This window comes from Nonomuraea sp. NPDC003804 (genome assembly GCF_040610675.1).
Classification (GTDB): domain Bacteria; phylum Actinomycetota; class Actinomycetes; order Streptosporangiales; family Streptosporangiaceae; genus Nonomuraea.
This window is the reverse complement of record NZ_JBEXMT010000003.1, coordinates 56,482-111,794: the sequence shown is the minus strand read 5'-3', so window position 1 is coordinate 111,794 and position 55,313 is coordinate 56,482. Positions and strand designations below refer to the sequence as shown.

Annotated in this window: 56 protein-coding genes (2 of these 56 only partly in view); 40 read left to right on the top strand and 16 right to left on the bottom strand. The window is 72.0% G+C overall.

Going from position 1 to position 55,313, the window contains the following annotated elements; translation table 11 throughout:
• The 12 genes from ABZX22_RS04850 to ABZX22_RS04795 form a co-directional block, all read left to right on the top strand.
• Positions 1 to 644, top strand: the 3' portion of a protein-coding gene (locus tag ABZX22_RS04850) for a hypothetical protein (protein WP_354906145.1). The gene continues 34 nt to the left of window position 1, outside the view; 644 of the gene's 678 nt are visible here — the last part of the coding sequence; its start codon lies off the left edge, out of view; it ends in the stop codon at positions 642 to 644.
• A gap of 1 nt (position 645) precedes the next feature.
• On the top strand, positions 646 to 1,380 hold the full coding sequence (locus tag ABZX22_RS04845) for a hypothetical protein (protein WP_354906144.1): 735 nt from the start codon (positions 646 to 648) through the stop codon (positions 1,378 to 1,380).
• A complete protein-coding gene (locus tag ABZX22_RS04840) occupies positions 1,377 to 2,675 on the top strand; it encodes an ATPase, T2SS/T4P/T4SS family (RefSeq protein WP_354906142.1) in 1,299 nt (432 codons plus the stop codon). Before ABZX22_RS04845 ends, ABZX22_RS04840 begins: the two co-directional genes overlap by 4 nt.
• Entirely contained in the window at positions 2,669 to 3,724 is a 1,056-nt protein-coding gene (locus tag ABZX22_RS04835; RefSeq protein WP_354906140.1) for a type II secretion system F family protein, read from the top strand. The genes ABZX22_RS04840 and ABZX22_RS04835 overlap by 7 nt, the downstream gene beginning before the upstream one ends.
• A complete protein-coding gene (locus tag ABZX22_RS04830; protein ID WP_354906139.1) occupies positions 3,717 to 4,637 on the top strand; it encodes a type II secretion system protein in 921 nt (306 codons plus the stop codon). The genes ABZX22_RS04835 and ABZX22_RS04830 overlap by 8 nt, the downstream gene beginning before the upstream one ends.
• Positions 4,637 to 4,864, top strand: a complete 228-nt coding sequence (locus tag ABZX22_RS04825; RefSeq protein WP_354906138.1) for a hypothetical protein — start codon at positions 4,637 to 4,639, stop codon at positions 4,862 to 4,864. The genes ABZX22_RS04830 and ABZX22_RS04825 overlap by 1 nt, the downstream gene beginning before the upstream one ends.
• Positions 4,865 to 4,947: 83 nt before the next feature.
• Positions 4,948 to 5,340: a TadE/TadG family type IV pilus assembly protein gene (locus ABZX22_RS04820; RefSeq protein WP_354906136.1), complete on the top strand. Its 393-nt coding sequence runs from the start codon at positions 4,948 to 4,950 to the stop codon at positions 5,338 to 5,340.
• A gap of 5 nt (positions 5,341 to 5,345) precedes the next feature.
• Complete coding sequence (locus ABZX22_RS04815; RefSeq protein WP_354906492.1) at positions 5,346 to 5,735, top strand: TadE/TadG family type IV pilus assembly protein; 390 nt, start codon at positions 5,346 to 5,348, stop codon at positions 5,733 to 5,735.
• Complete coding sequence (locus ABZX22_RS04810) at positions 5,732 to 6,163, top strand: pilus assembly protein TadG-related protein (protein WP_354906134.1); 432 nt, start codon at positions 5,732 to 5,734, stop codon at positions 6,161 to 6,163. Before ABZX22_RS04815 ends, ABZX22_RS04810 begins: the two co-directional genes overlap by 4 nt.
• Before the next feature lie 291 nt (positions 6,164 to 6,454).
• On the top strand, positions 6,455 to 9,340 hold the full coding sequence (locus tag ABZX22_RS04805; RefSeq protein ID WP_354906132.1) for a BTAD domain-containing putative transcriptional regulator: 2,886 nt from the start codon (positions 6,455 to 6,457) through the stop codon (positions 9,338 to 9,340).
• 61 nt (positions 9,341 to 9,401) lie between these two features.
• Positions 9,402 to 9,989 (top strand): hypothetical protein, encoded by a 588-nt coding sequence (locus ABZX22_RS04800; protein ID WP_354906130.1) that lies wholly within the window; start codon positions 9,402 to 9,404, stop codon positions 9,987 to 9,989.
• The gene (locus ABZX22_RS04795; RefSeq protein ID WP_354906129.1) at positions 9,986 to 10,906 is read left to right on the top strand and encodes a hypothetical protein; all 921 of its coding nucleotides are present in this window, start codon (positions 9,986 to 9,988) and stop codon (positions 10,904 to 10,906) included. The genes ABZX22_RS04800 and ABZX22_RS04795 overlap by 4 nt, the downstream gene beginning before the upstream one ends.
• A 38-nt stretch (positions 10,907 to 10,944) precedes the next feature.
• On the opposite strand, the gene ABZX22_RS04790 is transcribed toward ABZX22_RS04795, so the two are convergent.
• Positions 10,945 to 11,766: a MarR family transcriptional regulator gene (locus ABZX22_RS04790; protein WP_354906128.1), complete on the bottom strand. Its 822-nt coding sequence runs from the start codon at positions 11,764 to 11,766 to the stop codon at positions 10,945 to 10,947.
• A gap of 72 nt (positions 11,767 to 11,838) precedes the next feature.
• On the opposite strand from ABZX22_RS04790, the gene ABZX22_RS04785 reads away from it, so the two are divergent.
• Together ABZX22_RS04785 and ABZX22_RS04780 are read left to right on the top strand one after the other, a co-directional pair.
• Positions 11,839 to 12,480 carry a hemerythrin domain-containing protein gene (locus ABZX22_RS04785; RefSeq protein ID WP_354906126.1) on the top strand — a complete coding sequence of 214 codons (642 nt, stop codon included), beginning with the start codon at positions 11,839 to 11,841 and terminating at the stop codon, positions 12,478 to 12,480.
• A gap of 72 nt (positions 12,481 to 12,552) precedes the next feature.
• On the top strand, positions 12,553 to 13,434 hold the full coding sequence (locus ABZX22_RS04780) for an ion transporter (RefSeq protein WP_354906124.1): 882 nt from the start codon (positions 12,553 to 12,555) through the stop codon (positions 13,432 to 13,434).
• A gap of 2 nt (positions 13,435 to 13,436) precedes the next feature.
• On the opposite strand, the gene ABZX22_RS04775 is transcribed toward ABZX22_RS04780, so the two are convergent.
• Genes ABZX22_RS04775 through ABZX22_RS04760 form a run of 4 tightly spaced genes read right to left on the bottom strand, consistent with a single transcriptional unit; the run spans position 13,437 to position 17,180 of the window.
• Positions 13,437 to 14,048 (bottom strand): AAA family ATPase, encoded by a 612-nt coding sequence (locus tag ABZX22_RS04775; RefSeq protein WP_354906123.1) that lies wholly within the window; start codon positions 14,046 to 14,048, stop codon positions 13,437 to 13,439.
• A 49-nt stretch (positions 14,049 to 14,097) separates the two neighbouring features.
• Positions 14,098 to 14,598, bottom strand: a complete 501-nt coding sequence (locus tag ABZX22_RS04770) for a methylated-DNA--[protein]-cysteine S-methyltransferase (RefSeq protein WP_354906122.1) — start codon at positions 14,596 to 14,598, stop codon at positions 14,098 to 14,100.
• Positions 14,595 to 15,962: a DNA-3-methyladenine glycosylase 2 family protein gene (locus ABZX22_RS04765; protein ID WP_354906121.1), complete on the bottom strand. Its 1,368-nt coding sequence runs from the start codon at positions 15,960 to 15,962 to the stop codon at positions 14,595 to 14,597. The genes ABZX22_RS04770 and ABZX22_RS04765 overlap by 4 nt, the downstream gene beginning before the upstream one ends.
• Positions 15,963 to 15,971: 9 nt before the next feature.
• Positions 15,972 to 17,180: an MFS transporter gene (locus ABZX22_RS04760; RefSeq protein ID WP_354906119.1), complete on the bottom strand. Its 1,209-nt coding sequence runs from the start codon at positions 17,178 to 17,180 to the stop codon at positions 15,972 to 15,974.
• A gap of 143 nt (positions 17,181 to 17,323) precedes the next feature.
• Between ABZX22_RS04760 and ABZX22_RS04755 the strand changes: the two genes are divergently transcribed.
• Complete coding sequence (locus ABZX22_RS04755; RefSeq protein WP_354906118.1) at positions 17,324 to 18,193, top strand: winged helix-turn-helix domain-containing protein; 870 nt, start codon at positions 17,324 to 17,326, stop codon at positions 18,191 to 18,193.
• A 113-nt stretch (positions 18,194 to 18,306) separates the two neighbouring features.
• Here the strand turns inward: ABZX22_RS04755 and ABZX22_RS04750 are convergent, their stop codons facing one another.
• From ABZX22_RS04750 to ABZX22_RS04740, 3 genes are all read right to left on the bottom strand, one after another.
• On the bottom strand, positions 18,307 to 19,251 hold the full coding sequence (locus tag ABZX22_RS04750) for an NYN domain-containing protein (protein ID WP_354906116.1): 945 nt from the start codon (positions 19,249 to 19,251) through the stop codon (positions 18,307 to 18,309).
• 105 nt (positions 19,252 to 19,356) lie between these two features.
• Positions 19,357 to 19,557 (bottom strand): acyl-CoA carboxylase subunit epsilon, encoded by a 201-nt coding sequence (locus tag ABZX22_RS04745; RefSeq protein ID WP_354906115.1) that lies wholly within the window; start codon positions 19,555 to 19,557, stop codon positions 19,357 to 19,359.
• The gene (locus ABZX22_RS04740) at positions 19,554 to 21,152 is read right to left on the bottom strand and encodes an acyl-CoA carboxylase subunit beta (RefSeq protein WP_354906113.1); all 1,599 of its coding nucleotides are present in this window, start codon (positions 21,150 to 21,152) and stop codon (positions 19,554 to 19,556) included. Before ABZX22_RS04740 ends, ABZX22_RS04745 begins: the two co-directional genes overlap by 4 nt.
• Before the next feature lie 133 nt (positions 21,153 to 21,285).
• On the opposite strand from ABZX22_RS04740, the gene ABZX22_RS04735 reads away from it, so the two are divergent.
• The 4 genes from ABZX22_RS04735 to ABZX22_RS04720 all read left to right on the top strand — a co-directional run bounded on the left by ABZX22_RS04735 (position 21,286) and on the right by ABZX22_RS04720 (position 26,702).
• Positions 21,286 to 22,050, top strand: coding sequence for an ABC transporter ATP-binding protein (locus tag ABZX22_RS04735; protein WP_354906111.1), 765 nt, complete (start codon positions 21,286 to 21,288; stop codon positions 22,048 to 22,050).
• Entirely contained in the window at positions 22,026 to 23,585 is a 1,560-nt protein-coding gene (locus ABZX22_RS04730; RefSeq protein WP_354906110.1) for a hypothetical protein, read from the top strand. Before ABZX22_RS04735 ends, ABZX22_RS04730 begins: the two co-directional genes overlap by 25 nt.
• Positions 23,586 to 23,649: 64 nt before the next feature.
• The gene (locus ABZX22_RS04725) at positions 23,650 to 26,274 is read left to right on the top strand and encodes a phosphoenolpyruvate carboxylase (protein ID WP_354906108.1); all 2,625 of its coding nucleotides are present in this window, start codon (positions 23,650 to 23,652) and stop codon (positions 26,272 to 26,274) included.
• Positions 26,271 to 26,702 (top strand): GNAT family N-acetyltransferase, encoded by a 432-nt coding sequence (locus ABZX22_RS04720; RefSeq protein WP_354906107.1) that lies wholly within the window; start codon positions 26,271 to 26,273, stop codon positions 26,700 to 26,702. The genes ABZX22_RS04725 and ABZX22_RS04720 overlap by 4 nt, the downstream gene beginning before the upstream one ends.
• Before the next feature lie 197 nt (positions 26,703 to 26,899).
• Here ABZX22_RS04720 and ABZX22_RS04715 read toward each other — a convergent pair whose 3' ends face one another.
• From ABZX22_RS04715 to fdhD, 3 genes are all read right to left on the bottom strand, one after another.
• Positions 26,900 to 28,039: a DUF418 domain-containing protein gene (locus tag ABZX22_RS04715; protein ID WP_354906105.1), complete on the bottom strand. Its 1,140-nt coding sequence runs from the start codon at positions 28,037 to 28,039 to the stop codon at positions 26,900 to 26,902.
• A gap of 204 nt (positions 28,040 to 28,243) precedes the next feature.
• The gene (locus tag ABZX22_RS04710; RefSeq protein ID WP_354906104.1) at positions 28,244 to 28,651 is read right to left on the bottom strand and encodes a peptidase inhibitor family I36 protein; all 408 of its coding nucleotides are present in this window, start codon (positions 28,649 to 28,651) and stop codon (positions 28,244 to 28,246) included.
• 84 nt (positions 28,652 to 28,735) lie between these two features.
• Positions 28,736 to 29,563: a formate dehydrogenase accessory sulfurtransferase FdhD gene (gene fdhD, locus ABZX22_RS04705; protein WP_354906103.1), complete on the bottom strand. Its 828-nt coding sequence runs from the start codon at positions 29,561 to 29,563 to the stop codon at positions 28,736 to 28,738.
• A gap of 167 nt (positions 29,564 to 29,730) precedes the next feature.
• On the opposite strand from fdhD, the gene ABZX22_RS04700 reads away from it, so the two are divergent.
• The 9 genes from ABZX22_RS04700 (at position 29,731) to ABZX22_RS04660 (ending at position 37,204) form a co-directional block, all read left to right on the top strand.
• Positions 29,731 to 30,576 (top strand): biotin--[acetyl-CoA-carboxylase] ligase, encoded by an 846-nt coding sequence (locus ABZX22_RS04700; RefSeq protein WP_354906102.1) that lies wholly within the window; start codon positions 29,731 to 29,733, stop codon positions 30,574 to 30,576.
• A 34-nt stretch (positions 30,577 to 30,610) separates the two neighbouring features.
• Positions 30,611 to 31,123, top strand: a complete 513-nt coding sequence (locus ABZX22_RS04695; protein WP_354906101.1) for a PH domain-containing protein — start codon at positions 30,611 to 30,613, stop codon at positions 31,121 to 31,123.
• 9 nt (positions 31,124 to 31,132) lie between these two features.
• A complete protein-coding gene (locus ABZX22_RS04690) occupies positions 31,133 to 32,089 on the top strand; it encodes an adenylate/guanylate cyclase domain-containing protein (protein ID WP_354906100.1) in 957 nt (318 codons plus the stop codon).
• 16 nt (positions 32,090 to 32,105) lie between these two features.
• Complete coding sequence (locus ABZX22_RS04685; protein ID WP_354906098.1) at positions 32,106 to 33,191, top strand: S-(hydroxymethyl)mycothiol dehydrogenase; 1,086 nt, start codon at positions 32,106 to 32,108, stop codon at positions 33,189 to 33,191.
• Positions 33,188 to 33,784 carry an MBL fold metallo-hydrolase gene (locus tag ABZX22_RS04680; protein ID WP_354906096.1) on the top strand — a complete coding sequence of 199 codons (597 nt, stop codon included), beginning with the start codon at positions 33,188 to 33,190 and terminating at the stop codon, positions 33,782 to 33,784. The genes ABZX22_RS04685 and ABZX22_RS04680 overlap by 4 nt, the downstream gene beginning before the upstream one ends.
• Before the next feature lie 338 nt (positions 33,785 to 34,122).
• Positions 34,123 to 34,302, top strand: coding sequence for a (2Fe-2S)-binding protein (locus ABZX22_RS04675; protein WP_354906094.1), 180 nt, complete (start codon positions 34,123 to 34,125; stop codon positions 34,300 to 34,302).
• Positions 34,303 to 34,320: 18 nt separating this feature from the next.
• On the top strand, positions 34,321 to 34,800 hold the full coding sequence (bfr, locus tag ABZX22_RS04670; protein WP_354906092.1) for a bacterioferritin: 480 nt from the start codon (positions 34,321 to 34,323) through the stop codon (positions 34,798 to 34,800).
• A 457-nt stretch (positions 34,801 to 35,257) separates the two neighbouring features.
• Positions 35,258 to 35,926, top strand: coding sequence for a response regulator transcription factor (locus ABZX22_RS04665; protein WP_043620820.1), 669 nt, complete (start codon positions 35,258 to 35,260; stop codon positions 35,924 to 35,926).
• A 3-nt stretch (positions 35,927 to 35,929) separates the two neighbouring features.
• On the top strand, positions 35,930 to 37,204 hold the full coding sequence (locus ABZX22_RS04660; RefSeq protein WP_354906091.1) for an ATP-binding protein: 1,275 nt from the start codon (positions 35,930 to 35,932) through the stop codon (positions 37,202 to 37,204).
• Positions 37,205 to 37,408: 204 nt separating this feature from the next.
• On the opposite strand, the gene ABZX22_RS04655 is transcribed toward ABZX22_RS04660, so the two are convergent.
• Positions 37,409 to 37,897 carry a GtrA family protein gene (locus ABZX22_RS04655; RefSeq protein ID WP_354906090.1) on the bottom strand — a complete coding sequence of 163 codons (489 nt, stop codon included), beginning with the start codon at positions 37,895 to 37,897 and terminating at the stop codon, positions 37,409 to 37,411.
• A gap of 312 nt (positions 37,898 to 38,209) precedes the next feature.
• Here ABZX22_RS04655 and ABZX22_RS04650 point away from each other — a divergent pair, with 312 nt between their 5' ends.
• On the top strand, positions 38,210 to 39,361 hold the full coding sequence (locus ABZX22_RS04650) for a 5-(carboxyamino)imidazole ribonucleotide synthase (protein ID WP_354906088.1): 1,152 nt from the start codon (positions 38,210 to 38,212) through the stop codon (positions 39,359 to 39,361).
• A complete protein-coding gene (purE, locus tag ABZX22_RS04645; protein WP_354906087.1) occupies positions 39,358 to 39,855 on the top strand; it encodes a 5-(carboxyamino)imidazole ribonucleotide mutase in 498 nt (165 codons plus the stop codon). Before ABZX22_RS04650 ends, purE begins: the two co-directional genes overlap by 4 nt.
• A 188-nt stretch (positions 39,856 to 40,043) precedes the next feature.
• Here the strand turns inward: purE and ABZX22_RS04640 are convergent, their stop codons facing one another.
• On the bottom strand, positions 40,044 to 41,357 hold the full coding sequence (locus ABZX22_RS04640; protein WP_354906086.1) for a UDP-glucose/GDP-mannose dehydrogenase family protein: 1,314 nt from the start codon (positions 41,355 to 41,357) through the stop codon (positions 40,044 to 40,046).
• A 124-nt stretch (positions 41,358 to 41,481) separates the two neighbouring features.
• On the opposite strand from ABZX22_RS04640, the gene ABZX22_RS04635 reads away from it, so the two are divergent.
• The 6 genes from ABZX22_RS04635 (at position 41,482) to ABZX22_RS04610 (ending at position 47,478) form a co-directional block, all read left to right on the top strand.
• Entirely contained in the window at positions 41,482 to 42,636 is a 1,155-nt protein-coding gene (locus ABZX22_RS04635; RefSeq protein WP_354906084.1) for an acyl-CoA dehydrogenase family protein, read from the top strand.
• Positions 42,637 to 42,861: 225 nt separating this feature from the next.
• Positions 42,862 to 43,128 carry a hypothetical protein gene (locus tag ABZX22_RS04630; protein ID WP_354906083.1) on the top strand — a complete coding sequence of 89 codons (267 nt, stop codon included), beginning with the start codon at positions 42,862 to 42,864 and terminating at the stop codon, positions 43,126 to 43,128.
• Between the two features lie 135 nt (positions 43,129 to 43,263).
• A complete protein-coding gene (locus ABZX22_RS04625) occupies positions 43,264 to 44,403 on the top strand; it encodes an NAD(P)/FAD-dependent oxidoreductase (protein WP_354906081.1) in 1,140 nt (379 codons plus the stop codon).
• A 180-nt stretch (positions 44,404 to 44,583) separates the two neighbouring features.
• On the top strand, positions 44,584 to 46,191 hold the full coding sequence (locus ABZX22_RS04620) for an alpha/beta fold hydrolase (RefSeq protein WP_354906079.1): 1,608 nt from the start codon (positions 44,584 to 44,586) through the stop codon (positions 46,189 to 46,191).
• A gap of 220 nt (positions 46,192 to 46,411) precedes the next feature.
• Positions 46,412 to 46,654, top strand: a complete 243-nt coding sequence (locus ABZX22_RS04615) for a hypothetical protein (RefSeq protein WP_354906078.1) — start codon at positions 46,412 to 46,414, stop codon at positions 46,652 to 46,654.
• 149 nt (positions 46,655 to 46,803) lie between these two features.
• A complete protein-coding gene (locus tag ABZX22_RS04610) occupies positions 46,804 to 47,478 on the top strand; it encodes a Crp/Fnr family transcriptional regulator (RefSeq protein ID WP_354906076.1) in 675 nt (224 codons plus the stop codon).
• Between the two features lie 48 nt (positions 47,479 to 47,526).
• On the opposite strand, the gene ABZX22_RS04605 is transcribed toward ABZX22_RS04610, so the two are convergent.
• The 3 genes from ABZX22_RS04605 to ABZX22_RS04595 all read right to left on the bottom strand — a co-directional run bounded on the left by ABZX22_RS04605 (position 47,527) and on the right by ABZX22_RS04595 (position 52,988).
• Positions 47,527 to 50,880 carry a BTAD domain-containing putative transcriptional regulator gene (locus ABZX22_RS04605; protein ID WP_354906074.1) on the bottom strand — a complete coding sequence of 1,118 codons (3,354 nt, stop codon included), beginning with the start codon at positions 50,878 to 50,880 and terminating at the stop codon, positions 47,527 to 47,529.
• 188 nt (positions 50,881 to 51,068) lie between these two features.
• Positions 51,069 to 51,506 carry a hypothetical protein gene (locus ABZX22_RS04600; protein WP_354906072.1) on the bottom strand — a complete coding sequence of 146 codons (438 nt, stop codon included), beginning with the start codon at positions 51,504 to 51,506 and terminating at the stop codon, positions 51,069 to 51,071.
• 315 nt (positions 51,507 to 51,821) lie between these two features.
• On the bottom strand, positions 51,822 to 52,988 hold the full coding sequence (locus ABZX22_RS04595; protein ID WP_354906070.1) for an MFS transporter: 1,167 nt from the start codon (positions 52,986 to 52,988) through the stop codon (positions 51,822 to 51,824).
• 83 nt (positions 52,989 to 53,071) lie between these two features.
• Between ABZX22_RS04595 and ABZX22_RS04590 the strand changes: the two genes are divergently transcribed.
• From ABZX22_RS04590 to ABZX22_RS04575, 4 genes are all read left to right on the top strand, one after another.
• Positions 53,072 to 53,500 carry a MarR family transcriptional regulator gene (locus tag ABZX22_RS04590; RefSeq protein WP_354906069.1) on the top strand — a complete coding sequence of 143 codons (429 nt, stop codon included), beginning with the start codon at positions 53,072 to 53,074 and terminating at the stop codon, positions 53,498 to 53,500.
• A 175-nt stretch (positions 53,501 to 53,675) separates the two neighbouring features.
• Positions 53,676 to 54,620 (top strand): sulfite exporter TauE/SafE family protein, encoded by a 945-nt coding sequence (locus ABZX22_RS04585; RefSeq protein ID WP_354906068.1) that lies wholly within the window; start codon positions 53,676 to 53,678, stop codon positions 54,618 to 54,620.
• Between the two features lie 187 nt (positions 54,621 to 54,807).
• Positions 54,808 to 54,939 (top strand): hypothetical protein, encoded by a 132-nt coding sequence (locus ABZX22_RS04580; protein WP_354906066.1) that lies wholly within the window; start codon positions 54,808 to 54,810, stop codon positions 54,937 to 54,939.
• Between the two features lie 136 nt (positions 54,940 to 55,075).
• Positions 55,076 to 55,313, top strand: partial view of a PH domain-containing protein gene (locus tag ABZX22_RS04575; protein ID WP_354906064.1) — the 5' portion only. It continues 251 nt past the right edge of the window; 238 of the gene's 489 nt are visible here — the first part of the coding sequence; the start codon lies at positions 55,076 to 55,078; its stop codon lies off the right edge, out of view.

Below are 55,313 nucleotides of genomic sequence, written 5' to 3'. Positions count from 1 at the left end.
CGGGACCCGCAGGCGCGCTCTCCAGCAGCACGTCACGCAAGCTCCCCGTGCCGCCCCGCGAGCGGAAACCCGCGCTCGCCGCGCTCGCCGTCCTCCTCATTCTCGGTGGCGCGCTGGCCACCACCCTGCTGGTGATGCGCAGCGGCGACCGCATTTCCGCGATCAGAGTCGTGCAACAGATCGGCGCGGGTCAGAAGATCTCCCCGAACGCACTGGAAGAAGTGCAGATAGCCGATACCGGCATCGATTATGTGGCGTGGTCGCGGCGGTTCGCGGTGATCGAGACCTACGCGAGCGTGACCCTCCTGCCCGGCACCCTCCTCACCGACCAGATGACCGTCACCGCCAGCCAGGAGCTCGGCCCAGGCAAGGCGAAGGTGGGGCTCGCGCTCAAGCCGGGACAGGCGCCCGCCGGGCTGAAGGAGGGCGACCGCGTGCAGGTCATCCACGTGCCCGGCAGGTCGGCGACCGCGCAGGGCAGGGTGCTGGCCCCCAACGCCCTGGTCCACGTCGTGGGCGCGCCCACCAGGTCAGGATCGGCCGGACTGGTCACGGTGATCGTCGACGCCACCGTGTCGCCGCAGATCGCCGCCTACGCCTCCAGCGGCGAGATCGCGGTGGCCGAGCTGCCGGGAGCGCGCTGACGTGGCGCTGATCGTGCTGGCCGCCGACAAGGGCGCGCCGGGCGTCACCACCGCGGCGACCGCGCTCGGCGCCGTCTGGCCGCGCGCCGTCCTGCTGGCCGAGTGCGACCCGGCGGGCGGCGACCTCGCCTACCGGCTGCCCGCCGCCGACGGCGGCATGCTCAACCCCGGCCGGGGCCTGCTCACCCTCGGCGCGACCGCCAGGCGCGGGCTCGAACCAGGGCAGATCCACGAACACACGCAGAAGATCATCGGCGGGCTCGACGTCCTGGCCGGGCTGACCCACGGCGAGCAGGCGGCGGGGCTCACCTGGATGTGGGGGCCGCTCGGCCGCGCGCTGGCCGGCCTGCCGTACGCGGACGTGCTGGCCGACTGCGGCAGGCTCGGCGGCCACCCGCAGACGGACGAGCTGATCGCCGAGGCCGAACTCCTCGTGCTGTTCACCAGGGCCAGCCTCGACCACGTCGCCCACCTGCGCGAACGCCTCGCCGTCCGGCCCAGAGGGCCACAGGTCGGGGTGGTCGTCATCGCCGACCCGCGCAGCTACCGCGCCTCCGTCGACGAGGTGCGCAGGATCGTCGGCGGCCAGGCGGCGTTCGTGGCGGGGCTCGCGCACGACCCCAAGGGGGCCGAACTGCTGCGCGGCCAGTGGGGCGGCAGGCTCGACCGCTCCCTGCTCATCCGTACGGCCCGCGAGCTCGCCGGACGCCTGTCCGCCCAGGTGAGGGTGCCATGACGCTCGACCATGCGCTGGTGAAGCGCTTCCGCCAGGAGGTCGGCGACCGGCTGGCCCACCAGCGCCGCCTCGACCAGGCCAACGGCATGCCCGCGATGACCGGCGAGGACGAGCGGCAGTTCGCCAGGGCGCTGATCTCCCAGGTGCTGGAGGAGTTCGCGCGCGGCGAGATCGGCTCCGGCCGTACCCCTCCGACGCTGGAGGAGGAGGAGGCGCTGGCGGCCGGGATCCACGCCGCACTGTTCGGCGTCGGCCGCCTCCAGCCGCTGCTCGACGACCCCGACGTCGAGAACATCGACATCAACGGCTGCGACCGCGTCTTCGTCGGCTACGCCGACGGCCAGGAGCTCACCCACGAGCCCGTCGCCGAGTCCGACGAGGAGCTGATCGAGCTCATCCAGATCCTGGCCGCCTACTCCGGGCTGTCCAGCCGGCCGTTCGACACCGCCAACCCGCAGCTCGACCTGCGCCTGCCCGACGGGTCGCGGCTCTCGGCCGTCATGGACGTGACGGTCAGGCCCGCCGTGTCGATCCGGCGCGCCAGGCTCGGCAAGGTCTTCCTGTCCGACCTGGTGGGCAACGGCACGCTGAGCCCCACCCTGGCGCGCTTCCTCACCGCCGCGGTCGCCGCCAGGAAGAACATCATGATCGCCGGGTCCACCAACGCGGGCAAGACGACGCTCCTGCGGGCCCTGGCCAACGAGATCCCCGCCGCCGAGCGGCTGATCACCGTCGAACGCGCGCTGGAGCTCGGCCTCGACCAGTTCCCCGACCTGCACCCCAACGTCGTCGCCTGCGAGCAGCGCCTGCCCAACGCCGAGGGCCAGGGCGAGATCACCATGGCCGAGCTGGTGCGCAGGTCGCTGCGGATGAACCCGTCCCGCGTGATCGTCGGCGAGGTGCTCGGCGACGAGATCGTCACCATGCTCAACGCCATGACGCAGGGCAACGACGGCTCCCTGTCGACCATCCACGCCAACTCCAGCATGGAGGTCTTCAACCGCATCGCCACCTACGCGCTCCAGGCCGCCGAACGGCTCCCGGTCGACGCCACCCACATGCTCATCGCCGGCGCGATCGACTTCGTCGTCTTCATCGAGAAGCGCAACGACTACGCATCCGGCGGCACGCTGCGGCGCTTCGTCTCCAGCGTCAGGGAGGTGAACGGCGTCGACGGGCGCGTCCTGTCCAGCGAGATCTTCGCGGCCGGGCCGGACGGCTCCGCCGTACCGCACGCGCCCGTCTCCTGCCTCGACGAGCTCACCCCCCACGGCTACGTCCCGGGAGCATGGTGATGATCGGCCTCGACCCCCTGGCCATGTTCGCCGGCGCCGGCGCCGGCGCCGGCATCTTCCTGCTGGTCCTCTCCATCCACGGCGTCCGCCCCCGCCCCCGGCCGGCCTCGCGCGGGCTGCTCCGCACGCTGTCCACGCGTACGGCGGTGGCCGCGGTCCTCGCCACGGTGATCCTGGCCGTCACCCAGTGGCCGGTGATGGCGGTGGGCGCCGCGCTGCTCGTCTTCGCCTGGCGCGGCCTGTCCGGCGGCGCGGCCTCCGAACGGGCCGCCATGGTGCGCCTGGAGGGCCTGGCGGCCTGGACCGAGTCGCTGCGCGACACGATCGCCGGCGCCGCCGGACTGGAACAGGCCATCCCCTCCTCGATCCGGGCCGCCGCGCCGATGCTGCGGCCCCACCTGCGGGCCATGGTCGACCGGCTGCACACGAGGATGGCGCTGCCGCAGGCCCTGCGGCTGTTCGCCGACGAGCTCGACGACCCCTCCGCCGACCTGGTCGTCGCGGCGCTCATCCTCAACGCCAGGCTGCGCGGGCCCGGCCTGCGCGACGTGCTGGGGGCGCTGGCGGTCTCGGCCAGGGAGGAGCTGGACATGCGCCGCCGGGTCGAGGCGGAGCGCCGCTCCACGCGCAGGTCCGTGCAGATCGTCGTGCTCACCGCGCTCGGGTTCGCGGCGGCGCTGGTGGTGTTCAACCCGTCCTACGTGGCCGAGTACCGCTCGTGGTTGGGCCAGGCGGTTCTCGTCGTGGTGGCGGGGCTGTTCGGGGCGGGGTTCGCGTGGATGCGGCGGCTGGCCCGCTTCGACAAGCCGACCCGCCTGCTCGCCCTCGACCAGCCCAAGCCCGCCGCGCACCGCCCGCCGAACGCCTCGGGCGCCTCAGGCGCCGCAGGCGACTCGGGGGTCGGCTCGGCCGGTCCGGTCGGTCCCGGCCCGCGCGGTCCGGTCGGTCCGGTCGGTCCGGCCGGTCCGGTCGGCTTGGGTGGCTTGGGCGGTCCCGGCTCGGGCGGTCCGGGTGGCTCGCCGTACCTGAGAGGAGGCCTGGATGGTTGAGGGCGTGCTGGCCGGAGGGGCCCTCGGGCTCGGGGTCTTCCTCCTGACGCGGGCGATCTTCCCCGCCCGCCCCGGGCTCGTCGCCCGCCTGATGGCCCTCGACGCCGCCAGGCAGGACGCCGACGCCCCGCGGCTCCCGCCGATCCTGCCCGAGGAGGAGGTCAGCGCGTTCCGGCGCGGCCTCGGGGTACGGCTGGCCCGGTTCTACGCCACGCGGGGCTGGGAGGTCCGCTCGATCAAGGCCGACCTCGCGCTCGTCGGACGCTCGTTCGAGGGGTTCCTGGCCACCAAGGCGCTGCTGGCCGCCTCGGGGTTGCTCGCCTTCCCCGTGCTCGTCGGGTGGCTGACGCTGATGGAGTGGGGCGTCTCGCTGACCGTCCCGTTCTGGGCGGCGCTGGCGGTGTCGCTGGTCTTCTTCCTGCTGCCCGACCTGCAGATCAGACGCGACGCGGCGGCCAAGCGGCGCGACTTCCGCCACGTCGTCGGCGCCTTCCTCGACCTGGTCGCCATGAACCTGGCCGGCGGGCGCGGCGTCCCCGAGGCGCTCATGATGGCCGTCTCGGTCAGCGGCGAGTCGCCGAACTGGGCGATGTCCCGCATCAGGGAGGCGCTCAGCGGCGCGCGGATCGTCGGCATCACCCCGTGGCAGGCGCTCGGCCAGCTCGGCGAGGAGATCAACGTCGACGAGCTGCGTGACCTGTCGGCGGCGCTCGGGCTGGTCGCCGACGACGGCGCGAAGGTGCGCGCCTCCCTGACCGCCCGCGCCGCCACCCTGCGCCGTCGCGAGCTCGCCGAGATCGAGGGGCGGGCGGGCGAACGGTCCCAGTCCATGCTCGTCGCCCAGCTCCTGCTGTGCGCCGGGTTCGTGATCTTTCTCAGTTTTCCCGCCGCGATGAAGATGTTGGGGTCCTGATGAACCATCCCTGGATCGTGTACCTGACGGCCTACCTCGGGGTTCGCCTGCACCGCGCCCGCACCGCCCCCACCCGCGGGGCGTCCGCCGTCGAGTGGGTGATCATCACCGCGATCATCGCGGGAGTGGCGCTCGGGCTCGCGACGCTCATCAAGACGCTGGTGGAGCAGAAGCAGTCCGACCTCCAGAACAGCTTCGGCGGCGGCGGGTCCGGCGGCGACGAGTGAACCCTGGTGGCGCGGGGCGGCGGCGGGTTCGGCGGCGACGCGCGAGCCCCGGTGGCGTGGGGCGGCGGGAACGAGGGGCCACGGTGGTCGAGCTGGCGCTCGTCATGCCGGTCGTGCTCGCCGTGGTCCTGCTCATCGTGCAGGTCGCGCTCTGGTTCCACGGACGGCAGGTGGCCGACGCCGCCGCGCGGGAGGGGGCGAGGGTCGCCAGGTCGGCCCCGTTCGACTCGACGAGCTGGCAGGACGAGGCCGTCGCCAGAGCCGAGGACGTCGCCCGCGCCATCGGTCCTCGCATCCTCGGCGGCGCCGCCGCGTCGGCCGTACCGAGGGGGGCCGACGAACGGTGGGTGACGGTGACGGGCAGCGCCGTCCAGGTGATCCCGCTGCTCCCCGACCTGTCGTTCACGATCACGGCGACGTCGGGTGGCCCGGTGGAGTGCTTCCGCCCCGACAACGGAGGCGAGGACTGCCGTTGAGCACGATGAACGCCGACAGCGGCTCGATGGCCGTGGAGACCGTGCTGCTGGCCCCGGTCTTCCTGTTGTTCCTGCTGTTCCTGGCGGGCGCGGGACGGCTGGTCGAGGCGCAGGGCGAGGTGAACGGCGCGGCCATGGACGCCGCGCGGGCCGCCTCCGTCCAGCGCACGCTCGACGCCGCCGAGGCCGCAGCCACGGACAGCGCCCGGTCGGCGCTGGAAGGCGAGTGCGACGCCCCGCGGGTCTCGCTGTCGGGAACCCGGTGGGAGGAGGGCGGCCAGGTGCAGGCCGCCGTCACCTGCGAGCTGGACCTGGAGTTCCTGGGCTTCGGGGCCGGCAAACGGATGACCGGCACCTCGGTCGTCCCCCTGGAGCAGTTCAGGAGGGTCGAGTGAGCGGCGAGCGCGGGTCGATGTCGGTGTTCACCGTGCTGTTCTCGGTGGTGGTCTTCCTGCTGGCGGGCCTGCTCGTGGACAGCGGTGCGGCGACCAACGCCAGGCTGCGCGCCGCCGACGTGGCCGAGCAGGCGGCCAGGGCGGGCGCGGACCGGATCGACGTGGAGCACCTGCGCCAGACCGGCCAGGCCCGCCTGCTGGGCCAGGACGAGGTGTGCGCCCGCGCCGCGGAGGTGGTCGAGGCCTACTCCTCCGCCTCCTCGGCCGCCTCCTCCGATGTACGGCCCGCCGCCTGCACGGTCACCGACGCGCAGACGCAGGTGACGGTCGCGGTACGGGTGCGGTGGACGGCGTACTTCCTCGGAGCGCTGGGCTTCCCAGGCGCGCAGATGGAGGGGCAGGCCACCGCCGCGCCCGACGCCCGCTGAGCCAGACCGAACCACGTCACCCGCCGGCCCGGCCCGCGGCGGGTGACGACGCTGGATGTGAAGGAGGGAGAGGCCATGCCGACGCGAGAACCCGCGCGCGCGGACGGTCCCGCACACCCCGAAGACGGTACGGCCCCTGCCGCGCCCGGTCCCGCGAAACCAGCGGAGCGGCCGGTGCGACCGACCGACGATCCCGGGCGGCCGGTGCGCGGTTCGGAGGGTCCTTCGGGTGGCGTTGGGCGGCCGGCTGACCGGTCGAGGGGGGCCGGTCAGCGGCCGAGGCCCGCCCCCGTGCGCATCCCGTCGAAACGGACGCCCGGTGACATCGTCGCGGGGCTCGGCGCGCTCGTGGTGCTGGTCGCGCTCGTGGGCGGCGTGCCGTACGCGCTGCTGACGCTGGCGGGCCCGCCTATCTCGCCCGAACTGCTCGACCTCGACCTCCTGACCAGCCAGGTCGGGCCCGGGACGGTCGTCGCGCTGATGGTGCTGCTGGTGTGGCTGGCCTGGTTCCAGCTGTTCGTGTGCGTGGTCGTCGAGGTCTACGGCGGGGTGCGCCGGGTCGGCATGCCGGCGCGCGTGCCGCTGTCGGGGGCGACGCAGGCGCTGGCCAACAGGCTGGTGTCGGCGGTGCTGCTGCTGTTCACGGCGGGGGCGGTGGTCGTGCCGGTGTCCGGGCTGGGCGCGCCGGTCGCGCGGCCCGCGATGACCGCGGTGGCGTACGCGGCCCCGGTGCCCGAGGCGGAGACGGTCGCCTACAAGGCCAAGAAGGTCTACACCGTGCAGCCGCCGCACGGCAGGCACCACGAGAGCCTGTGGGAGATCGCGGAGAAGTGCCTGGGCGACGGGCGGCGATATCCGGAGATCTTCCAGCTGAACCAGCACAAGGAGCAGCCCGACGGGTCCCGCCTGCGGATGGCGGACCTGATCAGGCCAGGCTGGGTGCTGGACATGCCGGACGACGCGGTCAACGTGCACATCGTGCCCGCCGGGCAGTCGAGGGAGCGGACGCTGGAGGAGCACCCCGGCCCGCCCCGCGAGACGCCGGCCACGGTGGGGGAGAAGGCCGGACCCGGCCGCCAGGACTCACGGACCCAGCAGCCGAAACCCGAGGCCACCAAGCAGGCCGAGGCCACCAAGCAAGCAGAGGACGCCAAACGGGCGGAGGCGGCCATGCAGGCAGAGGACGCCAAGCGCGCGGAGGCAGCCAAGCAGGCGAGGGAGGCCAAGCAGGCGGAGGAGGCCAAGCGCGCGGAGGAGGCGAAGAGGGCTGACGAGGCCGCGCGAGCGCACGATACCGAGCGGGCCGAGGCGGCCGAGACGGCCGCGCGCGATGCGGGCCGCCCGCCGGGGCAGTCCGGCGGCGCCGGCGACCGGTCCGATCGCGCCGACCTGAATCCCGGGCTGGACCTCGTCGACTACCTCGCGGGCGCGTCCCTGGCCGCCGCCGGTCTGCTGGTGATCCTCGGCGGCAGGCGGCGCCGCCAGCTCTGGCACCGCGCCTTCGGCCACCGCATCGCCCGCCCCCGCGACGACGCCGCCAAGGCCGAGGTGGCGCTCCGCCTCGGCGCCGACGCCCCCGGCGCCCGCATGCTGGACATCGGCCTGCGCCTGCTCGGCGCCGAGCTGGCCGCCCAGGACCGTGTCCCGCCCACCGTCTACGCCGCGCACCTGTCCGCCAGGACCCTCGACCTGTGGATCCATCCGGCCTCCCAGGACGCCCCCGAGCCCTGGGAGGCGCAGGACGGCGGGCAGGTCTGGCGGCTGGCCGCCCACGCGGGCAGGCTGCTGGAGGAGCAGCACGGCGGCGCGCCGTACCCGGGGCTGGTCTCGCTGGGCACGGACGGCGGCGGCCGCGTCCTCGTCGACCTGGAGGCCGCCCACGGGCTGATCAACATCCGCGGCCCGCACACCACCGCCGCCCTGGCCGCCCTGGCGGTCGAGCTGGCCACCAACAGGTGGTCGGACGAGATGCGGGTCACGCTGGTCGGCTTCGGCGAGGAGCTGACCGCGATCGCCCCTGGCCGGGTCAGGTCCGTGGGAAGCCTGTCGGAGGTCCTCCCGGAGCTGGAGAGGTCGGCCGCGCCGCGCCAGGAGGTGCTGACCGGGCGGGTCAACGGCCGCTCGCATCTGGCCCACTACCTGCTCAGCGCCGTCGCGCCCACCCAGGAGGAGGCTCGCCGCCTGGCGTTGCTCGCCAGGAAGGACACGGCGGGCTTCGTGGTCACGGGGGAGGTGCCGCACGCCACCTGGACCATGGAGATCACCGAGGACGGCCGCGCCCGCGTCCCCGAGCTGGGCCTGGAGGTGACGGCGCAGCTGCTGCCCCGCCGCCACTACCACGCGCTGCTGGATCTGTTCGACACCGCCGGGCGCCACGAGGGCGAGGCGATGCCGGACCCCGAACCGCTGGAGGACCTGCACCCGCCCGCCGTCGAGATCAGGCTGCTCGGCCCGGTCGAGGTCATCGGCCCGGAGGCGATGGAGGAGGGGCGGATGGAGCTGGCCACCGAGCTGCTGGTCTACCTGGCCACGCACCCGGGCGGGGTCCATCCCGTCGTGCTCGGCGGCGTGCTGTGGCCGCGCGGCGTGCAGGCGCTGGTCCGCGACGCCACGATCGCGCGGGTCGCGCACTGGCTCGGCGAGGAGCACCTGCACACCGACGCGGCGGGCCGTCTCAGGCTCGGCCCGGAGGTGCGCACCGACTGGATGCTCTTCCGCGAGCTGGTCAGGCGCTCGCACGACGACCCGACCGCGCGCGCCGTCCTGCTGGAGAGGGCGCTCGGGCTGGTCAGGGGGCCGCTGCTGGCGGGCAGGCCGGCCGGCAGGTACGCGTGGCTGGCAGCCGACGAGCTGGAGTACGACGTGGCGGCGGCCGTCGCCGACGCCGCCCACCGGCTGTGCGAGGTCAGGCTGGCCCACGGCGACGCGGACGCGGCGGTGGCGGCGGTGCGGGCGGGACTGCTGCTCGCCGCCGACGACGAGGGCCTCTGGCGTGACCTGTTGCGCGCCACGCACGCCACGGCCGACCCGGTACGGCTGCGCGCCGTCGTCGAGGGCCTGACGCGCCGGGCCGCCTCGCACCCGTACGGCGGCGGCATGGCGCCCGAGACCGAGGCGCTCATCGACGATCTGCTGCCGTCATGGCGGATCCACGTGGTCAGGGAGTCGTCGGCATGACCCATACCGAAACCCGCACCTCATTGGCTCCCGGACGGCGGGGAGACCTAGCGTGATCCGCATGCGTGGGCTGATCGCACCGGTGGTCGCCGCCCTGCTCGGGGCCGGTTGCGCGGCCTCCGGTGGCGACCGGCCCTTCGCGCCGCGCCAGGCGGTCGCCCCCGCGACGGCCGCCGCCGTCCCCTCGACCGAGACGATCCCGGTGGGGCCGAGGACGAAGGTGCTGGTGGAACGGCCCGCCACCGCCGACCTGCGGCAGGCCGCGCTGCTGACGGCGTTCACCGACATCTACGCCGGCATGTGGAAGGCGGTTCTCACCGGCGACGACGCCTACCTGGCGAGGGTGGCCGACCCTGGCGGCCGCGCGGCGCTCGACTGGGTGGAGAGCTTCGCCGGACGGTCGGTGCGCGGCACCGCGCGGATCTACGCGATGAACGTGACGGCCGTCATGGACGGCGGCGCCGAGGTCGCCGCCTGCGTGGACGAGACGCGCCTGCGGCTGCTGACGGGCAGGGGCGGCGTCGCCGTACCGACCCAGCCCGCCTGGACGCGCGCCGCCTACCTGCAGGCCATGATCCTCGCCCGGGGCGACGACGGCGTCTGGCGGGTCAAGGACTTCAGACACGGCAACGAAGGGTGCGCCCGATGAACCGCCTCCTCTCCGCCGCCGCCGCGGGACTCCTGCTGCTCGACCCGGGAGGTCCGCGCGGCGACGGCTTCCAGGACGGCCGGACGGCCGGCGTCCGCCTCGAGAACTCCAAGATCGTGATCACCGGGAACGGCGCCAGGAGCGGGAAGGGCGACGGCTACCAGCTCGACCGCCCCTGCTGGTACGAGCCGGGGCCGGACGCCTCGGAGATGTTCAGGACCCAGGAGGACGTCAGGGCCTACTGGTTCCGGATGCACCCCGACGGCACGGAGGCGCAGTTCCAGGCCTTCCTCAAGCAGTTCAAGGACAAGATCGGGCAGCCGGGCCGCTGGTGGACCCCCGCCTACAACGAGGCCGACGCGCGGGGCAGGGCCTGCTGGGGCGCGCTCGACCAGTTCGTGTGGGTGCCGCCGGGCACCACGCCGCCGGCCGGCATCACGCTGGCCGAGCTGGTGGAGATCGCCAGGGCCGCGCTGACCGTGCCGGAGCCGCAGGTGCGGCTGAACCCCGACGCCAAGAGCTACGTCAACCTGCCGACCTGGGTGTGGCTCGGTGAGGTGGGGGAGAGTACGCGTTCGGTGACCGCGTCCATCCCGGGTGTGATGAGCGCGACCGTCACCGCTTCGCTCCAGGACATCAAGATCGACCCGGGCGCGTCGCCGGACCGGGCCGAGGTGCGCGAGGACTGCGGGACGTCGGGCCGGCCGTACCGGAAGGGCGGCGAGTTCACCTGCGGCGTGCGCTACCTGCGGGCCTCCGTCGACCAGCCGCGGGAGGTGTACGTGCTGACGGTCACCACGGTCTGGCCCGTCGAGGTGGAGGACGACGTGGTGCCGTTCGCCTACGACCCGGTCGAGGTGGGCGCCAGTCGCGACGTACCCGTCGGCGAGGTCCAGAGCACCGTCAGGCGTCGCTGACCGTGTGCACCGTCAGGCGTCGCTGACCGTGTGCACCGTCAGGCGTCGCTGACCAGTTTCTGGAGAAGCTCGCGCAGTTCCCGCTCGGGCTCGGGGCCGCCGAGCAGCTCGCGTACCCGCGCCTGGAGCGCCTGCTGCGCCTCGCCGGCCGTGGCGAGCCGCCGCCTGCCGAGGTCGGTGAGATCCAGCGCGTAGCGGCGGCGGTCGTGCGGGTCTCTGCCGCGCGCCACGAGGCCCGCGTCGACCAGCTCGTTGACCACCTCCGCCGCGGCCGGTTCGGTGATCCCGAGGTGGCGGGCGAGCCGGTGCTGGGGGCAGGGCGCGAGCTCGTCGAGCCCGGCGAGGGGGCCGAAGTGCCTGGTCCGCAGCCCGCTGTCGGCCAGCAGGGCGTCGCCGAGCCGGCGCAGCCGGTAGTGCGCCTGGGTGATCAGGTACGCGGTGCTCTGGACCTGCTCGGGCTCGGGGAGCAGCAGGGTCAGCAGCTCGTTCAGCCGGGTGCGCTCGGCCGGCGTCAGGGTGGCGGTCACCTCGGCGTCGTGGGCGGCCGCGGCCTCGCGCATGCCTTTCAGCGCGTCGCGGCCCTTGGCGGTCAGGCGCAGCTCGTTGGAGCGGCGGTTGCGGAGGTTGCGGGTCCTGGTGACGTGGCCCGCCTCCTCCAGCGCGTCGACGAGCCGCACCATGATCGTCCGGTTGATGCCCAGCCGCTCCACCAGGTCCTGCTGCGAGCAACCGTCCTGGTCGGCCAGGACGTCGAGGACGACGAACTCGCGCGAGCGCGACTCGCCGGCCAGCCGTACGAACGCCTGGCGCAGCAGGTTGCCGAGGGAGAGTTTGAGCAGGTCGGACAGCGTCGTGGACACGAGAATCATCATATCAGCGCATTGATAGTTGGAATGTTGACAGTTAGGCATGTGTCGCTTTACGGTTCCGGCATGACGTACAAGCTGGACATGACGATGATGGTCACGGTGCACGACGCCCTCCGGCGCGAAGCGGAGCGCATCGCCCGCATCACCGCCCGCACGGGCGACGACCCGCGGCGGCTGCTCGGCGCGGCCGTGGGCTGGGAGATGTTCAAGACCTACCTGCGGGTGCACCACACCACCGAGGACGACATGCTGTGGCCGGTGATGGAACGCGCCCTCGCCGGCCAGACCGACGAGCTGGCCCTCCTCGCCGCCATGGAGGCCGAGCACGCGCTCATCGACCCCCTCCTGGAGTCCTTCGACGCGGCGATCGCCGATCCCGACACGGGCCACGAACGGCTCGGCGACCTCGCCGACAGCCTGACCACGGTGCTCGGCGGCCACCTCCGGCACGAGGAGCGTGAGGCGCTCGCGGTGATCGACCTGAGCGTCACCGAGGAGCAGTGGCGGACCTTCGGCCAGGAGCACTCCAGGCGGATCGGCGCCGACGCGTCCCGCTACCTGCCCTGGGTGCTGGACAGCGCGGGCGAGGAGCGGACCGCGCTCATCCTCGGCCGCATGCCCGATCACATCCGGGCCGCCTACCGCGACGAGTGGCGTGCCGCCTACGACGCGTCGAAGATCTGGGAACCGTCCGGAAGACGATGATCGTCGGCACTCGCCCGCACCCCTACGATGATCACCGATTGGTGTCCTTCGTCCCTTGGGGGAGCGGTTCCGGTGTTTCGTCAGGAACGCGTGCGTGCGGTCCTCGAAAGCTCGCTCGTGCAGCGAGCGGTCATCCTGGTGATCGTGATCAACGCGATCACCATCGGGTGCGAGACCAGTTCATTCCTGATGGAGCGGTTCGGGGGGCTGCTGCACACGATCGACAGGATCGCGCTGACGATCTTCGCCGCCGAGATCGCCGCGCGCCTGTACGCCTACCGCAGGTCCTTCTTCGCCGACCCCTGGAACTGGTTCGACACCGTGATCGTGGCGGTCGCGCTGGTGCCCGCCTCCGGACCCACCTCGGTGCTCAGGGCGCTGCGCATCCTGCGGGCGCTGCGCCTGGTGTCGGCGGTGCCGAGCATGCGCCGCGTGGTCGGCGCCCTGCTCGCCGCGGTGCCGGGGATGGCCTCCATCATCGGCCTGCTGGTGCTGATGATCTACATCGCCGCGGTGATCGCGACCAAGCTCTTCGGTGAGATCGTGCCCGAGCGCTTCGACGAGCTGCCGCGCTCGCTGTTCACGCTGTTCCAGATCATGACGGGGGACGACTGGGGCAACGTGGCGCAGGAGGTGATGAAGGAGAAGCCGTGGGCGTGGCTCTTCTTCATCGTCTACATCCTGATGTCGACCTTCGTCGCGCTCAACCTGTTCATCGCGGTCGTCGTCAACGCCATGAACGACACCGAGCCGTCCGCCGCGGAGACGCGGACCCAGGTCGAGCTCGCGGCGGTCAAGGAGGAACTGGCCGCCCTGCACGCCAAACTCGACCAGCTGCTCCTGCGGCCGGAGCCCGAGCCCGCCACCGGCCCGCGCCGCCGGTCCCCGAAGACCGCCACGGCCGTGGGCCCGGGCCGCCAGTCGCAGAAGACAGCCGCCATCCAGGAGCCCTGACGTCAGCCGCCGAAGACCGCCAGCCCCTGATGGTCGCCGAAGTGGATGCCGATCAGCCGGTCGGCGTCCGCGCGGTCGAGCACGAGCGCGCCCGCCGCGGGGTCCGGGTCGCCCGCGCGCACCCGGTCGAGGAGCGCGCGCCAGTGGCGGCGGTGCCGGGTGAAGGTCGCGCCCGCCACGACCCTGCCCCTGGCGTACTGCCCGGCGAGAGCGACCTCAGGGGGCGCGTCGAGCAGCAGCAGGTGCAGCTGCGCGCGGTGGCGGCGGGCCAGCCACGCGAAGCCCCGCAGCACGCGTGGCCCGCAGCCCCTGTTGTGCGCGATCACCGGGCCGCCCACGCGCAGGCCGCGGCTGATCCGCCACACGTGCGTGGCGAACACCACACCGGTGCGCACCGGTTTGGGCGCCCAGCGCAGCCTGCCGTCCCATCGGGCGCGTGACTGCTGCGAGTCGATCACCGTCACCCGCCCGGCGGTGAAGGGGACGCGCTCGGTGCCGTCCATGCCGTACAGGCGGCGCAGGAGGGTCGTCTTGCCCGCGCCCGGCAGGCCGGTGACGATCACCAACGACTTGGCTGGGTAGCGCAGGGTGCCGATCGCCCCGGGGACGGTCATGCGCGCCAGCATACGTCGCGCGATCGGTAACCGGCGCCGCGAGCGCCGGTCAGGCGCGCGACGACTCGTGCTCCAGCAGCCACTCCTTGACCGGCACGCCGTAGTAGTAGCCGCCGAACCCGCCCGTGCTGGGCAGCACCCGGTGGCAGGGCACGAACGGCGCGATCAGGTTCTGGGCGCAGGCCGACCCCGCCGCCCTGGCCGCGGTCCGGGGCAGCCCCGCTCGCTCGGCCAGCTCCGCGTACGACACCGTGGTGCCCGCCTTCACCTCGCGCAGCGCCTGGTGCAGCCGCTTGCGGGTGGGGGAGCCCGGCTGCTCGACGGGAACGGTGTCGAGGGCGTCGAGGTCACCCGCCAGGTAGGCGCGTACCGCCTCCGCCGGGGCGCCGAGGTCGGCCACGACGTCGAGGCCGAGCGCCTGCAGTTCGGGCGAGAGCCGGGCGAACATGTCGGCGGGCTCGGCGGTGAACCCCGCGGCCACGATCACGCCGTCCCGCGCCAGCAGCGCGAGCGGACCGGCAGGGGTGGGCAGCAGCTGTGCTTCGATCATGAAGAGCTCCAGAGGTGAAGGGCGGCGTAGGCCCGCCAGGGCCGCCACCGTTCGAGATGGTCCTGAGGGATGCCGAGCGCGGCCATGCGCTTGTCCAGGACGAGGTCGCCGGCCGGCCACGCGTCGGGGTCGCGCAGCGCGCGCAGGGAGATGTAGCCGGCCGTCCACGGGCCGATGCCCGGCACCGTGAGCAGCTCGGCGACCGCGTCGGCGGGGTCCTGGCCGCCGTCGAGGTCGATGGCGCCGGCGGCCACGCGGCCCGCCAGGTCCTTCAGCGTGGCCACGCGCCTGGTGGTCATGCCGAGCCCCGACAGGTCCATGTCGGCGAGTTGCGGTGCGGTGGGGAAGCCGCCCGCCCTGTCGACGATCCTGCCGAGCAGCGTCCTGGCGCCCGCGACCGAGATCTGCTGGCCGACGATCGCCCGTACGGCCAGCTCGAACCCGTCGAACGCGCCCGGCACGCGCAGCCCGGGACGGGCGGCCACCAGCGGGGCCAGCGACGTCGCGCCGAGCGCCTCGCTGATCGCGGCGGGGTCGGCGTCGAGGTCGAGCAGCCTGCGGCAGCGCGCCACGAGCCTGGCCAGATGCCTGGTGTCGTCGAGCGACGCGTCGAGCAGGACGTGCCCGTCTCCCGGCGTCAGCGTGATCGAGCCGCCCCGCACCGCCCGGCGGTAGGAGCCGTGCTCGACGCGCTCCAGCCCGGGGACGGCGCGCGCGGCCAGGAAGGCGAACAGCCCCTCCACGTCGTACGGCTCCCGCCAGTTCAGCCGGAGCCTGAGCGCCGCGGGGGCGCCGGGCCGGTGCGCGGTGGCGCGCATCTCCGACGGCGTGAAGCCGTAGGTCTCCTGCATGGTGGCGTTGAACTGCCGCACGCTGCCGAAGCCCGCCGCGAACGCCACCTCCGTCACCGGCAGCGCGGTCTCGGTCAGCAACTGCTTGGCCAGCAGCAGCCGCTTGGTGCGGGCCACCGCCAGCGGGCCGACGCCCAGCTCGGCGACGAACAGCCGGTGCAGGTGCCGTTCGGTGATGTGCAGCCGCGTCGCCAGCCCCGCCACGCCGTGGTCGTCGGCCGCGCCGTCGTCGATCAGCCGCAGCGCCCGCCCCACGAGGTCGCCGCGCACGTCCCAGCCCGGGTCGCCGGGCGACAGCTCGGGGCGGCACCGCTTGCACGGCCGGAAGCCCGCGGCCTCGGCCGAGGCCGCGTGCCGGTAGAAGCGCACGTTGCGCGAGGCGGGGGTGCGCGCCGGGCAGATCGGCCGGCAGTAGATGCCGGTGGTCTTCACCGCCGTGTAGAAGCGCCCGTCGAACCTGGAGTCCCGCGCGGACACCGCGCGGTAGCAGGCGTCGAAGTCCAACGTTTCCATGCCACGACGCTATCCCCTGCTGGGTGCCCCCAACTGGCGGATTTCAGACCTCACCGTGATCAGCGGTGTCCACGACAGCGCGGTGAGGATCGCGCCTGCCCAGAGCGTGGCGCGCACCCCCCACAGCTCGCCGATGCCCGCCGCCAGCAGCCCGCCGAGCCCCACCGCGCCCATCAGGATCACCTGCATGATCGAGGTCATCCGGCCCAGCATGTGGTCGGGTGTGAGCTGCTGCCTGAAGCTCACCAGCAGCACGTTGTTCACCCCCGTCCGCACGGACTGGACGAAGAAGCCCGCGGCCGACAGCCAGATCCAGACGCCCTGGTCGAGCAGCGGAACCAGCAGGGAGAACGGCCCGGTCAGCACGCCGATCAGCCAGACCGCGCGGCCCTGGCCGAGCCACCTGGCGCACAGGTGCGCGCAGGCCGATCCCACCAGCGCCCCCACCCCGCTGGCCGCCAGGAAGGCGCCGTACACCCACGCGGGGAAGCCGAGATCCCGCACCAGCAGCACCGGCAGCAGCACCGTGGCCAGCGGGAAGCCGAGGTTGGCCAGCGCCCCCTGGGCCGCGATCGGCACCAGTATCCGGTTGCCGAACAGGAACCGCAGGCCCTCGCGCAGCTGCCGCCCGACCGGCTCCCGTACGGCAGGCGGCGGCCCGGCCGCGGGGATCCCCCGCAGCCACAGCGCCGACCACACGTACGTCACCGCGTCGAGCAGCAGCACCAGCGGCGCGCCGAGCACCTGGGTGAGCACGCCGGAGACGCTGCGTCCGGAGATGTACATCGCCGAGGCTGTCCCGACCAGCAGCGAGTTGGCGGAGGTGAGCCGGTCGCGGCCGACCAGCGCGGGCACCAGGCTGTGCGAGGCGACGTCGAAGAACAGGGTGCCGACGCCCGAGACGATCGCGACCAGGTACAGCTGCTCCATCGTCAGCGCGTCCAGCCACCAGGCCGCCGTGACCGAGACGAGCGCCGCCGCGCGGAGGAGGTCCATGGCCACCATGACGGGGCGCCGCCGTACCCTGTCGACCCATACGCCCGCAGGCAGGCCCATCACCAGCACGACCAGTGTCGCCAGCGAGCTGAGCAGGCCGACCTCGCCCGCGCTCGCGTCGAGCACGCTCACGGCCAGCAGCGGCAGCGCCACGTAGGAGAGCTGGGTGCCGAACTGGCTGCCGAACGCGGCCACGTACAGCCGCCGGAATGCGCGATCCATGCCTGGCACCATGCCTGCGGCGATGGTCTAATGGCGATGGATTAAGGAGACAGCGAATCGAACTCACCTTCACCGTCCAGGACATCGCCAACACGCGCTTCGCCCTCTCGCCCCTGTGGGAGGTGGTCGCGAGCGTCAGGGTGGTGAAGGAGCCGGCGGGCGTCAACCGCCCGTGGGCCGAGCGGGTGCGCCGCCGGCTGGCCGACGTCGACTGGCGGCTGCTGTCGGACCTCGTGCCCGTGCCGACCATCTCGCTGGTCGCCTTCATCGCCCCGCCGCCCGCCACCTCGGTGCCCGACCTGGAGCTGGAGCTGGCGGGCATGCTGGCGCGCGCCGCCGACGTCCGCGCCGAGCTCGACGCGTGGGAGGTCCCGCGCACGCCGCGCCTGCGGGCTCTGTACGACGACCCCGAGAAGGGCCTGGACCGGCTGGCCGGCGAGATCAGGGCGTACTGGGCGGCGGCCATCGAGCCGTACTGGCCGCGCATCCGCACGCTCATGGAAGGCGACCTGCTCTACCGCGCCCGCATGCTGGCCGAGGGCGGCGTCCACCGGATGCTGTCCGACCTCGACGCGAACGTGAGCTGGCAGGGCGAGCGGCTGCACCTGGCGCACCGCTTCTGCCGGGGCGTGCGGCCGCTCGACGGGCGGGGGCTGCTGCTGGTGCCCTCCGTCTTCGCCTGGCCGCGGATCTTCTCGATCACGGTGCCGCCGTTCCAGCCGACGCTGCGCTACCCGCCCCGCGGGGTGGCGACGCTGTGGGAGAGCGAGCGGAGGGACCCGCCGGCCGCGCTGGCGGCGGTGCTCGGGCCGACCAGGGCCCGGCTGCTGGCCGAGCTGGACCAGCCCGCCTCGACCAGGGAGCTGGCGGTGCGGACCGGGCTGTCGGAGCCCGGGGCCAACCAGCACCTGACGGCGCTGCGGAAGGCGGGGTTGTGCAGCGCCCACCGCACCGGCCGCTACGTCCTGTACGCCCGCACGACCGTCGCCGAAGCCCTCCTCAACCCCGCGTGACCCCCGCCGGGCGGTAGGGCCGCGCCTCGTCCGCAGGCGGGATCCCCGGCCGGGATCCCGCAAAACGCCGGAGCCCGCTCCGGGCCGCCCGACCCGGTCGGCGGCACCGGGAGCTACTTGGAGGAGACTCCGACTCCCAGGTCGAACTCGCGGTAGACCCGCGCCCAGAACCCGTCGCGCAGCCACACCCGCGCCTCGGGGTAGGGCCGCAGCGAGTGGCCGAGCTCCTTCTCCGCCTCGATCAGCAGCTCCGTGTCGATGACCGTCGGCAGGATCGGCCCGGGCAGCAGGTCCCTGATGTTGTCGCGACCGCGGGTCAGTATCCACTTCTGCGCCACGTGCTCGCCGACGTCCTCCACGCGGGGCCGCGACGGGCCGAGCTTGGCCACCTGGCCGGGCTTGACGTGCGGCTTGGGCGCGGCCGTACGGCCCGCGAACACCTGGGCGGGCGACGGCGCCGTCACCGGCGGCACCACGGCCACGGGCTGCGGCGCACGGCTGAAAAACGGCCTCAGGAAGTCAGCGGAGATCACTTCGACGGTGTCGGACTCCCACACCAGGCGCTCGGCCTGGTTGGTGCCGTACGGCGGCTCGACGCCCCACAGGTGGATCCGCACGCCGTAGGCCTGCGCGGCCTCGACGGCGGGCACCATGTCCTCGTCGCCCGCCAGCAGGATCGTGTCCGTCACCGCGTGGTGGCGGGCCAGCGCCTCCAGGTCGCTCCTGATCTGGGCGTCCACGCCCTTCTGCTGGCCACGCGCGTTCAGGTTGCCAAGCCGTACCTTGACCCAGGGGAGCTGGGCGATGACCCGCTGGTCCACGGTCGGCACGCGGTCACGGGCGGCGTCATACCAATAGATCCGCAGGAGCTCCCCGGAAATGCGTTGCTCAGCATGCTTCTGCAAGGATTGGATGAGCTCGTCGGCGGCAACCCGGTATTCCTTGCGCTCCTTGGCGCCGAGCAGTACTTCACCTGCGGCGGCATAGAGATAACCGACGTCCACTAGGACGGCGTACTTTGCCGCGACAGGGTGCGGCGTGAGGTCTGGGATGGCCATGTCGTCCTCCAGGCCGCGGTGCTCGTTGATCGGCTGACTATATACGCCTACTTTTCTAGATAGTCCCAACTCCCGGCGAACTTGACACCCGTTTCTCAGGATCCTCTACGGCAAGGCGCTGTTTCGCCACGCCGACTTCCCAGGTACGAGAGGTTTACGCATGGCTCTGGCCGGGTTTCGCCATGTTTCGCGCTTCGGCTCCGCCGGGCGATCGGGTTCGGCGGAGCGGGAAGCGAGAACCGCCACCAGAGCCGCGATCTCCTCGGCGGTGGCGTCACCGCGAATAATTCGCAGATGCACCGTCATAGTGGGATGTTCCCATGCTTCTTCGGGGGAAGCGACGCCCGCTTGTTCCGCAGCGCGCGCAGCGCCCTGACGATCTGCACCCGGGTGTCGGAGGGCCGGATGACCGCGTCGACGTAGCCGCGCTCGGCGGCGAGGAACGGGTTGGCCAGAGTGTCCTCGTACGCGGTGACCAGTCGGGCCCGCTCGGCGTCGGGATTCTCGGCGGCGGCCAGCTCGCGCCGGTAGAGGATGTTGACGGCGCCCTGCGCGCCCATGACCGCGATCTGCGCGGTGGGCCAGGCCAGGTTGATGTCGGCGCCGAGGTGCTTGGAGCCCATGACGTCGTAGGCGCCGCCGTAGGCCTTGCGGGTGATGACCGTGACCAGCGGCACGGTGGCCTCGGCGTAGGCGTAGAGGAGCTTGGCGCCGCGCCTGATGATTCCGTTCCATTCCTGGTCGGTGCCCGGCAGGAATCCCGGGACGTCCACAAATGTCACTACGGGAATATTGAAAGCATCACAGGTCCGTACGAATCGTGCCGCCTTTTCGGACGCCGCAATATCGAGTGTTCCGGCGAAACTCATCGGCTGGTTGGCGACGATCCCGACCGAGCGTCCCTCGACTCGGCCGAAACCCACCACGATGTTCGGCGCGAACCTGGCATGGACCTCGAGGAACTCGCCGTCGTCGAGCACGTGCCCGATCACGGTGTGCATGTCGTAGGGCTGGTTGGCCGAGTCGGGGATGAGCGTGTCGAGCTCGCGGTCCTCGTCGGTGACCGTCAGCTCGGCCTCGGCGTCGTAGACGGGCGCCTCGTCCAGGTTGTTGGAGGGCAGGTAGGACAGCAGCGCCTTGGCCAGCTCGAGGCAGTCGGCCTCGTCGGCGGCCTCGAAGTGCGCCACGCCCGACCGGGAGTTGTGGGTGTGGGCGCCGCCGAGCTCCTCGAAGCTCACCTCCTCGCCGGTGACCGTCTTGATCACGTCGGGGCCGGTGATGAACATGTGCGACTTCTCCTGCACCATCAGGATGAAGTCGGTCAGCGCGGGGGAGTAGACCGCGCCGCCCGCGCACGGGCCCATGATCAGCGAGATCTGCGGCACCACGCCCGAGGCGTGGACGTTGCGCTTGAAGATCTCGGCGAACAGCCCGAGCGCGACCACGCCCTCCTGGATCCGCGCCCCTCCGCCGTCGTTGATGCCGACGATCGGGCAGCCGACCTTGAGCGCGTGGTCCATGACCTTGACGATCTTCTCGCCGTAGACCTCGCCGAGCGAACCGCCGAAGACCGTGAAGTCCTGGCTGTAGACGGCGACCGGACGGCCGTCCACGGTGCCGTGGCCGGTGACCACGCCGTCGCCGTAGGGCCGGTTGTCCTCGATGCCGAAGGCCGTCGCGCGGTGCCTGGCGAACTCGTCGAACTCGACGAAGGACCCCTCGTCGAGGAAGGCCGCCAGGCGCTCGCGCGCGGTCAGCTTGCCCTTGGCGTGCTGCTTCTCGACGGCACGGGCCGAGCCCGCGTGCACGGCCTCGTCCTGCCGCCGCTCGAAGTCGGCGAGCTTGCCCGCCGTGGTGTGGATGTCGATCTCTGGGGGCCCGGACGGCAGCGCGGCACTCATGCCGTAAGACTAGCCCTGGGATCACGATGACACCCAGACCCGCACGGGCGCCCACCTCGGCGTGGACGAACTGTGATTCTTCCCAAGCGGTACGGTTGCCCACAAGGCCCCCCAAAGCACCAGACTGGTGGGCATGACGGAGGCGGTGCGCACAGAAGGCCTGTTCAAACGGTTCGGCCAGCAGGTGGCGGTGGCCGGGATCGACTTCACGGTGCCCGCGGGGAGCTTCGCGGGACTGGTCGGACCCAACGGCGCGGGCAAGACGACCACGCTGAGCATGATCACCGGCCTGCTCCGCCCCGACGGCGGCGTCGCGACGGTCGGCGGCGTCGACGTGTGGCGCGACCCCGTCCAGGTCAAGGCCCGCATCGGCGTCCTGCCCGAGGGCCTGCGACTGTTCGAGCGGCTGTCGGGCCGCGAACTGCTGCACTACAACGGCCGCCTGCGCGGCATCCCCAAGGCCGACGTCGAGCAGCGCGCCGAGGAACTGCTCCGCGTCATGGACCTGACCGATTCCGCCGACAAGCTCGTCGTCGACTACTCCACCGGCATGCGCAAGAAGATCGGCCTGGCCGCCGCGCTGCTGCACAACCCGGCGGTGCTCTTCCTCGACGAGCCCTTCGAGGGAGTCGACCCGGTCAGCGCCAACACCCTGACCGAGGTGCTCCGCCGCTACACCGCCTCCGGCTCCACCGTCATCTTCTCCAGCCACGTCATGGACCTGGTCGAGCGGCTGTGCGACTGGGTGTCGGTGATGAGCGGCGGCCGGATCGTCGCCCAGGGCCCGACCGCCGAGGTCCGCGCGGGCCGCAGCCTCAACCAGGCCTTCCTCGACCTCGTCGGCGTACGGCAGAGCGGGGAGGAGGGGCTGACGTGGTTGGGCTCTTCGTCGAACTGAAGCTCAGGCTGATCGCGGGCGGCCTGCGCGGTGACACCCAGCGCATTCTCGGCTTCGTCTTCTCCTTGCTGGCCGCGCTCGCGGTGGCGGCGGGCGGCTTCCTGCTGCTGGCGCTGCTCAGGGCGGCGCCGCCGGACATCGCCGCCGACATCGGCGTGATCGCCTTCACCGGGCTGCTGGTCTGCTGGGCCACCGTGCCCCTGCTGGCCTTCGGCCTCGACGACACCCTGGACCCGGCCAGGCTCGCCCTCTTCCCGCTGCGCACGCGGCAGCTGGCGGCCGGCATGTTCGCCGCGTCGGTCACCGGCGTGTGGCCGATCGTCTCTCTCGTGGTGACGGCGGGCGCGCTGGTGGGCCTCGCGCGCGGAGCGGGCGGCTTCCTGCTCGGCGTCGTGGCGGTGGTCCTGCAGTTCGCGCTCTGCATCGTCACCTCCCGGCTGATCACCACCGCGCTGTCCGGGCTGCTGCGCTCGCGCAGGGGCCGCGACCTGCTGGCCGTCGGCGTCATCGTCGTCGTGCTGCTGGCCCAGCTGCCCAACCTGATCGTCAACCGCGGCCTGACCGGTGACCCGCGCGCGATTCTCGACAGCCTGGCCGCCGTGCTGCGCTGGACCCCGCCGGGCTGGGCCGCCCACGCCATCAGCGACGGCGGCGCGACCGCCGCGCTCGAGCTGGCCCTCCTCGCCCTGCTCGTCCTGGCGCTCGGCTGGCTGTGGATCAGGGCGCTGGGCCGCGCCCTGGTCACCACCGACGCCTCCACCCAGGCCGCCTCCGTGCGCCGCTCCAGCGGCCTGCTCGACCGGCTCCTGCCCGACGGCCGGGTGGCGGCCGTGGCGTCGAAGGAGCTGAAGTACGCCAGGCGCGACCCGCGCGGTCGCGTCGGCTGGTTCGCGTCGATCGCGGTGACGTGCGTGCTGGCCTTCTCCATCAACGGGCAGGGCTCGGGCGGCGGAGCGGGCGCCGCGATCGGCCCGGCCTGCGTCGGGGCGCTGATGATCGCCATGCAGCAGTGCAACAGCTTCGGCATCGACGGCCGGTCCCTGTGGATGAACGCCGTCGTCTACGGCGACGCCCGTGACCTGCGTGGCGACCTGGCGGGCCGGCACCTGGCCGTGGCGGTCATCGCGGTCCCTGTCCTGGTGGCGCTCGCCGTGGTCGGCGGGCTGTTCGCCGGCAGCCTCGCGTGGGCGGCGCCCGCCGCGCTGACCGCGTGGGGCGTGCTCGGCGTCGGGCTCGGCGTCGGCGCGGTGACCAGCGTGCTGGTGCCGTACACGGTGCCGGACCGGCTCAACGCCTTCACCGGCGCGGCGCCGGGCCAGGGCGGGGTGGCCTTCGTCGCCTCCTTCGCCGCCATGATCGCCACCGCCGTGCTCGCCCTCCCCGTCGCGCTGCCCGTCCTGCTGGGCGCCGGCTGGGTGAGCGTCGTGGCGCTGCCGTACGGCGTCGCGCTGGCGTGGGTGGGCAGGCACGTGGCGGGCCGGGCGGGCTATCCGCGGATGCCGGAGCTGCTCGCGGCGGTCTCCAGGCCCACCTAATGGTCTAGTCCATTTGGTGAGACCGGTCTCCAGTCACGCGAGACGAGTGGATATCGTGCGAAGCATGATTGACCAGGCCATCCCGCGCCACAGTGCCGTCAGCGAGATGCCCGACGAGCTCCGCCGCGACGTGCGGCTGCTCGGCGAGCTGCTGGGCCAGGTGATCGCCGAGCAGGGCGGTCCCGGCCTCCTGGAGGATGTCGAACGCCTGCGCAAAGCGGTCATCGGCGCGCGCCGCGGCGAGGTGTCCCACGAGGACGTCGCGGCGATCGTAGGCGCATGGGAGATCGACCGGGCGGTCCAGATCGCCCGGGCGTTCACCTGCTACTTCCATCTGGCCAACCTGGCCGAGGAGCACTACCGCATCCGCACCCTGCGCGAGCGCGACGCGGGCGAGGCCGTCCAGCGCGAGTCGCTGGCCTCCGCCGTCGAGGAACTGGGCAGCGACCGCGTCGCCGAGCTGGTCGAGGGCCTCGAACTGCACCCCGTGCTCACCGCGCACCCCACCGAGGCGCGCAGGCGCGCGGTCGTCACCGCCATCCAGCGCGTCAGCGGCCAGCTCACCGAGTACAACACCCCGGGGCGCGGCTCCTCCGAGCGCGCCGAGAGCAGGCGCAGGCTGCTGGAGGAGATCGACCTCCTCTGGCGTACGGCCCAGCTGCGCAACACCAAGCTCGACCCGCTCGACGAGGTGCGCACCGCGATGGCCGCCTTCGACGAGACGCTCTTCCGGGTGGTGCCCCAGGTCTACCGCTCGCTCGACGCCGCCCTCGGCCCCGGCACGGGCACCCGCGCGCCGCTGGCCAGGCCGTTCATCCGCTACGGGTCGTGGATCGGCGGCGACCGCGACGGCAACCCCAACGTCACCGCCAAGGTCACCCGCGAGGCCGTCCTCATCCAGGCCGAGCACGTGCTGACGGCGCTGGAGACCGCCACCGCCCGCATCGCCCGCACGCTCACCCCGGCCGCCCAGTTCACCCCGCCCTCCGCCGAGCTGCGCAAGGCGCTGGCCGCCGCCCAGGACTCCCACCCCGACCTGGTCTCCGAGCTGGCCACCCGCTCGCCGTCCGAGCCGCACCGGCAGTGGCTGCTGTTCGTCGGCGCCCGCGTCGGCGCCACCCGCAGGCGCGACCTCGACCTCGCCTACCGCGCGCCGTCCGACCTGCTGGCCGACCTGCGCCTCGCCCAGCAGTCGCTGATCGAGGCGGGCGCCGCCAGGCAGGCCTACGGCGAGCTGCAGCACCTCGTCTGGCAGGTCGAGACGTTCGGCTTCCACCTGGCCGAGCTGGAGGTGCGCCAGCACTCCCAGGTCCACGCCGCCGCGCTGGAGGAGATCCGCGCCGGCGGGCCGCTGTCGGAGCGCACCGAGGAGGTCCTGGCCACCATCCGGGTGATCGCCTGGATCCAGGAGCGCTTCGGCACCACCGCCTGCTCCCGCTACGTGGTGTCGTTCACCCGCGGCGCCGACGACATCGCCGCCGTCCACGAGCTGGCCTTCCACGCGCTGGGCGAGCGCGCGCCCGTCCTCGACGTGGTGCCGCTGTTCGAGTCGGGCCAGGACCTCGACAACTCCGCCGACGTGCTGGCCGGCATGCTCGACCTGCCCCAGGTGCGGCGCCGGCTGGCCGACAACGACCGCCGCCTGGAGGTCATGCTCGGCTACTCCGACTCCGCCAAGGAACTCGGCCCCGCGGCGGCGACGATGAAGCTCTACGAGGCGCAGGAACGGCTGACCGCGTGGGCGCTGGCCAACGACGTCAAGCTCAGGCTCTTCCACGGTCGTGGCGGCGCGCTCGGCCGCGGCGGCGGCCCGGCCAACCGGGCGGTGCTCGCCCAGGCGCCCGGCTCGGTGGCGGGCCGGTTCAAGGTGACCGAGCAGGGCGAGGTCATCTTCGCCCGCTACGGCCACCAGGCCATCGCTCGCCGCCACATGGAGCAGGTCGCCAACGCCGTCCTGCTGGCCTCCTCGCCGACCGTCGGGGCGCGCACCGCGGCCGCCGCCGCCCGCTTCCGCGGCCTGGCCTCGCAGGTGGCCGCCGCCTCCGAGCGCGCCTACCGCGCGCTCACCGAGGCGCCCGGCTTCCCCGAGTGGTTCGCGCTGGTCAGCCCGCTGGAGGAGATCGGCTCGCTGCGTCTTGGCTCCCGCCCTGCACGCCGCGGGCTCGGCGCCCCCCGCTCCCTCGACGACCTGCGCGCCATTCCGTGGGTGTTCGCCTGGGCCCAGACACGGGTCAACCTGCCCGGCTGGTACGGCCTGGGCAGCGGCCTGGCCGCCGTCGAGGACCTCGGCGAGCTGCAGGCGGCCTACCGGGAGTGGCCGCTGTTCGCCTCGCTGCTCGACAACGTCGAGATGTCGCTGGCCAAGACCGACCGGTCCATCGCGGCCCGCTACCTCGCTCTGGGCGGCAGGACGGACTTCGCGGCGCAGGTGCTGGAGGAGTACGACAGGACCAGGCGCCTGGTGCTGTCGGTGACCGGGCACTCCCGGCTGCTGGAGAACAGGAAGGTCCTGTCGCGGGCCGTCCAGCTGCGCGACCCGTACGTGGACGCGCTCTCCCACCTGCAGCTGCGCGCGCTCACCGCGCTGCGGACCACCGACGACCTGACCGAGACCGAACGAGAACGGCTGTCGACGCTGCTGCTGCTGTCGGTGAACGGCGTCGCCGCGGGATTGCAGAACACCGGATGATCAGAGTCGCCCATCCCGACGACCTGCCCGCCATCGAGAAGATCGTCGCCGCCGCCTACCAGTCGTGGGCGGAGGTCATCGGCATCCGCCCCAAGCCGATGGACGACGACTACGCCGCCCACCTCGCGGCCGGTCACGTGTTCGTCCTCGACGACCTGCGCGGCCTGATCGTGCTGGTGCCCGAGGACGGCGTGCTGTACGTGGACAACGTGGCGGTCCGGCCCGACCAGCACGGCCAGGGCCTGGGGAAACGGTTGCTCGCCTTCGCCGAGTCGCGGGCCGTGGCGCTGGGCCTGCCCGCGCTGCGGCTGATCACCAACGCCAAGATGACCCCGAACATCGCGCTCTACCGGCGGCTCGGCTACACCGTCACCTCGGTGGAGGCCATCGGGCCGCGCGAGGTGGTCTTCATGCGCAAGGAGCTCTAGCCAGCCGAGCCGGCGAAAAACCGCAACTACCGAAATATCCGGAAAAGCGGACGCTTGGCGTGCTTCCGGACCACAATGGCGGTGAGCGCCCGCACGCCAGGGCGCGATCCGCGCGTGCCCCAGGCCCTTCCCCCTCGCCCGGGGCCCGCGCGGCCTTCCGCAGGGCGGCCACCGGTCAGCGGCGGCCGCCCAGGGCGTCACCGCAGGTTCGTCAGGGCGCGCAGGCCGTACTCGACGGGACCGTAGCGGTGCCCGCGCAGCCACCAGGCGCTCAGCGCCGCCAGCACCGCGTAGATCAGCGCGGCCACCCCCATCACCGCGATCGGTTCGAGCCGGCCGGCCAGCGCCAGGCCGTACCCGGTGAAGACCAGGCACATCAGCACCGACTGGCCGATGTAGTTGGACGCCGCCACCCGGCCGGGGGCGGACAGCACCGTGCCCACCAGGGGGAAGCGCCTGACCAGCTGGAGCAACGTGACCACGTAGGCGGCCGACAGGAACAGCGACGTCACGTTGTTGACCGCGACGCCGACCAGCACCCAGCTCCCCGACGCGGTGCTCGACCAGGTGAAGAACGCCGCCGCCGGCAGGCCGACGCCGAAGCCGAAGAGCTGGATGCGCGGCACCAGGCGCGCCCACCGCTCCGGCTCCTCGAACAGCCGAGACTTGCCGGCCGCCATCCCGAACAGGAACAGCGCCATCGCCATCGGCCCCTGCCCGAGCCAGACGAACAGCGCCAGCATCGGGTAGGTCTCGGCCTGGTAGGTCAGGAAGTCCAGCGGGCTCCCGGTGAACAGCGCCAGCGCCCTCGCGGCCTCGGCGGGGTCGGCGGCCTGGTCGGCGGCGGCGGCGGGGTCGAGCAGGGTCAGCCCGGCCAGCGCCAGCCAGAGCACCGTCAGCACACCGATGATCGTCACACCGGTGATGACGGCGGTTCGCGGGCGGACGTTGCGCATGGCCAGCAGGATCAACCCCAGGGCGGCGTAGAGGGTGAGGATGTCGCCGATCCACAGCAGGAAGCCCTGCGCCACGCCCAGCGCGAACAGGCCGAGGCAGCGGCGCAGCATGCGCCCCCTGACCTGGTCGCCCCACGAGCGCATCTGGAGGGTGAAGGAGTAGCCGAACAGGAAGGAGAAGATCACGTAGAACTTCGTCAGGACCAGAGTGGTGACGACCGAGGCCACGGGGCCTTGGGGGATCTGCGCCGCGCCTCCGGCGGCGGCGCCGGGGTCGGCGAAGAAGCCGATGTTCGCCAGCAGGATGCCGGCGAGGGCGAAGCCGCGGACGGCGTCTATCTCGTGGATGCGCCTGGTCGGGGGTGCCACGGTCTGCGTCATGACGACGACGCTAGAGATCGCCCGCGGTACGGCACATCGAACCTCGGGCCCTCGCGCATCCGACCAAAGTCGTCCCCGCCTTCGCCCTTCGGATCGCCAGGGACGCGCGGGTGCCCGTGGACGCGGAGATCCCGGACACCCGCCACGGGTGCCCACAGAAGAACGGCCCGGCATCTCGCCATGCCGGGCCGTTCTCCGCCTGCGTCAGTGGGCCTTCACCAGGACCTCGGGCTCGTAGCAGGAGGGACCGTTCGGGCCACCGATCCGGACGGAGTCGAAGAAGTCGCGGTAGGTGCTGAAGAAGTTGCCCTTGCCGCCCGGAGAGGTCACGGCCGAGCAGCCGCCGTAGTTTGCCTCGGAGTACAGGTGGATGATCGAACTCGTACGGTTCCAGTCGGACTTGGCCCGGTCGGCCATGTTCAAAGCGGCGAGATCCGGCGTGTTGGCCTGGATCTCGATGATGTCACCCGTGCCGTCGAGGCCGGAGAACATGCAGTAGTAGCCGGCGCGGCAGCGGTCGTAGCCGTCGGCGGCGTGGGCGGGAGTGGTGGGCAGGATGGACAGCGCAACGGCCGCGATGGGAAACGCCAGCATGTGAAGCTTCTTGTCCATTACCTCTCCTTACCTGAAACTTTTCTTCGGCGAACGCCACGACCATACATGACCCGATCTTGCGGGAGAAGGGGCCGCGAATGGCTAGAGGGCGATGCGCTCCCTGCCGGCGTAGACGTTGCACCGCTCCTCGCGCAGGAACCCGACCAGCGTCATCCCGAACTCCCTGGCCAGCTCCACCGCCAGCGACGACGGCGCCGACACCGCGCACACCATCGGGATGCCGGCGGCCAGCGCCTTCTGCATGATCTCGTAGCTGGCCCTGCCGCTGACCATCAGCACGTGCCCGGCCAGGTCCGCGCCGGTCAGGGACGCCCATCCGACCAGCTTGTCGACCGCGTTGTGCCGGCCGACGTCCTCCCTGAGCGCCACCAGCGCGCCGTCGGCCGAGAACAGCCCGGCAGCGTGCAGGCCACCGGTCTTCCCGAAGCCGCCCTGAGCCTCCCTGAGCCGGTGCGGCATGCCGTACAGGATCTCGGGGGTGATCGACAGCTCCCCCTGCGGCAGCGGGCGGCAGCGGTCGCGCAGCGCGTCGAGGCTGGCCGAGCCGCAGACCCCGCAGGCACTGGAGGTGACGAAGTGCCGGTCGAGGGCCGGCAGGTCGGGAATCGGGCGGTCCAGCGCCACCGTGACGGTGTTGTAGCGGGCCTCCGTCGGCACGTCCTCGTCGGTGCAGTAGCCGATGGCTCTGATCTCGCCACGCCCGGCCACCCCCTCGCCGTGCAGGAACCCGGCCGCCAGCTCGAAGTCGTGGCCGGGCGTGCGCATGGTGATCGCCACGGTCCTGCGCTCGCCACCCGGGGAGGTGACGCGGATCTCCATGGGTTCCTCGGTGGCGAGGTGATCGCGCCGATCCCGGGCGGTCTTCCCGGAGAGGACGGTGATCTGGGCGCGCGTGGTGGGCGTTGTCACCTTTCGTACCCTACGCAGGACCGTTCGCCGAGGTCGCCCCGTCCCCGCCGTCGAGCCGGTGAGGGTGCCGCCGGAGGTCCGTCGGAGTGGTCAGGGCGCACGACCTTGGGGAAAGGTTGTGGTGCGCCCCGATACAGCGGCGCAGGGCGATGGGAGAGGATGGACAGGTGTCCGACTCACCTTTCACCGACCTCGACCGCCCGCCGCTGAACCAGGTGGCGCTCACCCGCGCCCTGGTCAGGCCCGGCGGCCTGTGGACCGAGATCACCGTCGTGGACCGTACCGGCTCCACCAACGCGGACCTCACCGAGCGTGCCAGGGCGGGTGCGCCGGAGGGCACGGTGCTGATCGCCGAGACGCAGGTCAAGGGCAGGGGCAGGCTGGGCAGGACCTGGAACGCGCCACCCCGGTCCGGGCTCACCTTCTCCGTGCTCCTGCGCCCCGGCGTGCCGCCCTCCCGGCAGGGCTGGCTGCCGCTGCTGTTCGGCGTGGCCGCCGCCTCCGCCGTCAGGCGTGTCGCCGAGCTGGACGTCAGGCTGAAGTGGCCGAACGACCTGCTGGTCGGCGATCGGAAGCTGGCGGGCATCCTGGCCGAGCGGATCGAGGACGGCGCGGTGATCATCGGCATGGGGCTGAACGTCTCGCTCCGCCCCGAGGAGCTGCCCGTCGAGACCGCCACCTCCATCGCCATCGAGCTCGGCGCCTCCACGGCCGAGCCCGACCGGGAGCGCGCCAGGGGCACCGACCGGGATCCCCTGATCAGGGCCATCCTGCGGGAGATCGAGACCCACTACCGCGACTGGATCGCGGTCGGCGGCGACCCCGACGCCGCGGGCCTGCGCGCCGCCTACCAGGCCTCGAGCGCCACGATCGGCCGCGAGGTGCGGGTGGAGCTGCCCGGCGAGCGCACGCTGACCGGCACGGCCACGGGCATCGACCCGTCCGGGCGGCTGCAGGTCGGCGAGCAGACGCTCAGCGCGGGGGACGTGGTCCACGTTCGCCCGTCGTCATAGCGTTCGGCGAGGGGTCCGTGCCACGATTTCTGCCATGACTCTCCCGGATCACCACCTGACTCAGGGCGAACGCCGCATCCGGTCGTTCCACCCGCACTGGAAGCGGCTCGTCGGGCCCGCGGTCGCGCTCGTGCTCATCCTCGCCGCCATGGGCGCGGGCCTCTACCTGATCCCCGGCGACTGGGAGTTCGCGTTCTACGGCAGGGCGACGGTGATCGTCATCGCGGTCATCCTGCTGACGATCTGGTCGTTCGTCCCCTACCTGCAGTGGAAGAACACCGGCTACGTGCTCACCACGCACCGGTTCACGATCAGCACCGGCGTGCTGAACAAGTCGACCGACGAGATCCCCCTCACCAAGGTCAACTCGGTCAGCTCCGACCAGTCCTTCGTCGAGCGCATCCTGGGCTGCGGCACGCTGACCGTCGAGTCGGCCAGCGACCAGGGCCAGCTCGCGCTGCGCGACATCCCGAAGATCCAGGACGTGCGGGCGGACCTGTTCCGCGCCGTCGAGGACGTCTCCGACGGTGCCGTCGACGGAAGGTAGACCTGCGCGATGAGGCCCACGGCGGAGGAGATCGAACGCCTGCTGGTCGGCACCACCGCCCGCTACACCAGGAGCGAGGTGGCCGGCGGGGCGGGCGTGTCGCAGGAGCTGGCCGAGCGGATCTGGCGCGCGCTCGGGTTCGCGACGCTCGCCGACGACGCCGTCGCCTTCTCCGACGCCGACGTGGCCACGCTGCGCAGGGTGCGCACGATGCTCGACAGCGGCCTGCTCGACGAGCCCACGGTGATCCGCCTGGCCAGGGCGCTGGGCCAGACCACCGCGCGGCTCGCCCAGTGGCAGGCCGAGATCATGATCGGGGCGCTGCTGCCGGGCGAGAAGCCGTCCGACGGCGACCTCGCCAGGATCCTGGAGACGTCACAGCGGCTTCTTCCCGACTTCGAGCAGGTGCTCGTGCACGTCTGGCGGGCCCAGCTGGCCGCCGCCGGCACCCGCCTGCTCGCGATGGCCGACATCAACGACGAGCGGGTCCTCACCCGCGTGTCGATGGCTGTGGGCTTCGCCGACCTCGTCTCCTTCACCAGGCGGTCGAGGGAGCTGTCGGAGCGGGAGCTGGCCGAGCTCGTCGAGGGGTTCGAGTCGCGCGCCGCCGACGTGGTCGCCGCCCACGGCGCCCGGCTGGTCAAGACGCTGGGCGACGAGGTGCTGTTCACCGCGCCCACGCCCGCGCAGGCCGCCGAGATCGCGCTGGACCTCGTCGAGACGGGGGAGCTGCGCATCGGCATGGCCTACGGTCCGGTGCTGCCGATGATGGGTGACGTGTTCGGCACGACCGTCAACCTGGCCGCCAGGCTGACGGCCATCGCGCGGCCGGGCACCATCGTCATCGACGCCGAGCTGGCCGACGGGCTGGAAGGCGAGAACGTCGATCTGCACAGGATTCGCCGCCGGCCCGCACGAGGGCTCGGCGTGGTGCAGCCGTATGTCTTGCGAAGATCTTCGTCCTGAGCGGATGATGAGCGGCATGCCGTACGAAGTTCAGGGCGTCGTCGCCCGAGGTAAGGGGCAGGACGTCACCGTCGAGACGGTGCTGGTGCCGGATCCGGGGCCGGGCGAGGCGGTCGTGGCCGTGAAGGCGTGCGGGGTCTGCCACACCGACCTCCACTACCGGGAGGGCGGCATCAGCGACGACTTCCCGTTCCTGCTCGGTCACGAGGCCGCCGGTGTCGTCGAGGCGGTCGGGGAGGGGGTCACCGGCCTGGCGCCCGGCGACTACGTGATCCTCAACTGGCGCGCGGTCTGCGGCAACTGCCGCGCCTGCCTGCGCGGCCGGCCCTGGTACTGCTTCGCCACCCACAACGCCGCGCAGAAGATGACGCTGAAGGACGGCACCGAGCTCAACCCCGCGCTCGGCATCGGCGCGTTCATCGAGAAGACGCTGGTCGCGGCGGGGCAGTGCACCAAGGTGTCCGCCGAGGCGCCGCCCGAGGTGGCCGGCCTGCTCGGCTGTGGCGTGATGGCGGGCCTCGGTGCCGCGCTCAACACGGGCAACGTCTCGCGCGGCGACAGCGTGGCCGTCATCGGCTGTGGCGGCGTCGGCGACGCGGCCATCCTGGGCGCCTCCCTCGCCGGAGCCTCGAAGATCATCGCGATCGACGTCGACGACCGGAAGCTGGGCTGGGCCCGCGACTTCGGCGCCACCGACGTCGTGAACTCGCGCACGCAGGACCCCGTCGCCGCCGTCCGTGAGCTGACCGGCGGGTTCGGCGCCGACGTCGTCATCGAGGCGGTCGGCCGCCCCGAGACCTACGAGCAGGCCTTCTACGCCCGCGACCTGGCGGGCGTCGTCGTCCTGGTGGGCGTGCCGACGCCGGACATGCGGCTGGAGCTGCCCCTGCTGGACGTCTTCGGCCGCGGCGGCGCGCTGAAGTCCTCCTGGTACGGCGACTGCCTGCCCTCCCGCGACTTCCCCATGCTCATCGACCTCTACCTGCAGGGACGGCTCCCGCTCGACCGGTTCGTGTCGGAGACCATCGCCCTCGACCAGGTCGAGGACGCCTTCGCCCGGATGCACAGGGGCGAGGTCCTGCGCTCGGTGGTGACGCTGTGATCGACAGGGTCATCACCTCGGGCACGTTCTCCCTCGACGGCGGCACCTGGGACGTCGACAACAACGTCTGGCTGGTCGGCGACGCCCGTTCGGTGGTCGTCATCGACGCGGCCCACTCCGCCGACAGGATCGCCGAGCGGGTGGGCGGCAGGACCGTCACGGCGATCGTCTGCACCCACGCCCACAACGACCACATCAACGCCGCCGCCGCGCTGTCGGAGCTGACGGGCGCGCCGATCCTGCTGCATCCCGCCGACCAGCCGCTGTGGGAGATGGAGTACGGCGACGCGGTGCCGTACCGGCCGCTGGAGGACGGGCAGGTGCTGTCGGCGGGCGGGGTGGAGCTCCAGGTCATCCACACGCCGGGGCACGCGCCGGGCGCGGTGTGCCTCTACGCGCCCGAGCTCGGCGCGGTCTTCACCGGCGACACGCTGTTCGAGGGCGGTCCCGGCGCGACCGGCAGGTCGTTCTCCTCCAGGGAGACGCTGGTCGACTCGATCAGGACCAGGCTGCTGCCGCTGCCGAAGGAGACCGTCGTCCACACCGGGCACGGCGCCTCCACCACCATCGGCGCGGAGAGCGCGTCCTTCTAGGGGCTTCCTGAGTCCCTCTCCACACCTCCGGGGGGAGCGGCACCTCCCTCCGGAGGCTACGCCGCGCGGCGCGGACGTCGTGGGGCGGCGTGTGCCGCCGGTGACGGGTACGCCGATGCGTGCCGGATCGCGCGAGAGCCGACGGGGATCATAAGGGTGCCGGCCGGGCGCTGCGTAGCCGGCTCGCTACCTGGCGAAACCTATCCCCGGAGGAGCAATGTCCTCTTATGGGGGATTTATGCCTGTGTCGCACCTCATGTAGGCAAGCCTAACCAACGTGAGTTATCTTAGGTGTGCCTAACCTTAAGGCTCCGTTCCTGCGAGAGGTCTGTCCCCCAATGTACGTATGCGTCTGCCGAGCCGTGACCGAGAACGAGGTCCACGACTGCATCGCCGCGGGCGCCAAGAGTGCACGGCAGATCCGCGACACCACGGGTGCCGGCAGCGACTGTGCCTCTTGCGTTCGCAAGATCTGTGCGATCCTGAAGCGGTCCGAGGACCTGATTCCGACCGCATAGCACGAGGGGCCCAGTTCAATGCAGGGCGACAAGCAGATCATCGAGCTGCTCAACGAGCAGCTGACCGCGGAGCTCACCGCTATCAACCAGTACTTCCTGCACGCGAAGATGCAGGAGAATTGGGGATACACGAGGCTGGCCAAGCACACGCGCGACGAGTCGATCGACGAGATGCGCCATGCCGAGAGGCTCACCGACCGCATCCTCTTTCTCGAAGGACTGCCCAACTACCAGCGGCTCGGCACCCTCCACATCGGCCAGACCGTGGAGGAGCAGCTCAGGGCCGACCTCGAGGTCGAGCTGAGCGTGGTCAACCGGCTCAAGCCGGCCATCCAGCTGATGCGCGAGAAGGGCGACACGACCTCCGCCCGCCTCTTCGAGGACATCCTCGAGGACGAAGAGCAGCACATCGACTACCTCGAGACCGAGCTGGGGCTCATCCAGAGCCTGGGCGAGCAGCTCTACCTCGCCCGCTACGCCGAGCCGCCGTCCGACTAGCCCGCACCGGGTCGCACCAGGCCGCCCCGCCCGCCGTGACGTCCGTTCCGGCGGGCGTTCGGCTGCCTTGGGTCTGCTGTGCGTGACATGTCGGTTTTACTTTCGGCCCCGACACGCCGGTCCGGCCTCCCTCGGGCCGCCGTCGAGCCGTCCGGGCAAACCAGGCGCTTCCGGACGGCGTAGCGGCGGGAAGCGGAGTCCGCGGGAGTGGCGTGAAGGACGGACGGCCTGCGGTGACCACGGTGGCCGTGGGACGGCTTGCCGTACCGGAGGGAGGGACGGGGGCTTGCCGTACCGCAGACAAGAGCGGACGCTGGAGACCGGGGAATGTGTGGGGCATTAAACCCGCACTAGCCGTCATTTATCAGCGTTTGCCCAGGTCAATAGATAGGTCAAACGCGAGTCAAACCGCGCGCTGTGCCCGGGAAACGATCGCCTAAGGTCCTACGATCGCTTCATGACCTGCGTACTTCTCGCCGAGGATGACACCTCGATTTCCGAGCCACTCGCGCGCGCCCTGCGCCGCGAGGGCTACCAGGTTGAGGTGAGCCCCGACGGCCCGCAGGCCCTCGAGAGGGCTCTGTCGGGAGGCATCGACCTCATCGTTCTCGACCTTGGCCTGCCCGAGATGGACGGCCTCGAGGTCGCCCGCCGGATCCGCGCCGAAGGGCACGGCACGCCGGTGCTCATCCTCACCGCACGCGTCGACGAAGTCGACACCGTCGTCGGCCTCGACGCCGGTGCCGACGACTACGTCACCAAGCCCTTCCGCCTCGCCGAACTCCTCGCCCGCGTCCGGGCGCTGCTCCGGCGCGGCACGTCCGAGACCCCTGTCGTCCAGGGAGTCCGCATCGACGCCGACTCCCGTCGCGCGTGGATGGGCGAGAAGGAGCTCCACCTGACCACCAAGGAGTTCGACCTGCTGCGCGTCCTCGTGCGCGACGCCGGCAAGGTCGTCACCCGCGAACAGATCATGCGTGAAGTCTGGGACACCAACTGGTGGGGTTCCACCAAGACCCTCGACATGCACATCTCCTGGCTCCGGCGCAAGCTCGGCGACGATGCCGCCAAGCCGCGCTACATCACCACTGTCAGGGGAGTCGGCTTCCGATTCGAGCGAGAGTAGGCAGTGCGCCGCCGCCTGCTCTCCTCCACCCTGGTCGTCGCGGTCATCGCGGTCCTCCTGCTCGGGGTGCCCCTGGGCGTGGTGGTCAGCCGGTTGATCGTCGAGGACGCCAACCAGCAGCTGAGGGCGGAGGCGACCCGCCTCGTGGGTGAGGTGGAATACGCCCGTATCCAGGAGACACCGCTCGACCCGCAGCAGCTGAAACAGAAGTATCCGGACCGATACATCCAGATCTATGTGAACGGCAACCCGCCGACGGCTACCGTCGTCGGCGCCTCCCCGCCGTCCGGCCACTCCATGCACGAGGAAGCCAAGTCGGACAGCGGCATCTACGTCAGGGTGAGCCGCGACAGGGACCAGGTGGAGCGAGACGTTCGTGCTCGCCTGCTCCTCATCGTGGCACTGGCCGCCGCGGCACTCGCGGTCGCGGTGGGTCTCGCCATCGTGCAGTCCCGCCGGCTCACCCTTCCCCTGCAGGACCTCGCCAAGATCGCTGACCGGCTGGGTTCCGGAGACGCTCGGCCCAGCAAGCACCGCTACGGCATCCCCGAGCTCGACCGCGTCGCCGAGGTGCTCGACCGCAGCGCCACCCGCATCTCCGACCTGATCACCCGCGAGCGCGAGTTCGCCACCGACGCCTCCCACCAGCTGCGCACCCCCCTCACCGGGCTCACCATGCGCCTGGAGGAGATCGTCGCCGCCTCCCACGATCCCGCGATCGTCCGCGAGGAGGGCGAGGCCGCCATCATCCAGGCCGAACGCCTCACCGCGGTCATCGACGAGCTGCTTGCCGCCGCCCGCCGCCAGCGGATCGCCCAGGCCGAGCCGATCTCCGTCGACGAGGTCCTCGTCCAGCAGGTCACCGAGTGGGAGCCCGCCTTCCGCCGCGCCGGCCGGTCGCTGTCCCTCGGCGGTGCCCGCGGCCTCAAGGCCCTCGCCACCGGCGGCGGTCTCGGCCAGGTCATCGCCTCGCTGCTGGAGAACTCCATCCAGCACGGCGGCGGCGCCGTCTCGGTGTCGACCAGCAGCAGCGACAACTACATCGTCATCGAGGTGGCCGACGAAGGGCCCGGCATCTCCGACGAGATCGCGCCCAAGGTCTTCGAACGGAACGTCAGCGGTGGCGGCGGCACCGGCCTCGGGCTCACCCTGGCCCGCGCGCTGGCCGCCGCGGACGGCGGGCGACTCGAACTCGTACGCCGCAGGCCGGCGGTGTTCGCGATCTTCCTGCGCCCGGCCGACAACCCGAGCCGTCGCGTGGTGACCGGCCCGGCCTGAACCCGCTCGACACCCGGGCGCGCCGCCATGGAACGGCAGGTCATGGAGGGGGCGGCACCCGGGCCCGTTTCGTGCGCCGGAGACCGGCTCGACGCCGGAGGGCGGGTCGTGGGGGGCTGACTGGCTCAGGGCCCGGCGTCCGGGTCTTCGGGGAGGCGACGTCCGGGGGCGGGTGATTCCGGGCAGCCGGAGTCCGGGGGAGGGCTAGCGTCGGGGGGAGACGGCCTCGGGCAGCCCGGTCGCGGGCTCGACGGGCGGGTCCTCGGGAGCGAGGAAGACCCACCGCTTGTAGGACCAGAACCGGAACAGCGTGCCGAACGCGACGCCGACGATCTTGGCGATGTTGTAGCTGAGCGGGTCCTGCAGGCCCAGCGTGTAGGTCGTGAACCCGATGCAGATCAGCGCGATCAGCAGCCCGATCCCGTTGAGCAGGAAGAACAGCGCGTACTCCCTGGCCAGCCCGCTCTGCTCCCGGTCCCGGAAGGTCCAGTAGCGGTTGCCGATGTAGGCGAACGTCGCCGAGATGCAGGTGGCCAGCACCGCGGAGATCAGCGGACCCCAGCCGAAGCCGAACCGGAAGAGGTTGGTCGCCCCCATGTCGACGAAGAAGGCGATGCCACCGATCGTCCCGAACTTCGCGAGCTCATGGATCAGGTGGACGACCCGGCTGTAGGCGCGTTTGAGGAACTCCACGTCTCCTGCACGGTCCTTTCCGGGTTCGCCAGCCGCACCCTCGAGCCGGCTCCGACGGCACCAGGTTACCGGCCACGGGTGGCGGCCGGGCGCGAAGACCCTGCAAAGCTACCCAGAGCACCATGCATCGCACACGCTCAACCAGCATTTCTTGAAATATCGTCTCATGGCGGTCGAGTGAGCCGCCTGGCCGTTACGCCGGCGCGCAGGTCGCGCGGACAGGCGTTCCGCGACGGACGGCGCGCGACCACCCTCACGCCGGCGCGCAGGTCGCGCGGACCGAGGTTCCGCCGGACGGTATGCTTCGGGCACGTGAGCAGCACCTCTTCGCATGTCGGCCCCGTGGTGGGCGTTGTCGGGGCGGGCCAGCTGGCCCGCATGATGCAGCAGGCCGCCATCCCGCTCGGTGTCGAGCTGCGCGTCCTCGCCAACGCGCGGGACGAGAGCGCGGCCAAGGTGATCGTCGACACCAGGCTGGGCGACTACCGTGATCTGGCCGTCCTGCGCGAGTTCGCCGCGGGCTGCGACGCCGTCACCTTCGACCACGAGCACGTCCCGACCGAGCACATCAGGGTGCTGGCCGACGAGGGCGTCGAGGTGCATCCCGGCGCCGACGCGCTGGTCCACGCCCAGGACAAGGCGGAGATGCGCAGGCGGCTGAGCGAGTTCGGCGCGCCGTGCCCCGCCTGGCGGACCGTGGAGACGGTCGCCGACGTCGAGGAGTTCGCCGGGGAGAACGGCTGGCCGGTCGTGCTCAAGGCGGTCAGGGGCGGCTACGACGGTCGCGGCGTGTGGGTGTGCGCCGACGCGGCCGAGGCCGCCGAGGTGGTCGCGACCGGCGTCGCGCTGCTCGCCGAGGCGTTCGTGCCGTTCGAGCGGGAGCTGGCCGTGCTGGTCGCGCGCTCGCCCCACGGTCAGGGCGTCAGCTATCCGGTGGTGGAGACCGTCCAGGAGAACGGCATCTGCGTCGAGGTCCTGGCCCCCGCGCCGAACCTCGACCCCGAGGACGCCGCCCAGGCCCAGCGCATCGCGCTGAAGATCGCCGACGAGCTGGACGTGACCGGCCTGCTGGCGGTCGAGATGTTCGAGACGGCCGACGGGCTCGTGGTCAACGAGCTGGCCATGCGTCCGCACAACAGCGGCCACTGGACGATCGAGGGCGCCCGCACCTCACAGTTCGAGCAGCACCTGCGGGCGGTGCTCGACCTGCCGCTCGGCTCGCCCTCGCTGGCCGCGCCCTACGTCGTCATGGCGAACCTGCTCGGCGGCGACGATCCCGCCATCTTCAAGCGCTACGAGCACGTGATGGCCCACGATCCGGGTGTCAAAGTGCACTTCTACGGCAAGGAAGTACGGCCGGGGCGCAAGATCGGGCACGTCACCGTTCTCGGCACCGACCTCGACGACGCGCGGGCCCGCGCCAAGCACGCGGCCGTCTACCTCACCACCGGGGAGTACGCATGATCGGCATCGTGATGGGCAGCGACTCCGACTGGCCGGTCATGAGGCTGGCCGCGGAGGCCGTGGCCGAGTTCGGCGTGCCGTTCGAGGCCGACGTGGTCTCCGCGCACCGCATGCCGACCGAGATGATCGAGTACGGCAGGCAGGCCGCGGCCCGCGGCGTCCAGGTGATCATCGCGGGCGCCGGTGGCGCGGCGCACCTGCCCGGCATGCTGGCCTCGGTCACGCCGTTGCCGGTGATCGGTGTGCCGGTGCCGCTGAAGTACCTCGACGGCATGGACTCCCTGCTGTCCATCGTGCAGATGCCCGCGGGCGTGCCCGTGGCGACGGTCGCGATCGGCGGGGCGCGCAACGCGGGGCTGCTGGCCGTCCGCATTCTCGCCGCCTCCGACGCGGCGCTGCGCGGGCGCATGGAGGCCTTCCAGGAGACCCTGCGCGACCAGGCGCACGCCAAGGGCGAGAAGCTGCGCGCCGAGGCGGCGGAGATGGGCCGCTAGCTCAGCGGTCGTGGCCGAGCGCGGATCGCCGCGCCGGCACCGCGGCTCCCGTGGGCGCAGGGCCGGCGGGAAAGCCGCCGGGCGGCGGGCGCAGGGTCGGCCGGAAAGCCGCCGGCCGGAAAGCCGTCGGCCGGAAAGCCGTCGGCCGACGGGCACAGGGTGCGCCGCCGCCCGGGGAACGAGAGGGACTATGGGCGACCGAGGGCGCGGTAGTGCCAGCCGGCGGAGCGCCAGGCCTCGGAGTTGAGCGCGTTGCGCCCGTCGACGATCTTGCGGGTGGCGACCACTTCGCCGAGCTCCTCCGGGTCCAGCTCGACGAACTCCTGCCACTCGGTCAGCAGCAGCACCACGTGGGCGCCGCGCACCGCGTCGAGCGCCGACTCGCCGTAGGACAGCTCGGGGTGCGCCTTGCGGGCGTTGGTCAGCGCGATCGGGTCGTAGACGGTGACCTGCCCGCCCTGCTGCCCGATCGTCACGGCGACGTCGAGCGCGGGGGAGTCGCGGATGTCGTCCGAGTTCGGCTTGAAGGCCGCGCCCAGCACGCCGACCGTGCACCCGCGGAACGAGCCGCCCGCCAGCTCTCGTGCCAGGTCGACCATCCGCGCCCGCCGGCGCATGTTGATGGCGTCGACCTCGCGCAGGAACGTCAGCGCCTGGTCGGCGCCCAGCTCGCCGGCCCGCGCCATGAACGCGCGGATGTCCTTGGGCAGGCAGCCGCCGCCGAACCCGAGGCCCGGGTTGAGGTAGCGGCCGCCGATCCTGTCGTCGAACGACAGCGCCCTGGACAGCTGCTGCACGTCGGCGTGGGAGGCCTCACACACCTCGGCCATCGCGTTGATGAAGGAGATCTTGGTGGCCAGGAACGCGTTGGCCGCGGTCTTGACCAGCTCGGACGTCGGGTAGTCGGTCACCACCATCGGGATGTCGCCGAGCGGCTCGTAAACCTCGCGCAGGATCTTCTCGGCGTGCGCGGAGGCGACGCCGATGACGATGCGGTCGGGCTTGAGCGTGTCCTGGACGGCGAAGCCCTCGCGCAGGAACTCGGGGTTCCAGGCCAGTTCGGCGGCGGCGTTGACCGGCGCCAGGCGCGCGAGCTTGGCGGCCAGGCGGGCCGCGGTGCCGACGGGGACCGTCGACTTGCCGACGACCAGGCACTCCCTTTCCAGGTACGGCGCGAGCGACTCGACGGCCGTGTCGAGGAAGGACACGTCGGCGGCGTATTCGCCCTGCTTCTGCGGTGTGCCCAGGCAGAGGAAATGAACGTCGCCGAACGCGCCGGCCTCCTCGTAGGAGGTGGTGAAGCGCAACCGTCCCGACGCGAGCCCTCGCCTCAGGATCTCTTCCAGACCGGGTTCGTGGATCGGCAGCTCACCGCTCTGCAGCCGGCGGATCTTGTCCGCGTCGATGTCAAGGCCGAGAACCTCGAAGCCGAGGTCCGCCATGCAGGCCGCGTGAGTGATGCCGAGATACCCGGTTCCGATCACCGTAAGGCGATATGGCACGAGTGAGCTCCTTTCATCGCCAAGGCATGTTACCGGTCCCCGTAACTTCCACTGTGCCACCTGGGTAAACCGACAAATCGTACCGACTGGTAACAAGATGCTTGGACGTCCTAGTATTCGAGGTATGACCTACGCCCTCACCGAGGAGCACGAGATGCTCCGCGAGACCGTCCGTGCCCTCGCCGCTGAGAAGATCGCGCCCCGCGCCGCCGAGGCCGACGAGCGCGAGGAGTTCCCGTGGGACGTCTACAAGTCGCTCGTGGCCGCTGACCTCCACGCGATCCACGTCCCCGAGGAGTACGGCGGTGCGGGCGGCGACGCGCTCGCCGCGGTCATCGTCATCGAGGAGGTGGCCCGCGCCTGCGCCTCCTCGTCGCTGATCCCCGCCGTCAACAAGCTGGGCACCGTCCCGTTGCTGCTGTCGGCCTCGGAGGAACTGAAGGCCGCTTACCTGAGGCCGGTCGCGACGGGTGAGGCGATGTTCTCGTACGCCCTGTCCGAGCCCGAGGCGGGATCCGACGCGGCGGCCATGAAGACCCGAGCGGTCCTCGACGGCGACCACTACGTCCTCAACGGCGTCAAGATGTGGATCACCAACGCGGGCGTCTCCGAGTACTACACGGTCATGGCCGTCACCGACCCCTCCGCGGGCGCGCGCGGCATCTCCGCCTTCGTCGTCGAGAAGTCGGACGAGGGCGTCTCCTTCGGGCCCAAGGAGCGCAAGCTCGGCATCAAGGCCTCGCCGACGCGTCAGGTCATCCTCGAGGACGTGCGCATCCCGGCGTCCCGCATGATCGGCGCGCCCGGGACCGGCTTCAAGACCGCCCTGGCGACCCTCGACCACACCCGCGTCACGATCGCCGCCCAGGCGCTGGGCATCGCCCAGGGCGCCCTCGACTACGCGATCGGGTACGTGAAGGAGCGCAAGCAGTTCGGCAAGGCGATCGCCGAGTTCCAGGGTCTGCAGTTCATGATCGCGGACATGGGGATGAAGCTGGAGGCGGCCCGCCAGCTGACCTACCACGCGGCGGCCAAGTCGGAGCTGGCGATGCACGGACAGCCGCAGAAGGACCTGACGTTCCTGTCGAGCGCGGCCAAGTGCGCGGCCTCCGACGCGGCGATGGAGATCACGACCGACGCGGTGCAGCTGCTGGGCGGGTACGGGTACACCCGGGAGTTCCCGGTCGAGCGGATGATGCGCGACGCCAAGATCACCCAGATCTACGAGGGCACCAACCAGATCCAGCGCATGGTCATGGCCAGGCAGCTCCTCAAGTAGGCGATGAGCTGCGAAAACCCGGTTCCCGTCGGTGAGGGGACCGGGTTTCGCGCTGTGGTGGATCTCGACGTCGGTTTCTGTTCTGTGATCCGGCGCCCTCCGGACGCCCCACAACCGTTCGGGCGGAAGGCGCGTCCAAATATTCAGGGTGCGCATGTCACGCCGTCTGAGTCACCGTGTCGCCTCCGTGGTCCCTCACGGGATCCCGATGAAAAGGGAGTGAGTATGGGGATCTTCAAGCAGGCCACGAACGAGGCCTTGGCCGTCAGCGCCCGTAACGCCGCAGCCGAGGGGCGTACGGTGTTCACCGCCCAGATCATCAGTGAGATCGGGCATCTCAACTTCTCCGGGGAGATCGAGAAGCTCGGCCGGGGCATCGAGGTGGTCGAAGCCCAGGGATGGAAGCTCGACACCGTGAACACGCTGAAAGTCGACAAGATGACCGGGGATCGTCCCCTCTTCGTGTGCGTGTTCCGGCGTCACCAGTGGTGACGTGACCGGCGAGCGGCGCTCAGCGGGGCCCCTTCCCGCACATGGAAGGGGATGTGTGGCGACGGTGTGAAAGTACTGGGCAGGTCGTGTGCAAACGGTCACCCTGCTGCGGTATCGCCCTTACCGTCGCAGGATATGCAGACAGTGGACGTACTGGTCGTGGGTGCGGGTCTGGCCGGCCTGTGCACGGCCCGCCTGCTCGCGCGACGGCAGCTGAACGTGATGGTGGTCGACCGCCGCAGGTCGCTGTCGACGGGCATCCGCACGACCGGGATCTTCGTGCGCCGCACCCTGGACGACTTCGACCTGCCGGACCACCTGCTCGGGCCTGGTGTGCGGGACGTGCTGCTGTATCCGCCGTCGCGGCGGGCGCCGATCCGGCTCACCAGCGACCGGGACGAGTACCGCGTGGCCGACATGGCGGCCGTCTACGAGCATGCGCGCCGCGCGGCGGAGTCGGCCGGGGCGCGGGTGCTGCTGGGCGTGCGGTACCTCGACGTGTCGAAGGGTTTCGTGCGGTTCGCGGGGGCGGAGCCGGTGGCCGCCCGGTTCGTCGTCGGCGCGGACGGCGCCCGCTCCCGGGTGGCCCGTGATCTCGGCCTGGACGTCAACCGGCGCTTCCTCGTCGGTGCCGAGATCGTCCATCCGGTCGCGTCGGGCACGACGACCCCGGCGTTCCACTGCGTGCTGGACCCGCGGATTGCTCCGGGGTACCTGGGGTGGGTCATCGACGACGGTCGGCATGCGCATGTCGGCGTCGCGGGATATCCGGACGCCATGCGCACCGGCATCCGTCACCTGCTGGAGGCTTTCGCCGCGGACGCGCCCGGCCGCGCGGCGCCGACCGGTCCGGTCGAGCGCCGAGGTGGTCCGATCCCGGTCGGCGGGGTGCTGCGCCGGTTGGCGTGCCCCGCCGGGCTGCTCGTCGGAGACGCGGCGGGCGCGGTGTCGCCGCTGACGGCCGGGGGGTTGGACCCCTGCTTCCGCATGTCCGAACAGGCCGCGGCGGTCGCCGCCGAGTATCTGCGTACGGGCGACCGGCGCGTGTTGCGCCGGTACGACGGGGAGGCGTTGCGGTCCAGGTTCCGAGGCCGGCTGTTGTTGCGCCGCGTGTTCGCCGGCATCCGATCCCCGGCCGCGGCGGAGGCGGCCGTGGCCGTGCTGCGCGGTCGTGCCGGTCGTGCCCTGGCGGCGCGGATCCTGTTCGGCGACGGCTCGTTTCCGGGCGTCACCCCCGAGTTCGCGGACCCGGCGGTCGACCGTCCAGGCCGGTGACGCCGGACCGGCCTGCGACGGGCGGGGCCGCTTCGCCGTGTCCGTAATTCCTCCGCGAGATGGAAGAAACCTCCGTTGTCAGAAATTTCCGGTATTGCCGTCATACGTGTCGTTGACCCGGAATGATCAAGGTTGGCCCGTGCCGCATGAGCGGGCCACCCGAACGACGATTGGGGGAACATGCGCACACGATCTTCTCTGCTCGCGGCCGCCTTCGCGGTGATGGCGGTGCTCTTACCCGCCTCGACGGCAGGAGCGGCCCCGGGGACGGCCGCTGAGGACGGAGTCACCGCGGCCACGGGGACAGGCGCCATCACCTGGGCGCCCTGCGAAGAGGAACCCTCCGCCGAGTGCGGCAAGCTGGCCGTCCCGATCGACTGGTCCGATCCGGGCGGGCCCACCATCGACCTCGCCATCGCCCGCCGCAAGGCCACCGACCCAGCGGCCCGCATCGGATCCCTGCTGGTCAACCCGGGCGGTCCGGGCGGGTCGGGCGTGGAGGCCGCCTACGGCGCTCCCGGTTTCTTCACCGAGGAGATCCAGCGGCGGTTCGACATCGTCGGCTTCGACCCCAGGGGCGTGGGCCGCAGCCATCCCGTGGTCTGCTCGGCGGCCCTGTACAACCAGATGCCGTACCCCGTCATGGCGAGCCAGGCCGACTTCGACACGTGGAAGGCCTACACCAGGAAGCTGCACAAGGACTGCCGGGCCCGCACCGGCCCCCTCTACGACCACGTCGACTCGGTCGACGTCGCTCGTGACATGGACGCCGTCCGCGCCGCCCTCGGCGAGGAGAAGCTCACCTACTACGGGCTCTCGTACGGCACGCTGATCGGTCAGATGTACGCCGAGCTGTTCCCGCACCGGATCCGGGCACTCGCCCTCGACAGCACCATGGACCACAGCCTCGGCGTCAAGGCGTTCCTCGACACCGAGAGCGCCGCGGCCGAGGACGGGTTCGACCAGTGGGCCGCCTGGTGCGAGGCCGACTCCAGCTGCGCCCTGCACGGGCGCGACATCCGGGCGTTCTGGGAGAACCTGCTGGCGAAGGTACGGCGCGGCGAGGTGTACTACCCGGGCGTCAAGGACCGTCCGATGACCGAGCTGCAGCTCATCTACCAGGGCGTACTGGGGAACGAGGGGCCGAACTGGCGCCTGCTGACCGATATGCTCATCGCCCTGGACGGCGGGACAGTGCCCGAGGACGTGCCGCCGCCGCCCGGCCGACAGCCCGTGCCGGGGGAGCTCGCGCAGCTGCCGACCGTGATCCTCTGCCAGGACTACGACCTGCGGGTGCGCGACTACCGGCAGTACGCCGCGCTCATGCGCAGCTCCGCCCGCCTGGCCCCCGACATGCGGTACAACCCGATGCCGATCGAGGACCTGCCCATCTGCCTCAACCAGCGCGCCACCAACCCGCAGCACTCGCTGCGCTACAAGGGCAGTGCTCCGCTGCTGATCGGCACCTCGATGCACGACCCCGCCACCCCCTCCACCTGGGCCGCCAACGTGGCCCGCCAGCTCGGCCCCAAGGCGGTGCTGCTGACCTACGAGGGGTGGGGTCACCGTATCTACGGCAAGGACGAGTGCAGCACGCGGCACTTCGACGAGTACCTGATCTCGCTGACCGTGCCCGCGCCCGGCACCCGCTGCTCCGTGGCCGCGGCCGAGACCATGGCCAAGCGGCAGGCCCCGTCGTGGCCGTCGAGCCCGCTGCACTGGGCCGGTCCGGTCGCGACCCTGTCCCGTCCCGAGCCCGGCCACGCCTCCGTCGGCACGTCCCGCTGAGCCTCGCTCCAGCCTCCGCGGGCAGGTGCGCCCGTGGCCGGATGCGCGGCGAGTGCCACATCCGGCGGGGCCCCCACGCGGGGCCCCGCCGGTCGGGTGTCCGCGAACCCGAGCAGCCCGCGCCGGAGCGCGGGCGTCCGCCCGGCCCCGGCCTGTCGCCGGTACGGTGAACGCGTGGCGACCTGGTCCCCGTCGGCTGGAGGTGCCCATGGTGTCCCGCGTGGCGAGCTGGCTGGGGCTGGTCGGCCACCTGTGCACGCTGCCCTTCTACCTGGCGAGCGGGCTGGTGGCGCCACTCTGGGCGATCCTCGTCCTTCTCGTGGTGTGGGCGGGCCTGCTGGGCGTCGCCGTGCGGGCCGTTCGCGGGCGCTCGGCCTGGGGGCCGGCAGTGCCGGTGCTCGCGGTGGCCGTCTGGCTCGGCGCCGTCTCGGCCGGGGAGGCGTTCCTGGGATGGACGGGCTGACCCCGGACGGCAGGCGCCGTACGGCGGGCGCTGACGCCGGGCAATGACGGGCTGACCTCGGACGGCAGGCGCCGTAGGGCGGGCGCTGACGCCGGGCAAACGATCCGCTGACGCGGCCGCCGTCATGCTCTCCTCGGAAGGAGGCGGCGGTGGACCGGTGGGAAGAGGATCTGGCGGAGTTGGGTGGACGGGTACGGCACTGGCCCGCGGGCGCGGTGCTGTTCCGCGAGGGCGACCACGCCGACTGGGTCGTGTCGCTGCGATCGGGCAGGGTGAAGGTCACCTGTTCGACCGCGGCCGGGATCGAGGTCGTGCTGTGGCTGCTCGGCCCCGGCGAGTTGCTGGGGGAGTCGTCGGCGTTGGGCGAACGGATCCGCCCCGTGTCGGCCACGGCGCTCGAACCCGTCACCGGGCTGTGCCTTCCCGCCGCGGCGTTCGCGGGGCACCTGCGGGCGCGGCCCCTCGTCGCGATCTCCCTGGTGAAGCTGCTGGGCCGGCGGCTGAGGGACGCCGAGGACAAGCTGGCCGAGTTCAACTCCTTCGACACGCTGGGCCGCGTGACCAGGCGTCTGGTGGAACTCGCCGACCGGTTCGGGGCGCGTTGCCCGGCCGGGCTGCGGATCACTCTCCCGTTGTCGCAGCAGGAGCTGGCGGGATGGACCGGCTCGTCCCGGATCGCGACGGCCAAGGCGCTGCGCGTCCTGCGCGACCGTGGCTGGATCGAGACCGGCCGCAGGGAGATCGTCATCCGGGATCTCGACGCCCTCCGGCGCCGCGCCGCAGGAACGCCCTCCGCCGCAAGCGACCTCAGCGCCGCCGGATGATCTCCCGGGATGCCTGGCCTCTCCGGTACGGCCGGGCGGAGGGGCCCGTCAGCCTGGCCGGGCGAGTGGCGCGGTGCCCAGGTCGGCGTGGAGCCGGGCGGCCGCCTCCGTCTCGCCCAGGACTTCGAGCGACCGCGCCTCGTCGAAGGTGATTCCCAACCGGCGGGCGGCGGCCAGGGCGCCGGTGGCGGCCCGTCCGGCCGCCGTCCGCCGGCCGGTGACCTGATGCACCAGCGCCGCCGCCCAGCCCATGCGGGCCGCCGCCGACGGCGTCAGGCGGGTCAGCCTGTCCATGTGACGTAGCACCATCGCGACGGCGGGATCGTCGGCCTCCAGCGTCCAGAGGACCTCGGCCAGCCCCGCCCACGCTTCGAGGGTGCCCCTGAGCGGCATGTCCGGCCGCGCGGCCGTGCGCAACGCGTCGTCCACGGCCAGGCGGGCGGCGGCGGTATCCCCGCCGAGCAGGTGGAACCGGGCGCGGGCCACGCCGAGCCGTACCCGCTGGATCGTCGGGATCTTCGCGCCGGCCCGGGCGAAATGGTCCTCGCCGAGCGCGGGCAACGCCAGTGTCGCCTCCTCCGCAGCCTTCAACACCGCGCCCACGCCGGAGGTCTCCTGGTCCGCGAGCCGTAGCAGCGCCTCGGCCTGTCCGGTCAGGCACCAGTAACCGGACAGCTCTTCTCCCATGCGCGCGATCGACGCCTCGGCCACCGCCGCCATCATCGGCGCGGCGGCCGTGTAGCGGCCCCGCTGGATCTCCAGGTCGGCGAGGAGCCCGAGGCAGTGCTCCGCCAGGCGGGGATCGGCGGGATGCCGGCGGGCCAGGGTGAGGACCCGCTGCGCGGCGGTGAACCGTCCTTCGGCGGCCAGCCGCAGCCCCCGCGCGAGGCGGGCGCGGGAGACCGCCACCGGGTCCGCGACCTTGGCGATCTCCTCGTCGGCGAGACGGCCGTAGTAGCGGGCCGCCGTCTCGAAACCGGCGAGGGCGGTGACGACGGCGAAGTTCGCGTAGGCTTCGGCGCGTTCGACGGCCCCGCCCGCCCGCTCCGCCGCGTCCAGGTGGCGCACCACGCTGAGCAGCATCGTGCTGCGCTCCTGCCGGTGGTAGCCGAGTTCGGCCAGGACGGACAGGGTTCGCGCGGCCTCGGCGGCCAGCTCGCGCGCGGGCTCGTGCCGGGCGACTCCGCTCAGCGCGGTGGCGCGGTGGATCACCTGACGGGTCAACGCCGCGGCGACCGCCCCGGCCTTTCCAGCCCGCGTCGAGGGCAGCGGGCGATCGGCGACCGCCAGTGCGTCCCTGAACGCTCCCAGGCTCTCCGCGCCGCGCTCGAACTGGAAGTGCGCGATTCCGGCGAGCCGGTGCCATCGGGCCGCCGCCGCCCGCTCGCCGCGCACCGTCGCGATCATGTCGGAGGCCACGGACAGCGCTTCCGCATAGCGGTGCCGGCGCAGGCACAGCGTCCAGTAGTCCTCCGCGAACGCCGCCCGCTCGGCGTCGGTGAGCCGGTGGACCAGGTGCCGCCAGGCCTGCCGGATGTCGTCGATCTCCGGCTCGAACTCGTCGAGCACGGCCCGGTCGGCATGGTCGCGGAGCCGGCCGGCGCGCTCCCGCAGGAACCGGGCGTACCAGTGGGCATGGCGGACCCGGGGCGACTGGTCGGTCAGCCGCGCGACCGCGCACTGCCGTACGAGCTCGTGCACCCGGTACCGGCCGTCGTCGTCGCGGCGCACCAGCGAATGATCGGTCAACCGTGCGATGGCCAGGACGGTCGTGGCCGCGACCGCGATCCCCGCGGCGAGCGTGAAGCCGCCGGCGAACACCGACACGGCGGCCAGGGCCCGCTGTTCACAGGTGGTGAGCAACTGCCACGAGGTGTCGAAGACGTGCTGCATGCTCGCGTGGCGCGCGGCGGCCGCCGGTGCCGGATGCACCAGCAGCGCCGCCGGAGCCTCCGCGGCACGCTCCGGCGGAGAGTGCGCCTCCAGTTGGTCGGCGATCTCCTCGCAGGTCATCGCCCTGGTCAGCGTCGCCGCCAGCTCGACGGCGAGGGGCAGTCCGCCGACGGCGCCGCAGATGCGGTCGAGCGAGCGCGCGTCGGGGTCGATGCGCGGGTCGAGATTCCTGGCACGTTCCACGAACAGTGCTCGCGCGGCGGCCCCGCGCAGGACCGGCACCTCGTGGACGTGCTCCGCGCAGATGCCCAGCCGGCGCCGCGAGGTCGCCAGGATCCGTACGGCAGGCGCCACCGCCAGGATCGCCCCGGCCAGCGGGGCCATGCCGGGCAGGTGCTCGAGATTGTCCAGGACCAGGACCAGGTTCCGGTGCCGGACGGCGGCGAGCAGCAGGTCGCGGGCGGGCCTCGGCGGTGTCAGGTCGACGCCGGCGGCCTCCGCCAACGTCGTCACGACCACGTCCGTCCCACTCGTGGCCGCCGCCCGAGCATCGGGCGACCGGACTCCGGCGAACGAGACGAACAGCACCTCGCAGTCGGTTCGTTCGGCGACGGCGACGGCCAGCCGGGTCTTGCCCACGCCACCCGGACCGGTCAGCGTGAGCAGCCGCACCTCCCGATCACGCAGCTTCGCCGACACCCTCTCCACCTCGGCCTCGCGGCCGATCAGCCGGGTCAGCGGGCGCGGCAGCCCGCGCCGCGCGGCCGGTCCGCTCGCCGGGGCGCCCCGTGGTTCCCGGCGCGCACCCGATCGGGGCCCGGCGGGGGCGATCCGCTGCCGCAGCGCCTCGGTGCGGGGATCGGGCGCGACGCCGAGCTCCTGGTCCAGCGTCCGGCGGCAGGCCTCGTACTGCGTCAGGGCGCCCGCGCGGTTGCCCGTCGCCCAGAGCGCTTCGATGATCAGGCGATGCGCGCTCTCGTCCAGCGCGTCGATGTCCAGGACCCGGCGCGCCAGCCGTACGGCGTCCGCGCAGTCGCCCCGCTCCCGCGCCGCGTGCGCCCGCGCGCTCAGCGCCTGTACGGCGGCGCGCCCGGCCTGCCGCCGGCGCTCGGCCACCCAGTCGTCGAACCCAGGAGCGTTCGGGACCGCGAGATCGTCCAGGAAACCGCCCCGGTAGTCCGCCGGCACCGTGCCGTTCTCGACCAGGTCGGCCCAGTCCAGCGAGTACGGCCGGCCGCGGTCGAACGCGACGTGGGTCCGGCTGATGATCAGATGATCGCCCACGGCGCGGCGCAGCTCCATCAGGGCGAGCCGCAGACTTCCGCGTGCCTTCGTCTCCGAGCGGTCGCCCCATAACAGCCCGGCGAGGGCGGATCTGGTGTGCGGTGTGCTCTCGACGATCAGGTAGAACAGCACGGCCCGCGCCTTCACCGACGTCACCGGCACGGCGGAACCGTCCCCGGCGGTCAGTGACGAAGCCCGCAGCACACGCACATGCAAGTCGTCCATCCGCGACCCCCGTCGGCATGACCCCGTGCACGTGCCCCGATGCTACATTCGCCGCGGGGCCGCTCATAGACATTCATGCCGAGAAAGTCGCCGCATTCAGCTCGCGAATACGGCAGGCAGCGAAGACATTCCGATTTCCGGAATTCGGATGAACCGCATCCTCGCTTGCCTGCCCTCGTCCCGTTTCGTCAGTCGACCTCGTACACGATCGTGTATTCGGCGCCGTTCAGATGGTCGAACTTCTCGACCTGGATCCCGGCACCGGCCTCGCTGGAGCTGACCACGACGCTGCCCAGGAAGTCGTCGTTGCTGCCCTTGTCCACGTCGAACAGCTCCATCGTGGCCGTGCTAAAGAATTCGAACGTCGTCCCCGTGAGGATCTCCGTGTCGCCCTTGCCCATCTTGCCGGGCCCGAACTTGCTCACCCCGTTGATGAACAGCTGCGGCTCGTCCTCGCCGACGCTGTCCTGCTTCTTGTTGCAGGTCAGGGAGATGAGCTCGATGGTGTACGTCGTGGCGCCTGTCGCGGAGGTCGCCGCGGTCGCCGACGCCGCCGGCAGCAGCGTCGCGCTCGCCAGCGCGGCGGTGGCGACCGGCAGCGCCGCCCATCGAAGAACTCTGTTCATCGCTTTTCCTTTCCCCCTCGGGCGCGCGCCCGGGTGCTTTTTCGGAACAGCACCAGTGCATCCGAAAGAGCCGGCGAGGTCTGTCTCGCCGGATACACAGCGATGGTGTTCTTCGATACAGTCGCCCGGTCGGAAAAGGCGGCCGTCGTCCGAGGGGGCGTTGTCCGGAAAGCCGTCGTCCGGAAAGCCGTTGTCCGAGGAGTGACGCGCTAGCCGTCACGAACCGTTCGGCGTCGTCGATCCACGGATGGTGTCCCGCGCCCGGCTGGACGACGACCTCGGCGTTCGCGAAGGCGGGGGTCGCGCGCTGCGCGGTCAGGTGCGGGCGGGGGCAGGGGCGGGGCGGCGGTCGCGGCGCAGGCCGTACAGGGCGATGAGCAGGCCGGCGCCGGTGAGGAGCGCGCCCACGAGGTAGATCGAGCGCAGCCCGGGGCCGCCGCTGATCACCTGTCCGCCGAGCCAGCCCGCGAAGGCGGCGGCGACCTGGAAACCGGAGGCGTTGACCGCCACGGCGAGGGTCGGGGCCGTGCCGGCCGTGGTCAGGACGCGGGTCTGCATGCCCGGGATGATCGCGAACGCCAGCACGCCGATGGCGAAGGTCATGATCGCCGCGGCCACCTGGTTGCCGCTGACCAGCCAGAACAGTGCCAGCGTGCCCGCCAGGACAGCCAGCAGCCCGGCCAGTGACGGCATCAGCGCCTTGTCCGACAGCCACCCGCCGAGGAAGTTGCCGACGACGGCGCCGGTGCCGTACACCAGCAGCAGCCCGGGTACGGCGGCGGCGGAGAACCCGCTGACGTCGGTGAGCAAGGGGGCGATGTAGGTGAAGACGGTCACGATTCCCACGTTGCCCACCGCGGTGAGCGCGATGGCGAGGCGCAGGTCGCGGCGCGCGAACACCCGCAGCTCGCCCAGGACGGAGCCGGTCGCGGCGGCGGGCTGCGCCGGGAGGTGCCGCAGCACCAGCAGCAGGGCCGCGAAGGTGAACGCGGCGACCGTGGCGAAGGTGGCCCGCCAGCCGAGGTGCTGGCCGATGAAGGTGCCGATGGGCGTGCCGAGGATGATGCCGAGGTTCATGCCCAGGGTGAGCTTGGCGACCGTGGACGCCTGCCTGCCCGCGGCGGCCATCGAGACGGCGGTGGCGATCGCGACGGCGAAGAACGTGGCCACGACCAGGCCGGCGGCGAACCGCGACACGAGCAGGACGGCGTAGTTCCCCGCCAGCGCCGAGCCCAGGTTGGCGAGCACGGAGACGGCGACGAGCCCGGCGATCAGCGGTTTGCGGGCCAGCCGTGCCGTGAGGACGGTGACCACCGGACCGCCGACGATCATGCCCAGCGCGTAGGCCGTCACCAGCAGGCCGGCGTCCGGAACCGACACCGCCAGGTCGGCGGCCACGTCCGGCAGGATGCCGGCGATCACGAACTCGCCGGTCGTGAGGCCGAACACCACCAGCATGAGGGAGAAGACGAAGAGCGGCATGACGGATGCCCCAAGTAGATCTAGTTGGAATAATATCAACTAGAACTATCACAGCTGTAATCAGCGGCGCTAGGCTGGGGGGTATGACGAGTCGGCCGGACCTGTCGGTGGATGCCCAGATCGACCGTGACGTGTGCAAGCTGGTCCACCAGTTCGTGCAGCGACTCGACGTCCATGTGCGCCGTGTCGCCGACGAGGTCGGCCTGACCCCCACGCAGGTGGTCGCGCTGCGCGAGCTGTCCGAGCCGATCACCGCGCGCGAGCTGGCCGGCAGGATGTTCTGCGAGCCGTCCAACGCGACCTTCGTCCTGGATCGGCTGGAGCTGCAGGGCCTGGTCCAGCGCCTGCCGCACCCGACGGACCGGCGGGCCAAGCGGATCGTGCTCACGCCGGACGGCGAGCGGTGCCGGGCCGACGTCGTCGCCCGCCTGGGTACCCGGTCGCCGCTCACGGCGCTGGCCGCCGACCAGCAGGAGGCCCTGCGCGAACTCCTGCGGGCGCTCGTCCAGTAGGGCCGCGGCCTGCCTGTTCTCATCCGGGCTTCGGCATGCCCGGAAAGCCTGCCGTCGTCGTCGATGCGGTCGGATCGTCACCAGTGGATGGAAGCGTGGGGCTTGACCTGAGGCGCCATCTCGAATAATGATAATTCCGACCGTAATAGTAGAGAAACCCGGAAATGGGGATGCCGTGCGCGCGCTCATCCTGCTCGGCCTGGTCGGCTTCGCCGCCCAGCTCGTGGACGGCAGCCTGGGCATGGCCTACGGCGTCACCTCCACCACGCTCCTGCTGGCCGTCGGCACCAACGCGGCCGCGGCGTCGGCGACCGTGCACCTGGCCGAGATCGGCACCACGCTCGCCTCCGGCATCGCGCACTGGCGGTTCAACAACGTCGACTGGAAGGTCGTCGCCAAGATCGGCATCCCGGGAGCGGTCGGCGCCTTCGCGGGGGCGACGTTCCTGTCGAGCCTCTCGACGGCGGCCGCGGCGCCGATCATGTCGATCATCCTGCTGTCGCTCGGCGCCTACATCCTGGTCCGGTTCACCGTCTTCGGGCTGCCCCGTGCCGACTTCGGCAAGCCGCTGCGCAAGCGGTTCCTGGCGCCGCTCGGCCTGCTGGCCGGGTTCGTCGACGCCACGGGCGGCGGCGGGTGGGGCCCGGTCGGCACGCCCGCCATCCTCGCGAGCGGCCGGCTGGAGCCGCGCAAGGTGATCGGCTCGGTCGACACCAGCGAGTTCCTCGTCGCCCTCGCGGCCAGCACCGGTTTCCTCGTCGGGATCGGCTCGCAGAACATCGACTTCACCTGGGTCGGCGTCCTGCTGCTCGGTGGCATCCTCGCCGCGCCCATCGCCGCCTGGCTGGTACGGCACATCCCGCCGCGCATCCTCGGCTCGGCCGTGGGCGGCGTCATCATCCTCACCAACCTGCGCACGCTACTGCGCAGCGACTGGGTCGCCGCTCCCGGCGGCGTGCAGACCGTCGCCTACCTCGCCATCGCGCTGATCTGGGCCGGGGCGATCACGCACTCGGTTCGTGCCTACCGCAGGGACAAGGCCGCCGCCCCGGTCGAGTCGCTCGAGGTCGAGCTGCGGCCGCGCGAGAGCGAGCCGGAGACCGCGCGCACGCCCGCCTGACCGCCCGACGGGCCGGCCTGATCGTCTGACGGGTCGGCCTGATCGTCCGAGGGGTCGGCCTGACTGTCCGACGCGCCGGCCTGACCGCCCGACCCGGTCTGACCGCCGCCGGGCCGCGCGGGCACCGGTGCTCGGCGATTGCCCGGTCCTGGACGAGGTGAGACAACGGAACGGTGCCACGGGCCGGGTGAGCGTGACCCCGAACCCCTACGTCCCGACGCGACCGCGGACCTGGTTCGGCCTGCTCATCGGCACACCCGGCTACTCGAACATGGTCATGTACATCGACGAGGTCGTCTCCGGCCCCTACCGGCCCTGACCTTCCCAAGCGCGGCGGGTGACAAGGCCGGTACCCCAACGGGTGGCTCCGCCGTATGGTTCGCTCGTGCTAAATTTTGGCCAAGCGGTCAGAAATTGAGCTGACCGGCCAGAGTTGGGCCCCGCAAGGAGACGGAATGAGACTCGAACTTCGGCCACCCCGGCACCAGGTCGACCCGCGAGCCGTCCGGTGGTGGACGACCCAGGCGCTGGTCCCCGTCGTGCCCCCGGTTCTCGTGCTGGGCCTGCTGGCGTTACTGATCCCGCCCGCCCGGGCGTGGCTCCTGCTGTCCCTGGCCGTGGTGGCGGTGCCCGGCGTGGCGTACGCGGCGATCATGCCGCGCCGGCGCTACCGCGTGCACCGGTGGGAGACGA

Excerpts from the sequence above, each read along its gene's own strand:
- ABZX22_RS04735 (WP_354906111.1), top strand. The coding sequence starts at position 21,286 with ATGACGGAGGCGGTGCGCACAGAAGGCCTGTTCAAACGGTTCGGCCAG.
- ABZX22_RS04815 (WP_354906492.1), top strand. The coding sequence starts at position 5,346 with ATGAACGCCGACAGCGGCTCGATGGCCGTGGAGACCGTGCTGCTGGCC.
- purE (WP_354906087.1), top strand. The coding sequence starts at position 39,358 with ATGATCGGCATCGTGATGGGCAGCGACTCCGACTGGCCGGTCATGAGG.
- ABZX22_RS04745 (WP_354906115.1), bottom strand. The coding sequence starts at position 19,557 with ATGACGGTGCATCTGCGAATTATTCGCGGTGACGCCACCGCCGAGGAG.
- ABZX22_RS04635 (WP_354906084.1), top strand. The coding sequence starts at position 41,482 with ATGACCTACGCCCTCACCGAGGAGCACGAGATGCTCCGCGAGACCGTC.
- ABZX22_RS04720 (WP_354906107.1), top strand. The coding sequence starts at position 26,271 with ATGATCAGAGTCGCCCATCCCGACGACCTGCCCGCCATCGAGAAGATC.
- ABZX22_RS04725 (WP_354906108.1), top strand. The coding sequence starts at position 23,650 with ATGATTGACCAGGCCATCCCGCGCCACAGTGCCGTCAGCGAGATGCCC.
- ABZX22_RS04830 (WP_354906139.1), top strand. The coding sequence starts at position 3,717 with ATGGTTGAGGGCGTGCTGGCCGGAGGGGCCCTCGGGCTCGGGGTCTTC.
- ABZX22_RS04715 (WP_354906105.1), bottom strand. The coding sequence starts at position 28,039 with ATGACGCAGACCGTGGCACCCCCGACCAGGCGCATCCACGAGATAGAC.
- ABZX22_RS04800 (WP_354906130.1), top strand. The coding sequence starts at position 9,402 with ATGCGTGGGCTGATCGCACCGGTGGTCGCCGCCCTGCTCGGGGCCGGT.
- ABZX22_RS04765 (WP_354906121.1), bottom strand. The coding sequence starts at position 15,962 with ATGGAAACGTTGGACTTCGACGCCTGCTACCGCGCGGTGTCCGCGCGG.
- ABZX22_RS04690 (WP_354906100.1), top strand. The coding sequence starts at position 31,133 with ATGAGGCCCACGGCGGAGGAGATCGAACGCCTGCTGGTCGGCACCACC.
- ABZX22_RS04835 (WP_354906140.1), top strand. The coding sequence starts at position 2,669 with ATGGTGATGATCGGCCTCGACCCCCTGGCCATGTTCGCCGGCGCCGGC.
- ABZX22_RS04675 (WP_354906094.1), top strand. The coding sequence starts at position 34,123 with ATGTACGTATGCGTCTGCCGAGCCGTGACCGAGAACGAGGTCCACGAC.
- ABZX22_RS04785 (WP_354906126.1), top strand. The coding sequence starts at position 11,839 with ATGACGTACAAGCTGGACATGACGATGATGGTCACGGTGCACGACGCC.
- ABZX22_RS04770 (WP_354906122.1), bottom strand. The coding sequence starts at position 14,598 with ATGATCGAAGCACAGCTGCTGCCCACCCCTGCCGGTCCGCTCGCGCTG.
- ABZX22_RS04625 (WP_354906081.1), top strand. The coding sequence starts at position 43,264 with ATGCAGACAGTGGACGTACTGGTCGTGGGTGCGGGTCTGGCCGGCCTG.
- ABZX22_RS04750 (WP_354906116.1), bottom strand. The coding sequence starts at position 19,251 with ATGGCCATCCCAGACCTCACGCCGCACCCTGTCGCGGCAAAGTACGCC.
- ABZX22_RS04685 (WP_354906098.1), top strand. The coding sequence starts at position 32,106 with ATGCCGTACGAAGTTCAGGGCGTCGTCGCCCGAGGTAAGGGGCAGGAC.
- ABZX22_RS04595 (WP_354906070.1), bottom strand. The coding sequence starts at position 52,988 with ATGCCGCTCTTCGTCTTCTCCCTCATGCTGGTGGTGTTCGGCCTCACG.
- ABZX22_RS04665 (WP_043620820.1), top strand. The coding sequence starts at position 35,258 with ATGACCTGCGTACTTCTCGCCGAGGATGACACCTCGATTTCCGAGCCA.
- ABZX22_RS04620 (WP_354906079.1), top strand. The coding sequence starts at position 44,584 with ATGCGCACACGATCTTCTCTGCTCGCGGCCGCCTTCGCGGTGATGGCG.
- ABZX22_RS04695 (WP_354906101.1), top strand. The coding sequence starts at position 30,611 with ATGACTCTCCCGGATCACCACCTGACTCAGGGCGAACGCCGCATCCGG.
- ABZX22_RS04825 (WP_354906138.1), top strand. The coding sequence starts at position 4,637 with ATGAACCATCCCTGGATCGTGTACCTGACGGCCTACCTCGGGGTTCGC.
- ABZX22_RS04630 (WP_354906083.1), top strand. The coding sequence starts at position 42,862 with ATGGGGATCTTCAAGCAGGCCACGAACGAGGCCTTGGCCGTCAGCGCC.
- ABZX22_RS04590 (WP_354906069.1), top strand. The coding sequence starts at position 53,072 with ATGACGAGTCGGCCGGACCTGTCGGTGGATGCCCAGATCGACCGTGAC.
- ABZX22_RS04605 (WP_354906074.1), bottom strand. The coding sequence starts at position 50,880 with ATGGACGACTTGCATGTGCGTGTGCTGCGGGCTTCGTCACTGACCGCC.
- ABZX22_RS04795 (WP_354906129.1), top strand. The coding sequence starts at position 9,986 with ATGAACCGCCTCCTCTCCGCCGCCGCCGCGGGACTCCTGCTGCTCGAC.
- ABZX22_RS04710 (WP_354906104.1), bottom strand. The coding sequence starts at position 28,651 with ATGGACAAGAAGCTTCACATGCTGGCGTTTCCCATCGCGGCCGTTGCG.
- ABZX22_RS04760 (WP_354906119.1), bottom strand. The coding sequence starts at position 17,180 with ATGGATCGCGCATTCCGGCGGCTGTACGTGGCCGCGTTCGGCAGCCAG.
- bfr (WP_354906092.1), top strand. The coding sequence starts at position 34,321 with ATGCAGGGCGACAAGCAGATCATCGAGCTGCTCAACGAGCAGCTGACC.
- ABZX22_RS04600 (WP_354906072.1), bottom strand. The coding sequence starts at position 51,506 with ATGAACAGAGTTCTTCGATGGGCGGCGCTGCCGGTCGCCACCGCCGCG.
- ABZX22_RS04740 (WP_354906113.1), bottom strand. The coding sequence starts at position 21,152 with ATGAGTGCCGCGCTGCCGTCCGGGCCCCCAGAGATCGACATCCACACC.
- ABZX22_RS04775 (WP_354906123.1), bottom strand. The coding sequence starts at position 14,048 with ATGACCGTCCCCGGGGCGATCGGCACCCTGCGCTACCCAGCCAAGTCG.
- ABZX22_RS04840 (WP_354906142.1), top strand. The coding sequence starts at position 1,377 with ATGACGCTCGACCATGCGCTGGTGAAGCGCTTCCGCCAGGAGGTCGGC.